This is a genomic window from Ruegeria sp. N8 (genome assembly GCF_056531325.1).
In genome coordinates this window covers 616,204-670,527 of the sequence record NZ_JBQFLQ010000002.1, presented here as the reverse complement: position 1 = coordinate 670,527, position 54,324 = coordinate 616,204, and the positions used below count along the sequence as shown (strand labels likewise).

Below are 54,324 nucleotides of genomic sequence, written 5' to 3'. Positions count from 1 at the left end.
GAGGTTATCAAATATTCGGCTGCCGGGTTCCGGGATTTCACGCGGATCGCGGCCTCGGACCCGACCATGTGGCGCGACGTGTTTCTGACTAACAAGGACGCGACTTTGGAAATTCTTGGCCGGTTCACCGAGGAACTGTTCGCCTTACAGCGGGCCATCCGAACCGGAGATGGTGAACAGCTATTCGACTATTTCACACGCACCCGCGCGATCCGGCGTGGGATCATCGACGCAGGCCAGGATACGGATGCGCCGGATTTCGGCCGGGGGAAATCCTAACCATGAGGGTGATCCGGCGGAGCATTGCTTTTGCGCTTGTTGGGGCCTTGGCTTCAACAGCGCAGGCAGCGCCGGAACAGTCATTGATTCCCGTGGCGCGGCCATCGGTCGAGCAGGTTGTTGGCCCCACAAAGCTTCGCCCCGTGTTGCGTCCTGTTTCAGCACAGGTTCTGGCCGTCGCTGCGCGCCCGACAGCGCTGCCGTTCCTGGGGCCGGACACATCCCTGATGCCTTATCTGCGCCCGAAAGCTCTGGAACAGGAGGCGCTGTTCAAGAAACGCAAGCTGCGCAAGGGTTCGGTCTGCGGGGATATCGACATTCAAGGCAAACCGGTGGGGCAGGTTCCGGGCAAGATCAAGGCCTGCGGGATCCAGGACGCGGTGCAGATTACTTCGGTCGCCGGTGTCAAACTCAGCCGCCCGTCTACGATGGATTGCGGAACTGCCATTGCGCTGAACAAATGGGTCGATAAATCGGTCAAGCCAACCTTCAAACGCCGCGGTCCGGTGGTCGAATTACAAGTCGCCGCCCACTATGCCTGCAGAACACGAAACAATCAGAAAGGCGCGCGGATATCCGAGCATGGCAAGGGGCGCGCAATAGATATCTCGGGTTTTCGAATGGCGGACGGAGAGCTGGTGACGGTTCTAAACGGCTGGCGCAAGAACCCGTCGAAGAAACAACTGACCAAAATCTGGCGCGGCGCGTGCGGGCCGTTTGGTACGGTGTTGGGGCCAAACTCGGACCGCTATCACCGGGATCATTTCCATCTGGATACGGCACGCCACAGACGGGGTCCGTATTGCCGTTAACGTAGAATTAGCCGCGGGGCTGGGCCAAGGGGCAGGGGGCCGACCGCAACGAAGCCGTCTCGGAAATTCAACTGCAAATCCAACGCATTGGGGTTGCCGCCCAGTCCGGCCATGAAGTTCAGCGCGCGCGTCACCGGGTCCACGGCCTGATCAGGCAATGCGCCTGCCGCGTTGGCCATGGCGATCATATCTCGCCAGTTCTCGGCTTTTATGGCGATCTCTCCGGTGGGGATGCCTTGCGCGTCCACGTCCAGCTCTCCGGCAGCAAAAAGACGAAGGGCCCCCCATTTCATCTCGGCCAGCCGCAGATCAATTCTGGTGGGTTGCGGGCGACCCTGTTCCAGCGCGGACCGGTCCCATGGCTTGTCGAACACGGTCGTCATGTCCAGTTCGAGCGTCTCAAAGGATTGCGGCAGAGTGGTGGCCGAGCGCATGAGCTCGCGCAAGTCGTCACCGGGGGTGAAACCGTCAATCCGGGCGCTGATGGCATAGGTCTCAGGGCTTGCTGTCTGCGCCATGATCAGCTGCAGCGTCTCGCCCGCCGCTTGCGCTTCTCCGTCGTCAGCGATTGACCACGACCCGGAAGTCAGCGCCATCTTCTCAAGCACCAGCGCAATACCGGGTTGCAGTTGCAACTCTGCCACCAAATCCGCCGCCGTGATGGTCGAGGTTTGGTCGAAATACGATAACCGCTGCGGCGTGTCGGCAAATCGCAGCATTTGCTGGCCGGGCCAGATGGCGGGGCTTTGGAATTCGATCCAATCCGCGCTCCAGGCGGTGCCGTTGACCGGATCGGCCAGCGCGGGATTGTCCAGACGGGTGACATGGTTGAACGGATACCCTGCGGTGGCGACCTGCGAATACTCAGCCTGCCAACCCCGGTCCTGTTGTCCGTCGAACCACGCAGTGATGGCATTGCGCAAGCCAAAACCGGCGACAAACCAATATGCGCTCCAGATCACAGTTATGACAATGACTAGCCGTATCAGCCCGCGCATGGCAGTTCGCCCTTTTTCCCGCACCTGAATTGATGTTTATAGGCGCAAACGGGCAAGGACCAGAGCTATGACGATGTGGGTATTCGGATATGGATCGCTGTTGTGGAATCCGGGGTTTCCCGTGGCCCGCAGCACGCGTGCAACATTGCACGGTTATGCCCGATCCTTCTGCATGAGCTCGATCCACCATCGCGGGACCGAGGATCATCCCGGCCTTGTGCTGGCTTTGGACGAACAGGACAGCGCCCAATGCAAGGGTCTGGCCCTGTCGGTCGAGCCCGGTCACGAAGACCGCACCCTTCACGAGTTGCGCGAGCGTGAGCTCATTTCGTCAGCCTATGTTGAGAAGATGCTGGACGTGCATCTGGAAAGCGGCGAAACGGTCGAGGCTGTCACCTATGTAATCGAAAAAGACCACGTGCAATATTGCGGTGGAATGCCGCTTGAGGAACAGGCTCAGATCATCGCCCACGCCGTGGGTGGGCGCGGGCCGAACACCGAATACCTCTATAACACCGCCGAACATCTGGCCGAGATTGGCCTGCGCGACCCTGATCTTGAGTGGTTGGCGCAACGGGTGCGTAGCATTACCGCATAAACCCTTGGCGTCACCGGCGGATTTTCGCTAGATTCACTGTCAGAGCAGGTAAGAACCGGGAACCACGCGCATGGCGCAGGCACATCAGGGCGCGAGACCGCATTTCTCGCAACCCATTCGTCAGATCGTAACGATGCTGATCGCTATAGGTCTGGCGGGGGCGGGCGTGTTTATGGCGCTGCCCTATGTCTTGCCGGTCTTCTATGCCAACCCGTATCTCAATGGGTTTATCCTGCTCGTCTTTGCGATCGGTGTTCTGGCCTGTTTTCTTCAGGTGACACAGTTAATCGGCTCGGTCCGCTGGATCGAAGCTTTTGTCGGTGGCGTCGTCCGCGAAGATGCGCGCACCCCGCAATTGCTGGCGCCGCTGGCCTCGTTGCTGCGTGAACGTGGCGCGCGGTCTCAGATCAGTTCCAGTTCAACCAGGTCCATTCTGGACTCGGTGGCCGAGCGGATCGAGGAAGAGCGTGAGATCACGCGATATATCACCAACGTCCTGATTTACTTAGGCCTTCTGGGTACATTCTTCGGCCTCGCCACCACGGTCCCGGCCATTGTCGACACGATCCGCAGCCTCAACCCGCAAGAGGGCGAAGAGGGGCTGGCCGTGTTCAATCGCTTGATGGTTGGGCTTGAGGCGCAGTTGCAGGGCATGGGCGTGGCCTTTGGGTCCTCGTTGCTGGGTCTGGCCGGGTCGTTGATAGTCGGCTTGCTGGAGCTGTTTGCGGGCCATGGTCAGAACCGGTTCTACCGCGAGATGGAGGAATGGCTGTCCTCGATCACACGGGTCGGCTTTGCGCTGGGTGATGAAGGCAGCAGCGCAGAACTGGCCGTACTGTCCCCGGTGTTGGATACGATGTCAGAACAGATGGACGCCTTGCAGGACCTGTTCTCGGCACAGGAGGGGGATCGGGCCGAGCTGTCCGCCAAGCTGGGTCAGTTGGTGGACGTGATCACCGATATGAACCTGCGCCAATCCGACAACGAAGGCGTCACCGCCGCGCTGGAACGCGTGGCGCTGGGACAGGATGCCCTGCTGGATCACATGCGCGAACAGGGCACCGGCGACGGGATCGACGCCGAAAGCCGGATGCGCCTGCGGTCGATGGATGTGCAATTGCTGCGCATCCTCGAAGAAATCTCGGCCGGTCGCCAGGAAAGCATGAGCGAGATGCGCAAGGATATCGAGCTGCTGGTCAAGGCCCTGACATTGCCGCGCGGTGCTGTACGCACGACGCCGGGCGGAGAATAAAAGATGGCCCTGTCCCGTCGCACAGGTCAACGGTTTCAGGGCTCGGTCTGGCCCGGCTTCGTGGATGCGATCACAGGGCTTTTGATGGTATTGACCTTCGTTTTGACGATCTTCATGGTGGTTCAGTTCGTCCTGCGGGAAACGATTTCGGGGCAGGAAGACGAGCTGACAGCGCTGTCTGACGAAGTTGCCGCGTTGGCCGGCGCGCTGGGGTTGGAAGAACGCGAAAACAGCCGACTTGAAGCTCGGCTTGGGGCGCTGAACGCGACATTGTCTGAAACCGAAGATGAGTTGGCTCAGGCCGAAGATAGCCTTTCGGAGGCGCAATCGCGGATCACGGGTTTTGAGGCGCAGGTTGCGGCATTGCTGGCCGATCAGGATCGCGCGCAAGATGTCATAGCCTCGCTTGAAGCGGAACGGCAGGGGTTACAGGACCGACAGGAACAGTTGCTATCGGATCAGGATGCGTTGAATCTTGCGCTGGCCCAAAGTCGCGCCGAGATTGATGCACAGGCCGAGGCCGCCCGGTTGGCTGCGGCCCGCCGCGAAGCTCTGGAGGCTCTGGTTGCCGATCTGGAACAGAGCGAAACTGCCCAGGCGGCGCTGATCACGGAACTTGAAGATCAACTTAGCGCTGAAGAGGCCGCGCGACTGGCTGAGGCGGCGGCGGCTGAAAACCTGCGCGACCGATTGCAGAACGCCGATGCCGAACTGACTGCGATGACACTGGCGTTGGAAGCGCAGCGCAAAGAGGCCGAGGAAACGCTGACCCTTTTGGCTGCCGCCCAAGCCGCTCGTGCCGAGCTTGAGCGTCAATTTGGAGAGCTGAATACCGAAGAGCTTGAGGCGCAGTTGCAGGCTGCCCTTGCCGCACAAACTCAGGCGCAGACGGATGCACAGGAACAACGCACATTGGCCGAGGAGCGCGCTGCCCTGCTGGCCGTGGCCCGCGAAGCGATTTCGACTGAAAAAGAAGTATCTGAGCAGGCGCAGCGTCAAACCGCTTTGTTGAACCAGCAACTCGCTGCGCTGCGTCAACAATTGGGCGGGTTGCAGGCGCTGCTGGACGATTATGAAGAACGCAACGCCGCCGCCGATATCCGCATCCAAACTCTGGGGCAGGATCTTAACGCGGCTTTGGCCCGCGCGGCCTCGGAAGAACGTCGCCGCCGTCTGCTGGAAGAGGCCGAACGCGCCCGTCTGGAAGCTGAAGCCGAAGCTCTGTCAGGCCAGAATGAGGAACTGGCCGCGCAGGCCGAGGATTTGCAGCGCTATCGTTCTGAATTCTTCGGCAGATTGCGCGATGTTCTGGGGGATCAAGACGGGGTGCGGATCGAAGGGGATCGGTTCGTCTTTTCGTCCGAGGTTCTGTTTGACACCGGCTCGGCCGTGCTGTCGCCCGAAGGCCAACTCGAGGTCGCCAAAGTGGCCAACATCCTACGCAGCGTGGCCGCTGAAATCCCCGAAGGGCTGAACTGGGTCATTCGTGTCGACGGCCACACGGACAATGTCCCCCTCGCGGGGTCGGGGCGCTATCGCGACAACTGGGAACTGAGCCAGGGTCGCGCCCTGTCGGTGGTTCTGTATATGGTTGAGGCGCTGGGTATTCCGCCCAGCCGGCTTGCGGCAAACGGCTTTGGAGAGTTCCAGCCCGTCAATCCGGCCGACACACCCGAAGCACGGGCCCAGAACCGGCGCATCGAGCTGAAGCTGACGGAACGATAACTAGCGCTTTGCCTTGTGCTCAGCGACGCCCAAAGCGAAAGCTGTCGTCTGGCGTACCAGTGAAACACCGTGGGATGACCGGGTAGTTTTCAGTTAGGAAATAGGCGTATGTTCCAGACGGATATTCGGGTGAGACCGTGAAGCCTCCGTTGCATTCGTCCAGATTTCCGGTTCCTGCGCGGTAAACATAGTCCTCATTGAAGGTGCCATCAAAGTTTCCGTCTGGTGCGCTGCCTCCGGGTCGATTGCCGTTCTTCAGTTGGTAGGATGAGGACATTTGCGTCACGTTCCCATCCTCAATACCAGTCATCGCATAGATCGGGAAACCATCTGCGGCATATCCGACCAGAGGCGAATGTCGGGTCGGCGTGTATTCCAATAGTTCGATCAAGCCGGTCGGGATACCGTGATAGTGGTACTTTCCTCCGGGGAGAACATGGGCGTGGTTTTCATCAAGACCCAGCGAAATTGCACCGCCAGGTGCGTTGTAAGACCAACCCGATCTTGGATCTCCATTCCAGTATTCTGCCGCCAGCGGATCAAACACCACACCGTCTACCGACACGCCGAAATTCCAACCCAGCTCCAGAGGCTTAGGCATGCGACTTGGTTTTGGGCGCGCGGGTACGCTGAGATTGACTCGTTGCTCGGAAAGGCCGTGCGGGTTGCCTCGGTTTGGAAAGCGACCGACCAGATGGTCCGGTATTCCATTTGCGGAAACGCTTACGCGATTTTTGGCTTCGGTGAATTCAACGTAACTGACCCCCGGATCAATCGTGGCCGGTTGCAGAATTAGTGGCCGCGTAGTCGTTTCATCTTGATAGCGAAACCTGTGTTGTGCGGTCGTTATTGTGGCGATCACAGCAAAGGTTAAGGAAGAGCCCCAAAGGACGGCGGGTTTAAGCATTCGACTCTCCAATTCGCTTCAACGGTGATTGTGAAACGTGCGCGAGAAGTCGTTCCGTCGAAAAACGCGCCAACGGGCGCGCAATCGTCTGGCGTTGATGCAAAATCGCCCGGATGCAGGTGCAACCGGGCGATCAATGTTTCTAAACGCTTGTGCAATCAGTCTGCTGTTAGCAGCGGCGGCTTGTCGCCCGGAATGCGGGGCTGATCGGGGCCCAGAATTTCCAGGTTCAGATCGCCTTTCTTAACCGAAACGCGAACCACACCACCCTTGGCCAACTTACCGAACAATAGCTCTTCAGCCAGAGGCTTCTTGATGTGTTCCTGGATCACCCGGCCCAGAGGGCGTGCGCCCATCTTGTCGTCATACCCTTTGTCCGCCAGCCATTCGGCGGCCTTGGGTGTCAGGTCAAAGGTCACATTGCGGTCCATCAACTGTGCTTCCAGTTGCAGGACGAATTTCTCGACCACTTGCAGGATGACCTCTTTCGGCAGCGGTGCGAAGGAAATCACCGCGTCCAGACGGTTGCGGAATTCCGGCGTAAAGGTCCGCTCAATCGCAGCCGTATCTTCACCTTCGCGGCGATCACGGCCAAAGCCGATCGCGGCCTTGGCCTGTTCCTGTGCACCCGCGTTCGAAGTCATGATCAGCACCACGTTGCGGAAATTCACCGTGCGACCGTTGTGATCGGTCAGCTCACCATGGTCCATCACCTGCAACAGGATGTTAAACACATCCGGGTGCGCCTTCTCGATCTCGTCCAGTAGCAATACGCAATGGGGATGCTGGTCAACGCCGTCGGTCAACAGACCACCCTGATCGAACCCAACATAACCCGGAGGCGCACCGATCAGGCGAGAGACCGCGTGCTTCTCCATGTATTCCGACATGTCAAAGCGCAGCAGTTCAACACCCAGCGTATCGGCCAGCTGTTTCGCCACTTCGGTTTTGCCCACACCGGTCGGACCTGCGAACAGGTAATTGCCGATGGGCTTTTCAGGCTCACGCAGGCCAGCCCGCGCCAGTTTGATCGCGCTGGAAAGCGCGACAATGGCGTCGTCCTGACCGAAAACCACCCGTTTTAGCGAGGTCTCAAGGTCTTTCAGAACCTCGGCATCGTCCTTGGTGACGTTCTTGGGCGGGATGCGGGCGATCTTGGCAACCACGGCCTCGATCTCTTTCACGCCAATGGTTTTTCGGCGCTTGCTTTCCGCGACCAGATGCTGAGCTGCACCGGCTTCGTCAATCACGTCGATGGCCTTGTCAGGCAGCTTGCGGTCATTGATATAGCGTGCCGACAGTTCCACCGCCGTTTTGATCGCGTCCGCAGTATATTTGATCGCGTGATGTTCTTCGAAATAAGGTTTGAGGCCGCGCAGGATTTTCACGCTGTCTTCCACCGAAGGCTCATTCACATCAATTTTCTGGAACCTGCGGCTGAGCGCGCGGTCTTTTTCGAAGTGCTGACGGAACTCCTTGTATGTGGTCGAACCCATGGTGCGCAGCTTGCCACCCTGCAGTGCAGGTTTCAGCAAGTTCGACGCATCCATCGCGCCTCCCGATGTGGCGCCTGCGCCGATGACCGTGTGAATTTCGTCAATGAACAGCACCGCATCGGGATGCTCTTCCAACTCGGTCACAACCGCCTTCAGCCGTTCCTCGAAATCACCGCGATAGCGCGTACCGGCCAGCAGCGCGCCCATATCCAGCGAATAAATCGTTGTCTCGGACAGCACATCGGGGGCTTCGCCCGCGACGATTTTGTGCGCAAGACCTTCGGCAATAGCCGTTTTGCCCACGCCCGGATCGCCAACCAGCAACGGATTGTTTTTGCGGCGGCGGCAGAGCACCTGGATACAGCGTTCAACCTCGTCCGAGCGCCCAATCAGCGGATCAACGTCACCCGCGCGGGATTTGGTGTTCAGATCGACACAGTACTTTCCAAGAGCGCTTTCTTTTTGCTCGCCTTCGCCCGTGCCAGACTGCGGTTCCTCTTCAACCTGATCCGCGCCCGAAACTGAGCGGTTTTCGCCGTAAGCAGGGTCTTTAGCGACGCCGTGAGCGATGAAATTCACCGCGTCATAGCGTGTCATGTCCTGTTCCTGCAGGAAATAGGCTGCGTTGCTTTCACGTTCCGCGAAGATGGCGACCAGAACATTGGCGCCCGTCACCTCAGTCCGGCCAGAGCTTTGCACGTGGATCGCGGCGCGCTGGATCACGCGCTGGAAAGCGGCTGTTGGCACGGCTTCTGACCCGTCAATGTCGGTGACGAGGTTGGATAAATCTTCGTCAATGAATTCGACCAGAGTGCTACGCAAGTCCTCAAGATCAACGCTGCAGGCTTTCATGACGCGGATCGCATCCGGTTCTTCCAGCAGCGCCAAAAGCAGATGCTCCAGCGTGGCGAATTCGTGTCGCCGTTCGTTCGCTGCCGCAAGGGCCGCGTGAATGGCTTGTTCTAAAGTGCTCGAGAATGAAGGCACGCGGGTGCTCCTCTGTCTTGGGTCGGAAGGGGCGCGGGCTTTCGGCCGGATCCCCATCCCAACCATGTCCTCATACTATTAGAGTTTGGTTGATCATGGCCCGGCTTCAAGGGTTTTCTTTCACTTGACAGTCACATTTATTGTGACCGTGGCTGTGAAGTTGGGGAAATAGGCATCAAAAGCGGTCTTTTCTAGCCCGGATTTCCGCAAATACAGCCGCCGGATCCGCGCCCGCCATGCCCAGATGCGCTTGAATCGCCGGATCTGCGGCGCGCAGGAAAGGATTTGTTGCGTTTTCCAATGCCAATGTCGAGGGCACCGTTGGTTCATTCGCTGCCCGCGCGCGGTCGATATCGGCAGCGCGGTCTTGCAGCGCAGCATTGTCCGGATCGACCGTCAGGGCAAACTTGGCGTTCGATTGTGTATATTCGTGACCTGAACACACTATAGTATCGTCGGGCAGGGCGGCCAATTTCGACAGGGAGGCCCACATTTGAGGCGCTGTGCCTTCGAACAGACGCCCGCAGCCGAGGGCCATCAGGCTGTCTGCGGTAAAAACGGCAGCACTTTGGGGCATGTAAAACGCGATATGTCCGACCGTATGGCCTGAGACATCCAACACCTGAACTTGCTCTCCGCCCAGTTCAAACGTATCGCCATCGCTGACTTGTTGATCCAATGGTGGCAAGCGGTGCGCGTCGGCAGCGGCCCCGATCACTTTGGCGGTGTGCTTTTCCAGAATGGCCGGCAAGCCGTCCACATGGTCATAGTGGTGATGAGTCAACAACACGTGGCTGAGCGTCCAGCCGCGCCGGTCCAGCTCGGCCAGAATGGGTCCTGCTTCGGGCGCGTCGATCAAAGCGGTGTTGCCGCTTGCGGCGTCATGCGCCAGAAAAGCGTAGTTATCGCTGAGACATGGAATGGTGACGATTTCAAGAGGCATGGCCTTTTGCCCTTTCGTTGCTAGACTGCGCCGAAGCTAAGCCGATTGACCGGGTGTCCGCAATGCATCTTGATGTGCAGGATCTGAGGAATTTCTACTACCGCAGCACATTGGGGCGTGCGGCGCAGGCGGCGATCCGGGGCCGGTTGATCGAACAATGGCCCGAAGCCAAAGGCCAGACAGTCGCCGGGTTTGGCTTTGCCGTACCCTTGCTGCGCCCTTACCTGGCAGATGCCCGGCGGGTGATTGGGCTGATGCCTGGGCCGCAAGGCGTTATGCCGTGGCCCGCGGGGATGCCCAATGTCTCGGTCCTGACGGAAGAGACGATGTGGCCGATAGAGACCGGGCACGTGGACAAGCTGGTGGTGATGCACGGGCTTGAGACCTCGCAGCGGCCAAGCGAACTGTTAAATGAATGCTGGCGGGTTCTGGGCCCCGGTGGGCGCGCGTTCTTTATTGTGCCCAACCGCGCGGGATTGTGGTCACGGACGGATCGGACGCCGTTTGGCTTTGGACGTCCGTATTCAGCATCGCAGCTAGAAAACCAGCTTCGGGCGCATCATTTTGAACCGGAAAGCCATTGCTCGGCATTGTATTTGCCTCCCTCGTTCCGGCGGTTCTGGCTCAAGTCGGGCAATCTGATCGAAAAGACGGGCCAGCGGATACCCACCGTCATGGCTGGAGGCGTTCTGATGGTCGAAGCAACAAAGCATATTCGACCCCCAAGCGGCAGCGTCACCAAGGATCCTGTCCGTCGTCCGATCAAGGCACTAGACGGTCTGTTGAAGCCCGCCTAACTCTTGCCTGCTTTTTTACGCCACGTCAAAGCGGGAAAACGCGGCAAAAACGCCTCAGGAATCGCAAAAACCTACACTTTCGTAACATTTTTCGCCCCTTGCAGCCGGACAAAAGGGTCGCACCCTGTGTAACTATTTGAAATCAAACACTTTGTGGATAAAGTCACCCCCGTGATAATATGTTGCTAGCTGGGTTCGGCTCTGCTACATCCCCGGTGATTTTGATCCCCGCCCTAAAAGGACGGGGTTTCCTCACGCCCCAAGGTAGCGGCCGCTACCCGAAATCGGGGCCTCAAATATCGGAAGGGTGGACGTGTCCGAACCAGCTTCGATTTCCACAGGCATCGCCGAGCGCTATGCCACCGCGATCTTCGAGATCGCGAAAGAGAATAAAGACCTCGCAGGTCTGGAGACCGGAATTAACGATCTGGCAGCAGCATTGGGCGACAGCGCCGAACTGCGTAACCTGATCGCTTCGCCTCTGGTTTCGCGCGCCGAACAGGAAGGCGCCATTACCGCAATCGCCGACAAAATGGGCCTGAACGCCATCCTGCGCAACACGCTGGGCCTGATGGCACAAAAACGCCGCCTGTTTGTCGTACCGCAGCTGGTGCAGGTTCTGCGCGACATGCTGGCCGAAGAGCGTGGCGAAGTGACTGCCGATGTTGCCTCGGCCAAAGCGCTGACCAAGACACAGATGGAAAAACTGTCCAAGACGCTGTCCGAGCGTGTGGGCAAGACCGTGACAATCAATGCGACCGTGGATGAAAGCCTCATCGGCGGTCTTGTCGTTAAAGTGGGCTCGAAAATGATCGATAGCTCGATCCGTTCGAAGCTGAACTCCCTACAGAATGCAATGAAAGAGGTCGGATAAATGGGAATCCAAGCTGCAGAGATTTCTGCAATCCTGAAGGACCAGATCAAGAATTTTGGTCAGGAAGCCGAAGTGGCCGAGATCGGCCGCGTGCTGAGCGTCGGTGACGGGATTGCCCGTGTATACGGCCTGGACAACGTACAAGCCGGTGAGATGGTCGAATTCCCCGGTGGCATCATGGGCATGGCGCTGAACCTGGAAAGCGACAACGTCGGTGTCGTTATCTTCGGTTCCGACCGTGACATCAAAGAAGGTGACACAGTCAAGCGCACCAACTCGATCGTGGACGTTCCGATCGGTGACGAACTGCTGGGCCGCGTTGTTGACGGTCTGGGCAACCCGCTGGACGGCAAAGGCCCGATCAATGCCTCCAAGCGTGGCGTTGCTGACGTCAAAGCCCCTGGCATCATCCCGCGTAAATCGGTGCACGAGCCGATGGCAACCGGCCTGAAATCGGTTGACGCGATGATCCCGATTGGCCGTGGCCAGCGGGAACTGATCATTGGTGACCGTCAGACGGGTAAAACCGCTGTGGCTCTGGACACCATCCTGAACCAGAAAGTCTATAACGACGCAGCAGGCGACGACGAGTCGAAGAAACTGTACTGCATCTACGTGGCGGTTGGTCAGAAGCGTTCGACCGTTGCGCAGCTGGTGAAGAAGCTGGAAGAATCCGGCGCGATTGAATACTCGATCGTTGTGGCCGCAACCGCGTCCGACCCGGCGCCGATGCAGTTCCTGGCGCCGTACTCGGCGACCGCGATGGCCGAATACTTCCGCGACAACGGCCGCCACGCGCTGATCATCTATGATGACCTGTCGAAGCAGGCTGTGTCCTATCGTCAGATGTCCCTGCTGCTGCGTCGTCCGCCCGGACGTGAAGCCTATCCTGGTGACGTTTTCTACCTCCACTCCCGTCTGCTGGAGCGTTCGGCGAAGCTGAACGAAGATTTCGGTGCAGGCTCGCTGACCGCTCTGCCGGTTATTGAAACCCAAGGTGGTGACGTTTCGGCGTTTATTCCGACCAACGTGATTTCGATCACCGACGGTCAGATCTTCCTGGAAACCGAACTGTTCTATCAGGGCATCCGTCCTGCTGTGAACACCGGTCTGTCGGTTTCGCGCGTGGGCTCCTCGGCTCAGACTGACGCGATGAAATCGGTTGCCGGTCCGGTGAAACTGGAGCTGGCTCAGTACCGCGAAATGGCTGCGTTTGCGCAGTTCGGTTCCGACCTTGATGCCGCAACTCAGCAGCTGCTGAACCGTGGTGCGCGCCTGACCGAGCTGATGAAACAACCGCAGTACTCGCCGCTGACAAACGCGGAAATCGTTTGCGTCATCTTCGCTGGCACCAACGGCTACCTCGACAAGATCGACGTATCTGATGTTGGCCGCTACGAGGCCGGTCTGCTGTCGCACCTGCGCGGCAAGCATGCTGACCTGCTGAAGTGGATCACCGACGAAGATCCGAAGATCAAAGGTGACGCAGCAGACAAGCTCAAGGCAGCGATCGACGAATACGCCGCGACCTTCGCTTGATAGGGGGTTCCGATGCCTAGTCTGAAGGACCTTAAAAACAGGATCGAGTCGGTCAAGTCGACCCGCAAGATCACCAAGGCCATGCAGATGGTCGCGGCCGCAAAACTGCGCCGCGCCCAGGAATCTGCCGAAGCCTCGCGCCCTTATGCCGAGCGGTTCAATGCCGTTATGGCGGGGCTGGCGGCTTCGGTCGGGGGCAGCGACAGCGCCCCCAAGCTGCTCCGTGGTACGGGCAGTGATGATGTGCATCTGCTGGTTGTGATGACAGCTGAACGCGGCCTGTGTGGCGGCTTTAACTCGAACATCGCCAAGCTGGCCCGCCAAAAGGCGGAAGAGCTGCGCGGCAAAGGCAAGACGGTCAAGGTTTTGACCGTCGGCAAAAAAGGCCGCGACGCGCTCAAGCGCGATTTGGGCGATCTGTTCGTTGGACATGTCGACCTGAGCGAGGTCAAGCGCATTGGGTACACCAACGCGCAAGACATCGCCAAGGACGTCCTGTCACGCTTTGATGGGGCTGAGTTCGATGTTGCCACGATCTTCTACTCGAAGTTCGTCAATGTTGTGACCCAGATCCCGACGGCACAGCAAATCATCCCCGCCTCGTTCGAGGACGACGCGGCAGGTGACGACAGCGGTGCCATTTTCGACTATGAGCCCAGTGAAGAGGCCATCTTGGCCGACCTGCTGCCCAAAGGGGTTGCAACCGCGATCTTCTCGGCTCTGCTCGAAAACGGAGCGTCTGAACAGGGTGCACGGATGTCCGCGATGGACAACGCGACACGCAACGCGGGTGAGATGATCGACAAGCTGACGATCCAGTTCAACCGCTCGCGTCAGGCCGTGATCACCAACGAGCTGATTGAAATTATTTCCGGCGCCGAAGCGCTGTAGAGACATACCGGAGACGAAACATGGCGAATGCAAAAGGCAAAGTCACACAGATCATCGGGGCCGTCGTCGACGTGCAGTTCGATGACGCACTGCCTGAAATTCTGAACGCGCTGGAAACCACCAACAACGGCAAACGCCTGGTGTTGGAAGTTGCTCAGCACCTGGGTGAAAACACCGTCCGTACCATCGCGATGGATGCGACCGAAGGTCTGGTCCGTGGCGAAGTTGTGACCGACACCGGCGCACCGATCTCGGTTCCGGTTGGCAACGCCACCCTTGGCCGCATCCTGAACGTGGTCGGCGAGCCGATCGACGAAAAAGGCGACGTTGTTGCGTCGGAAACCCGCGCAATCCACCAGCCCGCACCTGAGTTCGCGGAACAGTCGACCGAGTCGGAAATCCTTGTGACCGGCATCAAGGTTGTTGACCTGCTGGCTCCTTACGCCAAAGGCGGTAAAATTGGCCTCTTCGGTGGCGCGGGCGTTGGTAAAACCGTTCTGATCATGGAACTGATCAACAACATCGCAAAAGTGCACTCGGGCTTCTCGGTATTCGCGGGTGTAGGTGAACGGACCCGTGAAGGGAACGACCTGTACCACGAAATGATCGAATCCAACGTCATCAAGCCCGACAATCTGTCGGAATCGCAGGTGGCCCTGGTCTACGGTCAGATGAACGAACCTCCGGGAGCGCGTGCGCGTGTTGCTTTGACCGGTCTGACCCTGGCCGAGCAGTTCCGCGACCAGTCCGGTACCGACGTTCTGTTCTTCGTCGACAACATCTTCCGCTTCACGCAGGCGGGTTCCGAGGTTTCGGCTCTGTTGGGTCGTATTCCGTCCGCCGTGGGCTACCAGCCGACGCTGGCCACCGACATGGGCGCCCTGCAGGAACGCATCACCTCGACCAAGTCGGGCTCGATCACCTCGGTGCAGGCCATCTACGTTCCCGCGGACGACTTGACCGACCCCGCGCCGGCAACTTCGTTCGCTCACTTGGATGCGACCACCGTTCTTAACCGCGCGATCTCGGAAAAGGGTATCTACCCGGCTGTTGACCCGCTCGACTCGTCCTCGCGTCTTCTGGACCCGGCCATCGTTGGTGAAGAGCACTACGGCGTTGCGACCGACGTTCAGCAGATCCTCCAGCGCTACAAGTCGCTGCAGGACATCATCGCCATCCTCGGCATGGACGAACTGTCGGAAGAAGACAAACTGACCGTTGCCCGTGCCCGTAAGATCGAGCGCTTCCTGTCGCAGCCGTTCGACGTTGCCGAAGTCTTCACCGGTTCGCCGGGCGTTCAGGTTCCTCTGGACGTGACCATCGCATCGTTCAAAGCTGTTGTGGCTGGCGAATATGATCACCTGCCCGAAGCGGCCTTCCTGATGGTTGGCGGCATCGACGAAGTGATCGCCAAAGCGGAGAAGATGGCCGCAGAAGCCGCCTAAGGAGTATCCCTGATGGCAAACACAATGCAATTCGACATCGTCAGCCCAGAGCGGAGCCTTGCTTCGCTTGAGGCCACCGCGGTCCAGCTACCCGGCGCGGACGGGGACATGACGGCAATGCCCGATCATGCCCCCACCATCACCACGCTACGCCCCGGTCTGCTGAAGGTTGAGGCACCTGCCGGAGCCAGCGAATACCTAGTCACTGGCGGGTTTGCCCAGATCAACGGCGACGGCCTGTCGGTTCTGGCTGAAAAAGCCATACCGGTTGCCGAAGTGACCCGGTCGCATCTGGATGACCTGATCGCTGAAGCCCGCGCCTCGCACGAGGCCGCAAAGGCCGGGGACGATCAGTCCATCGTTGACGATGCAGCCAAACTGCTGGCCGACATGGAAGCGCTTGGGACGCATATGAGCCTGTAACGGCTTGTTGCAAATGGATCATTCGAAACGGCCTCGCAATGCGGGGCCGTTTTTTTGTCGTGATTTGCTTGAAGTCTCAGATTAAGTTTTCAGTGTAAATGGTTATAGACGATAAAGATGAAGACATTTCGCACCCACCCGATTGGTATCGACCAAGGCGAGACTGTACTGTTTTCCGAATTTTCCAATGGCGGGGACATGTGGACAGGCAACGGAACCCGAGAACGGCGCGCGGCTGTTACGTTCAGCCAGCCGTTCAGGACCACGCCAGTGGTTCAGGTTGGCATATCCCTATGGGATGTGGACACAACCACCGCCCTGCGCGCCGAGGTCAAGGCCGAGGATATCTCAGCCGAAGGCTTCAGCGCCGTTTTCCGCACTTGGTCAGACACCCGCATCGCGCGGATCAGGATGTCCTGGACAGCGATCGGAGAGGTGGCGCATGAGGATGACTGGGACATCTCCTAGCCATCCGACGTTTCAGGATTCGATCATGTCCACCCGTGTTGCGTGACGGCCGCCTTCGAAATCGGCTCCAAGGAAAGCATCCACGATATCCAGCGCCTGACCTTCACCTACGACGCGTGCACCGATGGACAGCATGTTGGCGTCGTTATGCTGGCGGATCATCCGGGCTGAGAACGCGTCGGAACACACGCCGCAGCGAATGCCGGGGACCTTGTTCGCCGCCATCATGATGCCCTGTCCCGTGCCGCAAAGGATGATACCCAGTGCGCAATCACCCGAGGCAACGGCGTCAGCGGCGGCTTTGCCGTGGATCGGATAATGCGTGCTCTCAGGTGTTTGAGGGCCGATATCCATGACCTCCCATCCTTGGTCCGCGATATGTTTGGCAACCGCTTGGCGCAGCTCGATGGCGGCGTGGTCGCTGGAAAGAACGATGCGTTTGGGGGCTGTCACGGAAAGCTCCTGCCTTAGAGGGGTCACGAAAAAGGGCGGCTGCAAGGCCGCCCGTTCAGATCAGTCCATGTGGTACATGGATTCGTAGATCGGGGTCAGGGTCTTGTCCTCGAACAGCGACGAGACCGAGGTGCCGTTCCAAATGTTCAGGATCGCCTGCGTAAAGATGGGCGCTGTCGGAACAATGCGGATATTTTTGGCTTTGGCGACTTCTTTGGTGGGTTGGATTGTGTCGGTCAGAACCAGTGATTTCATCACCGAGTTTGTCACACGCTCAACTGCCGGGCCGCTCATGACACCGTGGGTGATATAGGAATGCACCTCTTTCGCGCCGTTATCCAGCAGCACTTGCGCGGCCTTGCAGAGAGTACCCGCTGTGTCGCACATGTCGTCCACGATCAGGCAGATCTTGTCTTTGACGTCGCCGATGACAGTCATCTCGGCCACTTCGCCGGCCTTTTCGCGCCGCTTATCCACGATCGACAGCGGCGCTTCGATCCGCTTGGCCAATTCACGCGCGCGGGCCACACCGCCCACATCGGGTGAGACCACCATGATCTCATCCATCTGGTCCTTGAACTGGTTTTTCACATCCAGCGCGAAGATCGGTGAGGCATAAAGGTTGTCCACCGGGATATCAAAGAACCCCTGAATCTGGGCTGCGTGCAGGTCCATCGTCAGAACCCGCTCGATCCCGGCGCCGGTCAGCATGTTGGCAACCAGCTTGGCGGAAATCGGCGTGCGCGCCTTGGTGCGACGGTCCTGACGGGCATAGCCGAAATAAGGGATCACAGCAGTGATCCGCTGCGCGGATGAGCGGCGCAGCGCGTCGGCGATGATCAGCAGTTCCATCAGGTTATCGTTTGCCGGGTTCGAAGTCGGCTGGACGATGAACATATCCTCGCCGCGTACATTCTCGAACACTTCGACGAAAATCTCGCCGTCGTTAAAACGTTCGACCCGTGCGTCAACCAACCCCTGGTCAACGCCGCGATACAGGCTCATGCGGCGTGCAATGGTCTGGGCAAGCGGAAGATTGGCGTTCCCAGCGATCAGCTTGGGTTCGTTGAGTGTCGGCATCGGCTGAGGTCCCCGGGCAGCAAAGGCTAATGTGACAGATTCGTGATGTTGACACCGCTTAGCATGGCCTTACCGTCTCGCAAAGATAACGCAGCGGAGAAAGTGAACATGGCCACCATAGACTACTATTTTGCGACAATTTCGCCCTTCACCTATCTGGCCGGAACCCGGTTGGAAGAGGTGGCCGCGAAACATGGCGCGACAATTAACTACAAACCACTGGATATCATGGCCCTGTTTGGCCGGACCGGAGGCACCCCACCCAAGGACCGGCATATTTCGCGCACCGAATACCGAGCACAGGAATTGCAGCGTCAGGCCAAAAATCTGGGGATGGAATTCAACATTCAACCCGCACATTGGCCGACGAACATGGCGCCATCGTCCTATGCCGTGATCGCGGCGGCCAAGGATGGCTCAGGCGATGTGGGCAAGCTGGTCCATTCCTTCCTGCGCGCCTGCTGGGCCGAGGAAAAGGACATCGCGCAGGATGACGTGATCCGCGATTGCCTGTCGGCAGCCGGGTTCGACCCGAACCTCGCGGATAGCGGGTTGCTGGACGGTGCCGAAACCTATGCCGCCAATCTGGAACAGGCCGTGGACAGCGGTGCCTTTGGCGCGCCCTTCTATGTCACCGAGGACGGACAGCGGTTCTGGGGTCAGGACCGGATCGAGGACCTCGACCGTCACCTTTCCGAGATGAAAGGGTGAAGGACGGGGTGACTCTACCTTCCATATTTGTTCGATCACTGGGGCAGGGCGCGCGACAGGTGCTCGCCCTGCACTGCACGATTGCACACTCGGGGGCTTGGGCCGGTTTGGCGGCCTCTTTGGGCGCGCAGGCCACGCTTGTTGCGCCCGACATGCTATCGCACGGCAAAAGCCCTGATTGGGATGGGCAGAGCGACTTTTATGACCTGACCACCGCTCTGTCTGCGGCACAATTGACCCAGCCGATGGATGTGATCGGGCATTCCTTTGGCGCGATGATTGCCCTGCGCCTCGCGGTTAAACACCCGGAACTGATCCGCAGCGTGGTCCTAATCGAACCCGTATTCTTCGCTGTCGCCAAGTTGGATGCGCCCGATCTTCTGGCACAGCACGATGCGGCGGCACAGCCTTATGTAGAGGCGCTGGAAACAGGGGATATGCCGCTGGCGGCCCGCCTGTTCAACCGGATGTGGAGCACCGAGGAAAGCCCGCGCTGGCCGGATATGCCCGAGAAAACGCGCGCGGCGATGATCCGGGGGATCCGGGTCGTTCCAGATGTGGAACAAGCTCTGTTCCAGGATACAAAAGGGCTTCTGACGCCAGGTGTTCTGAACGAAGTCAAACGACCAACCTTGCTGATGACCGGCGGACACTCTCATCCGGTCATGCCTGCAATTTCACATGGACTGCAAAAACGCCTGCCCAACGCGTCCATCATCACTATCGAAGACGCAGGGCACATGCTGCCAATCTCGCACCCTAAGGAAACCGCCGCCCAGATAACCAATTTCTGGCACAGGCTGCCTCCTTCTTCTGTTTGAAAATACCTCGGGGGTTTGGGGGCAAAGCCCCCAACCAGCTTCAGATCAAACCCAAAAACCGGTCGATCTCTTCGGACGGCAGTGACCAGTCACACACCAGCCGACAGGCCAGCGGCTCTACATCATCCGCACCTTCCAATTCGGCCCCCCACAGATGATAGACCGCTCCGGCCTTGTGCAGCTGTTTGTGCTGGGCGCGCGAGAATTCTGCGAAGATCATGTTCGCCTGCGGTTCATGCAAGAATGAGGCCCCCTTGGCCCGCAGCCCATCCGCCAGACGTGCGCAGTTGTCATTGGCCTGCCGCGCCATCCTCAACCACAGATCATCCTGCAGATACGCGGCCATCTGAGCCGACAAATAACGGTGTTTCGAAAACAGATGCGCGCCGCGCTTGCGGCGCAGCTCGAATTCCCAGGCTTTGGCCTCGTCGAAAAAGACCACCGCCTCGACCCCCATCAGCCCGTTCTTTGTGCCGCCAAAGCTGACCGCATCAACCCCCGACTTCCACGTCATCTCGGCGGGGGAGCAGTTCAGCGCGACCAGCGCATTGGTGAACCGCGCACCGTCCAGATGCACCGGCAGGCCGTATTCCTTGGCAACACCGCACAGCGCTTGCAACTCTTCCAGCGAATAAACCGAACCTCTCTCGGTCACCTGCGTGATCGAGACTGGCCCGCGTTGCGGCCCATGCACACCGCGAGTTTCTTCGGCCAGAATGGTGCTGCGCAATGCGTCTGCCGTCATCTTGTCACCACCGGGCACCAGCGTCAGCTTGGCGCCGCTGTAGAATTCCGGGGCGTTGCACTCGTCCTCATGAATATGCGCAACGGGGGAACAAAACACGGTGTCCCACGGGTTCGCCAGCGTCGACAGAGCCAAAGAATTCGCTGCTGTCCCGGTCGCAACCAGATAGACAGCTGCCCCCGGCGCTTCAAAGATACCACGGATACGGTCGCGCACCTCGTTCATCAGCGTGTCGGCCCCGTAGGCCATCTGATAGCCCTCATTCGCGGCGCTCAACGCGGCCATCACTTGCGGGTGAACCGGCCCGGAATTGTCAGAAGCGAAATACATCAGTTGGGCTCCTCGATGATATAGTCTTCCCACTCTTCCATGGGGGTTTCGAACTCGGACACCGTGCGCCCCTGAACCGAGACCCCGGCGGCGTGTACGCTGTCGGGCGTACCAGATATCAAAGGGTGCCAGTCGTAAAGGGGTTTGCCCTCCCACAGCAGCCGATAGGCGCAGGTCTGGGGCAGCCAATAGGCGTGTTCATCGATATTATCGGGCGTCATCACGATGCATTCCGGCACGAATTGGTGGCGGATGTCGTATTGGGTGCAACGGCAGGTCTCATCGTCAAGCAGCCGGCAGGCGACGCAGGTCAGGGCAACCTCGCCAGTGTCTTCGTCTTCCAGCTTGTTCAGACAGCACTTACCGCAGCCGTCGCACAGCGCCTCCCACTCGCGCTGGTTCATCTTGGTCAACGGTTTGCGTTCCCAGAAGCGGGCGGACAGGCCGTTGCGGTCAATCGGGTCGGTGGTCATAGCGCCGCCAGTAGCGCACGGGCCTTTTCGCAATCGGCATCCATCTGGGTGATCAGCCCGTCCAACCCGTCAAACGTCATCTCGGGGCGCAGGTAATCGACCAGACCAACCGAGAGCGTCGCGCCATAAAGATCACCCGAGAAATCGAACAGGAACGTCTCGATATTGGGGACTTCGCCGTTAAACATGGGGCGCGTGCCCACCGAGGCCGCGCCGTGATAGCTGCCTTGATGCGGGCCATCCAGCACATCAACCAGCACCGCATAGACGCCGAATTTCGGCGGGTGCAGTCCCTCGATCGACATATTCGCGGTGGGATAGCCCAACTCGCGCCCGCGCTGTTCGCCGCCAATCACCTCGCCCTCGATCCGGTGCCAGTGGCCCAGCATCGCGGCGGCATCCCGGGGGCGACCTTCCGACAGCGCAGTACGGATCGCGGTCGAAGACACGACGTTTTCCGACCGCTCCATCAAGGGGGCGATGGTGGCACCGAAACCCATCTGGGCCCCAAACCGCACCAGATCATCGGCGGTGCCGCTGCGGCCTTTGCCAAAACAGAAGTCGGCCCCGACCACCACATGCGACAGCCCCAGCCCGTCACAGATCACATTGCGTGCGAATTCTTCGGGCGTCAGCCCGGCCAGCGCCGCGTTAAAGGGTAATTCATAGAGCTTCTGAACTCCCAGCTTCTGCAAACGGTGCGCACGGGCATTGCCGCGCATCAGGCGAAAAGGGGGGCTGTCGGGTGCAAAATACTCCCGCGGATGTGGCTCGAACGTCATCACACCCAGTGGCGCGTCTGGCGCGGCGTTGCTGGCCAGTTCGATCACAGAGCGGTGGCCGATATGCACGCCGTCAAAATTACCGATGGCGACACTGGCACCACGGTCCTGCGGCTCAACAAACTGGAAATCCCGGATAATGCGCATAGCGCCTGCCTAGCGGGACTGCGAGGCAGGTTCAAGGGTCTGAGACGTCAGTCGAACTTGCGCGATGGCGCCAGCACCATAGCCTCGCCCATCAACACCTTTTTGCCGTCTACCGCACAGTGGCAATCCAGCTTGACCCGGCGCTTGGCAAAGTCGATGTCGATCACCTTTACCTCGGCATAGACCATGTCACCGGGGCGGACCGGGGCCAGGAATTTCAGCGACTGACCCATATAAACTGTGCCGTGGCCCGGCAGTTGTTCCCCTATCACAGCCGAGATCAGCCCCGCCGTCAGCATCCCGTGGGCAATGCGCCCCTCAAAGATCGTGTCGCGGGCATAATCGTCATCAAGATGCACCGGGTTGCGGTCGGTCGAGACCTGCGCGAACATTTCGATATCCTCGTCCGTCACCACTTTGCGCAGGTGGCGGGTCATGCCCATTTCGATGTCTTCAATACAGATCGTGCCGCGCGGAAGATTGTCCAACATGTCACCCTCACTCGATTTCAATGGGCAACAAAAAAACCAAAGTCACCCAAGTTGGGTAACTTTATTACTTCGCAGCTGCAGAAAATCAAGTCTTTTCTGACTAGCGCAAGCGGCCGATTGTATAGGTGGGGTTGATGTTTTCCCTTGCGATATAATCGGTTAGGGATTCCGGGTGCGGATGGTGCGACGTTTTGGTTTCGGCTGCTGCCAGACCGCCCGAGATGAACAGAGAATCAATGCCTTCACCCATGCCGCCCAGAATGTCTGTATGCGGGCCGTCGCCGATCACCAGAATATCGCCGTCAGGGATATCATGACCCAACTCCTGCAGTCGCCGACGTGCCAGATCATAGATCGGCGGATGCGGCTTGCCGAAGTAAAGGCTCTCGCCCCCCATCTCGGTGTAAAGCTTGGCCAGAGCGCCCGCGCACCATTCCCGAACCTCGCCCCGGTCGACCACGATATCTGGATTGGCGCAGAGAAGTTTCATGCCCTTCTGCTTGGCATAAAGGAAATCCGCGCGGTTGACGTCAGGGTCGGCCATCGGATCGAATGGTCCACAGCAGACAATCCCTTCGGCCTGATCCAGTGGCACACGCTCGATCTGAATTGGGTGGTGCAAAATCTTCAGCGGCTCGAAAAAGCCAGCATCGCGCGCCCATTCTCCCATGAAGTAAACTTTTTCGCCCACAGCGCCTCGAAACATAGCTGAGCGCGCCGAGTCTCCGCTTGTGGCGATCGTATCATAGGCGTCGTTGGGAACGTTGAATTGTTCCAGTTGCTCAGCCACCCCTGCACGGGGCTTGGGCGAGTTGGTGACCAGAACAACAATGCCCCCTTTGGCGCGATAACCTTGAAGCGCTGCCACGGCTTCGGGATAGGCGGTTATGCCGTTATGCACACAGCCCCAGAGGTCGACAAACAGCGCTTTGTAGCGGTCGGAGATTTCATCAAGTTTGTGAATAATCTGAGTCATTGAGCTGCCCCCGGGGCTCTGGTGTCGAAGTTGTGCCAGCTATGTCAAAGCTTCGGTCTTTTGACCATCCCAGCTGCAACTTTTCTGAATGAATAGCCGCATACGTTCAGTTGTCTTCACTGATTTCCTCGACGTCCGGTGCCTGTTGAACGTTTTCGGTGCCTAGAATGACCTGGGCGCCGATCCTGTTCTGAAAGCGAACGACAACCAGATAACCCGGCCCCAACTCGTCGCGCAGTACGTCGACCAGGGGTTTCTCGCGCAGGCTTTCCGGCAGGAGGCCTGCAATTGAAGACACCTTGAACGCGGCTTCAATTGGCAGGTCAACGATCAGCCAGATATCGGCTTGCTTGCGTTGAGCGTTTACGTCGACGCGAACAATCTCCACCGAAACTGGGTCAGCCCAATCGCGTATTGTCTGTGCCAATTGCGCTTCGGTCCGGGTTTCCAGATAGCGGTTATATGTCGACTTGCCCAATTGAATGACTACGAAGGTCAAGAACGCCAAGGTCACAACGACGCTGGCAGTAAAGTTCAGCTTGCGACGTCCCTTGCTGAAAACCACCGAACGAGCAGCGTACACGATGTAGACCGCGCAAGCCGATAGGATGATCGCCCCAAGGTTTGTTGCGAACAGCAAGCCGGCCTCATAAGCTTCAGCCGCTTCTTCAAAATACATCAATACCCCTGAGGCGGATAACGGGGGCACCAAAGACACGCCGATCGCAGCACCTGGCAGCAGGCTAACTTCTGATCGATTTATCTGCACATACGCTCCGGCGACGCCAGCCGCCAAGGCAACGATCAGATCTTCAGTCCCGGGATCGGTACGCGCCAGAACCTGATCAGGGATCAGAATTCCGCGGGGAACATCGGCGATATAGACAAGAAACCAGGCCAGAAAGACGCAGATAACGGCCGCCCCGCTTACAATCAGGGCAAGCTTGAACGCACGTCCCAGCCACCCCATGACCATCGAGGCAGCTATGCCCAGTATCGGTGTCATCAACGGTGCGACCAACATGGCGGCAATCACCACTGCGCCTGAATCGCGAAGCATCCCCATGGTCGCGATCACAACCGACAGTGTCAAAAGCATCGCAAATCTGCGCCAATACGCCGCTCGGTCATGCCCTTCGAACCGAAGGATGTCCCTGGTGGTGCTGAATTTTCGTTTACTCATTCCTGCGACCAAGACCCAAGCAAGACTATCCGCACCAGACTATCAACGGATACGCTCTATGCAAAATCTTGTGTCTTAACGAAAAAAGGCGCCCCGATACAGGCGCCTTTTGTTTGTGGTGCTACGAAGATCACACTTTGAGGTTGGGGATGATCTGCTTTTTCCGGCTCATGATTCCGGGCAGAACCACAGCGTCGCCGTTTACTGACGCACCAAAGCTCTTCTCGGCCACGCCTTTCACAAGGTCATTGGGCACAAGCAGGGTGGCTTCTTCGTTGAGGATGTCGACGACAAACAGCAATACCTGATCAACGCCGTCTTCCTTGGCAACATCCACCATCGACGCGGCCAGGCTGTCTTTGCGGTCCAGAACGACGCCCGGAGCGGTGGTTTCCAGAACTGAAACGCGGAACTTGGTGCCGTCGACTTCGTATTCCTTGCTATCCATGCGGATCAGTTCTGCGTCCGAGAACGAGGATACGTCCGACTTCGCGGCAAACATGTCAGCCGCATAGGCCGAAACGTCCAGACCCAGTTCAGCCGCCAGTTTTTCAGCCACTGCGCGGTCATGGGCGGTGGTGGTGGGCGAGCGGAATTCCAGCGTGTCCGACAGGATGCAGGTCAACGCTGCGCCTTTGACGGCGTCAGGCATTTTGGCAGCGTCGTCGCCCATCAGGTCAACCATGATCGTCGCGGTGCAGGCCAGTGGGCGCACGGTGATGTCGATTGGGCCTTTGGTTTCCAGTCCGCCGACCAGCTTGTGGTGGTCGATGATGGCGCGGATGTCTGCGCTGTTGACGTTGGCGGGCAGTTCGGCGGGGTTGTTGGTGTCAACGATTACAACTGGCACGTCCGCGTCCACGTCGGCGATAATACGCGGCTTGGGCAGGTCCCAGCGCTGCAGCATAAAGGCGGCCTCGGTGTTGGGTTCACCCAGCAGTACGGGTTCAGCCTGTTCACCTTTGACTTCGTTCAGATACCACGACCACAGGATCGGGGAGCCGGTGGAATCGGTGTCGGGGGATTTATGTCCAAATACGAGGGTTGTCATGTCAGCGTCCTGAGGATGGTAAATTTGCGCGCCTTATAGGGTGGTCAGACGCGCTTGTCACCCGGTCTCGGTTACACTGCGACGATACTTAAAACCGGCTTAGAACGGCCCGCGCTCCAGAGTGTAGCCAGCCTGTTCCAACAGGTTCAGAAGCCCATGTTCTCCTCCAAGGTGTCCAGCGCCGACCGCGATCACGGCAGTCTGGTCCTGAATGTCCAGAATATGCGCCATCCAGTTATTGTTGCGACCGATCAGAAGCTGTTCTTCGAACCCGTCCCATTCCTCGTCGAAAATCTCTTCCGTCAGGCCCGAGGTCTCAAGACCCTGCAACCGCGCGAATTGTAGGATTTCGCCGTGTTTCTCTTCGAGATAGGCGTTCAGCATCGTGGCCAGCTGGTCTTCGCTGCTTTCGAAGGCGTCGGCCATTCGGACGAGGGATTGCACCTGCTGTTCCATCGGGAATTCGTTGAACATCGCCATCAATTCCGCCGTTGTCTCAAGCGAGAACTGAGGGATGTCGTATTCGGCCGCCAAATCGGTCAGACGGGCATCCATCCCGTAACTGGCGTTCGGTTCGTGCACCATGCAGGGCGGCACGCCCAAAGTCATGCTGAGAAACCAGGGGCGCATTTTGGCCCCCATCCAGCTTGGGATGCCGCGATCGGCTAGACCTTGTGACAGGGTCTCCCACTGCTCGGCGGGGATCATGTCAATCAGCGTCGGACCCGAGGTGATCAGAACCGGGCTCAGATCCTCGGCCAGACCTTGTTGAAAGGCGTCCATCTCGGCCTTGGTGACTTCGAAATAAAACGCATCCGCCTGGCTGAGCGTTGGCTCTAGCCGTTCGACCACCGCGTCCATGCGGGCGTCATTGGTATGAACGGTGCCGATCAGATGCAGGGTTGCACCGTCCTTGGTGGCGATCCAGTGATTGCCTTCGGGGTAGGGGAAATTAACAAGCGCCTGTTGAATCTGATCCTGCATTTCAGCCGATAAATCTGGGCGCAGGTCGCGCCCCTCGCAGGCCGCATAAGCGCTCAGCGGTAGAAATAGACAAATGAAGATGAACAGAAAACGCATTGGAGCTACCCTTTAAACCTCGGACTTTTTTATTTGTGCCGCGACCTTGCATTGCGCAAGGCATGGGATCAAGCGGTGCAAAGCGCCGCCGGTCCGATCTGTGTCTGGCATTCCACAGCAAATCCCCTAGCATGGCCGTATGGAGCGTGAGCAGGATCTTTACCCCCCCATCAAAGGGTTGTTGGAGCGTCAAGGTTACACCGTCAAGGGTGAGGTGGGTGCTGCCGATATAGTCGCCGTGCGCGCTGAGGAAGATCCGGTGATTGTCGAGCTGAAGCTGCGGTTCTCGCTGGCCTTGTTTCATCAGGCGATCACGCGGCTGAAAGTCACGGATCAGGTTTACATCGGGGTGCTCAAACCCAAAGGGCGCACAGCCCGGCGGGCGCTAAAGGATAATCTGGCTTTGTGTCGCCGTTTGGGGCTTGGTCTGATCACCGTGCGTTCGGATGGTGTGGTTGAGGTTCAGTGTGATCCGGGTCCATATGCGCCGCGAAAGGACAAGGCGCGAAAGGCGCGACTGTTGCGCGAGTTTGACCGGTTGGAGGGCGACCCCAATGCGGGCGGGGCCACGCGTCATGGGATTGTCACCGCCTATCGGCAAGATGCGCTGAAATGTGCGGCGCATCTGGCAGAGTGCGGCGCTACCAAAGGGGCCGAGGTTGCAAAGGCAACCGGTGTGGCCGCAGCTACCCGACTTATGCGAGAGAACCACTATGGGTGGTTCGACAAGATTGAAAAGGGCGTTTATGCCCTGACTGATGCAGGGCAAGAGGGCCTGAAACACTGGGCCTATAGCTGGGAACAGCCCGAATAAGGGCAGAGGTCCAAAAAATCCTTCACAGCTTGTTGACACGGGGAATTGCACCCCCTAGCTATGCGTCGTTATCACTCGACAAGCATGAGTGCTAACGCCCCGCCATCCGGCGAGGGGAGGATTAACAACTTTGAGCCCAAGGAGCTGCAAAGATGGCATTGAAACCGCTTCATGACCGCGTGCTGGTTCGCCGTACCGAAAGCGAAGAAAAAACCGCAGGCGGCCTGATCATTCCTGACAGCGCAAAAGAAAAGCCCAGCGAAGGCGAAGTCGTCGCAACCGGCGAAGGCGCACGCAAGGACAGCGGCGAGCTGATCGCAATGGCTGTGAAAGCTGGCGACAAGATCCTGTTCGGCAAATGGTCGGGCACCGAGGTTCAGGTCGACGGCGAAGAGCTGCTGATGATGAAAGAAAGCGACATCATGGGGATCATCGAGTAAGCCGCGCGCTTCACTCTGATCTTCATTTACAACTTATTTCTCAAGGAGAAACGACATGGCTGCAAAGGACGTCAAGTTCGACACCGATGCCCGTAACCGCATGCTGGCAGGCGTTAACATCCTGGCCGATGCTGTTAAAGTGACCCTGGGCCCCAAAGGCCGCAACGTGGTTCTGGACAAATCCTTCGGTGCACCGCGCATCACCAAAGACGGTGTTTCGGTTGCCAAGGAAATCGAACTGGAAGACAAGTTCGAAAATATGGGCGCGCAGATGGTGAAAGAAGTCGCCAGCCGCACCAATGACGAAGCCGGTGACGGCACCACCACTGCAACTGTTCTGGCTCAAGCAATCGTTCGCGAAGGTCTGAAGCAGGTTGCTGCTGGCCTGAACCCGATGGACTTGAAGCGCGGCATCGACCTGGCAACTGCCAAGGTTGTCGAAGGCATCAAGTCGGCCTCGCGTGAAGTCAAAGACTCGGCAGAAGTTGCTCAGGTTGGCACCATCTCGGCCAACGGCGAAGCCGAAATCGGCCAGCAGATCGCAGACGCGATGCAGAAAGTTGGCAACGAAGGCGTTATCACCGTCGAAGAAAACAAAGGTCTGGAAACCGAGACCGATGTTGTCGAAGGTATGCAGTTCGACCGCGGCTACCTGTCGCCTTACTTCGTCACCAACGCAGACAAGATGATCGCAGAGCTCGACGACTGCATGATCCTACTGCACGAAAAGAAACTGTCCTCGCTGCAGCCGATGGTTCCGCTGCTGGAGCAGGTGATCCAATCGCAGAAGCCGCTGCTGATCATTGCCGAAGACGTTGAAGGCGAAGCGCTGGCAACTCTGGTTGTCAACAAACTGCGCGGCGGCCTGAAAATTGCTGCTGTCAAAGCACCGGGTTTCGGCGATCGCCGCAAAGCCATGCTGCAGGACATCGCGATCCTGACCGGCGGTCAGGTCATCAGCGAAGATCTGGGCATGAAGCTCGAGTCCGTCACCATGGACATGCTGGGCACCGCCAAGAAGATCGAAATCACCAAAGACGAAACCACCATCGTCGACGGTGCAGGCGAGAAAGCCGAGATCGAAGCACGTGTTGCTCAGATCCGCACTCAGATCGAAGAAACCTCGTCGGACTACGACCGTGAGAAGCTGCAAGAGCGCGTTGCCAAACTGGCAGGCGGTGTTGCTGTTATCCGCGTCGGCGGCATGACCGAAGTTGAAGTGAAAGAGCGTAAGGACCGTGTGGACGATGCTCTGAACGCGACCCGCGCTGCTGTGCAGGAAGGCGTTGTCGTGGGCGGCGGTGTTGCTCTGGTTCAGGCCGGTAAAGCACTGGAAGCTCTGGAAGGTGCAAACGCTGACCAGAACGCAGGCATCAACATCGTTCGTAAGGCAATCGAAGCGCCGCTGCGCCAGATCGCTGAAAACGCAGGCGTTGACGGTGCAGTTGTTGCTGGCAAAGTCCGCGAAAGCGGCGACGCAGCGTTCGGCTTCAACGCGCAGACCGAAGAATATGGCGACATGTTCTCGTTCGGCGTGATTGACCCGGCCAAAGTTGTCCGTACTGCACTGGAAGATGCAGCATCGGTTGCTGGCCTGCTGGTCACTACCGAAGCAATGGTTGCCGACAAGCCCCAGAAAGACGCACCCGCTGCTGGCGGCATGCCCGACATGGGCGGCATGGGCGGCATGATGTAAGCACATCGAATTCGCTCAGGCGAATTCTGACGATCCCCCCGATAGGTGCTTGGCCTCTATTGACCAAGCTGTCGAAAGGGAAGCCGCAATATCAAGATGGGGTCGCCTTCGGGCGGCCCCGTTTCGTCAGGAATGCCCGCTGCGCGGACATGCCTCCGGCGGAGGTATTTTTGAACAGAAGAAGAGCGGGCACGGTTTGTCGCCGGGAATGTGAGTGTGCAAATGCGTCCGAACACGCTATGCGGTGGGAATGCGACTGTTTTTGCTGACTGCCCTGACTATGTGCGCCTTTGCGGCGAATTCGATCCTCAACCGTTTGGCCATTGATAGCGGCGCGAGCGACCCTGCCGGGTTTGCCATCGTGCGTGTGTTGGCCGGGGCAGTGGTGTTGGCAGCGCTGGTTTCATTCCGAGGGGGGCAGTTGCCTTTGCGGAACAGGCGTCGCATTGCGGGGGCCGGATCCTTATCCCTGTATATGATCGGGTTTTCTATTGCCTATCTGACCTTGGATGCGGGGTTAGGGGCTTTGATTCTGTTCGCAGTGGTTCAGATCACCATGTTTGCCGTGACATCCGTCACGGGGTCGGCGCCTAGCGCACGGCAGATCGCAGGAGCTGGTATCGCTTTGGCTGGTCTGGCATGGGTTCTGTGGCCGAGCGGAGAGTTTCAGGTGAACCCGGTGGGAGCGGCATTGATGATTGCGGCAGGGGTCGGATGGGCAATCTATTCGCTGGTTGGCCGGTCCGAACCAGATGCGCTGGCCGGAACAGCCGCCAATTTCGTCGTTGCTCTGCCTATCACAGGGCTAGCGTTGTTGCTGGTTGGAGGAGAGTGGAACATGACAGCCACCGGGTATGTACTGGCCGCTTTGTCTGGCGGTGTGACATCTGGGATGGGCTATGCCCTGTGGTATAGGGTTCTGCCGCAGCTGGCCCCGACGACCGCCGCCGTTGTGCAGTTGAGCGTGCCGATCATTGCCATCGTGGGGGGCGTTGCCTTGTTGGGTGAAACCGCCAGCCTACGTCTGATCCTTGGTGCCGCGCTGGTTCTGGGTGGCATTGCGTTGGCTGTTCTGCGCCTGTCGCGGCGCTAGGGGTTTCATCGCGCCCGCTTTGCCCTTATCTGGCCGCTATGAGATATGTGTTGGCCATTATTCTGTTTTTGTTGCCCGCCGCGGCCCATGCGAAATGTGTGGTGTTGCTGCACGGGCTTGCCCGGACCGAGGCGTCCTTTACGGTGATGGAGCAACTCTTTCAGGCGCATGGCTACAATGTTGTGCGGCCCGGATATCCCTCGACCGATCTGCCGATTGCCGAATTGGCGGCTCAGACCCTGCCAGATGCCTTTGCGGCTTGTGGTGACGATACCGTCAACGTGGTGGCGCATTCCATGGGGGGTATCCTGTTGCGTTTCTGGTTGCAGGACAACATGCCCGAAAACCTGGGCCGCGTGGTCATGCTTGGCCCGCCCAATCAGGGTAGCCAACTGGTGGATGAGTTAAGCGCCTACGAGGTCTTTGGTATCCTGAACGGCCCTGCCGGGCTGGCGTTGGGCACAGGTCCCGAAGGTATCCCGCGCAAGTTGCCGCCGGTGGACTTCGAACTTGGGGTGATCGCCGGTGAAAATTCGCTGAACCCGCTTTTTTCATCGCTGATCGAGGGCAAAGATGACGGTAAGGTCTCGGTCGAGACGACCAAGGTCGTGGGCATGAAGGACCATATCGTTCTGCCCGTGACCCATACTTTTATGATGAACAATCCTCGCGTGATGGCGCAAGCACTGCATTTCATCGAATTCGGCCAGTTTGACCCTCAGATTACATGGCTGGATGGCGTGCAAGCCATCATAGATGAGATCTGCCTCGGTTGGGATTGCTCAGAACCAGAATCGGAACCCTCGGAATGAGCGATCTGGCCCTGACGTTCACCGGCGCCGAGGTTCTGTTGCCAGGGGACGGTCTGGCCTTAGCTAATTTGTCGCTTGCAAAAGGAGTCATTCAACCCAATCGCGCTGGCCGCGCCGTTGACCTAAACGGATTTCTCGTTTTACCCGGCATTATCGACCTGCACGGGGATGGGTTCGAACGTCACATCGCGCCGCGCCGTGGGGCGATGAAACAGATGGATGAGGGTATTCTGGCGGTCGAGGCCGAACTGGCGGCCAATGGCATTACCACCGCCGTGCTGGCGCAGTTTTACAGTTGGGAGGGCGGCGTGCGCGGTCCTGAATTTGCAGGGCAGGTCTTTGATGCAATTGCGTCCGTCAGAGACAGCGTTGTGACCGATCTGTTGCCCCAGCTACGGTTCGAGACGTTTATGCTGGACGACTATGTTGATTTGCCGGAGCGAATTGCGGCGTGGCAGGTGCCCTATGTCGTGTTCAACGACCATCTGCCGCATGATCGTCTTGCCGAAGGGCGCAAACCACCGCGTCTGACCGGGCAGGCGTTGAAGGCTGGGCGTAACCCTGAAATGCATTTCGAAATGCTGCTGTCCATGCACGCGCGGGGATCAGAGGTTCCAATGGCATTGGATAGCTTGTGCACGGTGTTGGAAAAGCAAAACGTGCGCATGGGCAGCCATGACGATGCCACTGCCCAAACCCGCGCAGATTGGCGCGCGCGTGGGGCGAAGATATCGGAATTCCCCGAAACGCTCGAAGCTGCCGAAACCGCTCGCGCCGCAGGGGACCATATCATTCTCGGCTCGCCCAATGTGGTGCGCGGGGGCTCGCATAAAGGCAATGTCAGCGCGTTGGACCTGATCACGATGGGGCTCTGTGATGCGTTGGCCTCGGACTATCATTACCCAAGCCCCCGCCGCGCCGCACTGATGCTGGCTAAGTCAGGTTTGTTGGATTTTGCCGAGGCTTGGGCGCTTGTGTCCTCGGGCCCTGCGCGCGTTCTGGGTCTGAATGACCGGGGTACGCTGGCCCCCGGAAAACGCGCGGATCTGACCATTTTGGACAAACAAACCCACCGCGTTGCCGCGACCATGGCAGAGGGGCGCTTCAGCTATATGGCCGGGGATATCGCGGCCCGGTTCCTTGTCTGATCCGCAAACTTCATCTGGCTAAAAATATCCCCGCCGGAGGCATCGCGCACCAGCGCGATTTCCTAGCGCGAAATGCGGTTGAAATGCCCCATCTTGCGGCCTGCCTTGACCTCGGCCTTACCGTAAAGATGCAAGGCTACATCGCGCTCTCTCGCCAAATCAGGCACCCGATCCATGTCATCGCCGATCAGGTTCTCCATCACCACATCACTATGGCGCTGACCGTCGCCCAAGGGCCACCCGGCGACCGCGCGGATATGCTGTTCGAACTGATCCACAGCACAACCGTTCTGCGTCCAGTGGCCCGAGTTATGCACCCGCGGCGCAATCTCATTCACGATCAATCCGCGCGCGGTCACGAACAGCTCGACCCCCATGACGCCCACATAGTCCAGCGCGTTCAGGATATTGGCTGCCAACAGCACCGCATCGGTGCGCTGCGCCGGAGGCAGTCGGGCGGGGACAGTCGTAGTATGCAAGATACCATCGCGGTGGACATTCTCGCCGGGATCGAAACAGGCGACCTGACCATCCAGCCCGCGTGCGGCGATGATCGAGACTTCGTGGCTAAACTCTACAAACCCTTCAAGGATCGCTGGTGCACCCGCCATATCGGCCAGAGCAGCCTCGGCATCTTCGGGCGCGCGCAACCGGGCTTGCCCCTTGCCATCATAACCAAAGCGGCGGGTTTTCAGGATCGCGGGCGTGCCGATTTCCTCAATCGCGGATTTCAGGCTGCCCAGATCGGTGATATCGGCAAAAGGCGCGGTTTGTAGCCCCAGACCTTGCAGAAAGTTCTTCTCGGTCAGCCGATCCTGACTGACTCGCAACGCCTCGCGGCCCGGGCGAATGGGGCGGTGTGCCTCCAGCAGGTCCAGAGCCTCGGTCGGGATGTTCTCGAACTCATAGGTGATAACATCGACCGACTCGGCAAAGGCGCGCAGGGCGTCGGCATCGTCATAGGCGGCTGTGGTCACGCGGTCTGCGACCTGACCGGCGGGCGGGTTCGCGCCAGGCTCGAATATATGCGTCACAAAGCCCAGTCGCGCTGCGGCAACGGACAGCATCCGGCCCAGTTGTCCACCGCCAAGGATGCCAATCGTGGCTCCGGGTGCAAGCATGTCCGTCATTCTTCAGGTCTCCAGCCGTTTGCCGATTGCAGTCAGGGCGTCGCGCAGGGCCGCATGGGCCTTGCCCGCTTGCAGGGTTCGCGTCATTTGCAAGCTCAGTGTTCCGTCGGTTGCCAGCGCATCGCGTTCGGCGGCAAGCCGACCAGCCTGACCCTTTTCCATGCTGGCCAGGAAACCAGCCATCAATTGGGTCGTGTAGAATTCCGCACCATCCGCATCGCCGGTCTGTTCGGTTAGCCAATCCACGCCGGTGGTCAGCAGATCCAGAACACCCGGAACCATCGCGCAGATAGCAAAATGAGCATTAAGCGAGGCCTCATTGGCTACTTTCACAACCGGGTTTTCGGGGCCCATCAGACCCGCCAACAGATCATCGTTCCCGTAAGCCGCCAAGGGGCAACCGCCCTGTTCCAAAAAGCCCAGAGGGATCGTCTGCACGAAATCCCCCGCAGGGGCGCAGAGCGACCTGAGATCTGCCTCGGACACTGCCGCCATCACCGAAACGATCCGATGGTCGGCCCGAAAGGACAGGGGGGCCAGCACATCCGTTGCAACATGCGGACGCAGACACAGGAACACGATCTCGGACTGGTCGATCACCGATTGCGGATCGCCGACCGTTGCGTTGATGTCGACCTTCAGTGCTGCCGACACGGTGGCGTTACGCTCGGTCACATAAATCTCATGCCCTTTACGGGCCAGCAGCCGGGCAATTGGCGCTGCGATGTGGCCGGTGCCGATGAACCCGACACGGCTCATCCTTGTGGCTCTTCCGGGATCGAGGCCGACAGCGCTGCGCGCCACGCATCCAGCCGCTGCGCCAGAGCGTCATCCTGCAAAGCCAGAATACCAGCTGCCATCAGGCCTGCATTGGCCCCACCGGCGGCGCCAATCGCCATGGTCGCCACAGGAAACCCCTTGGGCATCTGAACGATGGAATAGAGGGAATCGACACCCGACAAGGCGCGCGTCTGTACCGGCACGCCAATCACTGGCACGCGGGTTTTTGAGGCCATCATACCCGGTAGGTGCGCCGCCCCTCCGGCTCCTGCGATGATCACATGCAGGCCACGCGACACTGCGGTCTTGCCATAGTCCCAAAGACGGTCAGGGGTACGGTGGGCGGACACGATACGCTTTTCATAGGCAATGCCCAACTCGTCCAGAATATCGGCGGCCTCTTTCATCGTGGGCCAGTCCGATTGGCTGCCCATGATGATCCCCACTTTCACATCGCTCATCCGCTTTACGCCCCTGCCTGATGAAAGAGCGCGCACTATAGCCAAATCCGCATTCGTGGCAATGCGTCAGGCGATGATGTCAGGGGTCAGACGGTCTTCGATCAGACGAATAATGTCCTTGAGCCGCAGTTTCTGCTTTTTCAAGCGCTTGACGGTCAGTTGATCGGCCGTTCCGGTGGATTGCAGCGCCTCGATCGCTTCGTCCAGATCGCGGTGCTGGCGGCGAAAAACCTCCAGCTCGACCCGCAAAACGTCATCGGTTTTCATCGAAAGATCGGTGGGCGCGTTCATGAGCGACTCAGTGACTATTGTGGTGCTTGTCACACAAGATAGTGTGTCAGGGTTTATCCTGCCAGACCTTGTGGACATCCAGGTACATTCCCATATTCTATTGTACGCGGTTGCCGGAACGGGGCCGCACAACACGTCGCTTTGGCAATAAAGGACGAAATACGTGTCTAAACTTACCTTGGGCTCATACCCGCATCTTTTGGGGTTCGAGCAACTGGAACGCCTTCTGGAACGGTCTGCAAAGGCCGGAAATGAGGGGTATCCGCCCTACAATATCGAACAAACCTCGGATTATTCCTACCGCATCACGCTGGCCGTAGCCGGATTTGCCGAGCAAGATCTGTCGATCACCATCGAGGATCGCCAACTGGTGATCCGGGGCCGTCAACGCGACGACAGCGAGGGGCGCATCTTCCTGCATCGCGGCATCGCGGCACGTCAGTTCCAGCGAATGTTCGTGCTGGCCGACGGAGTCGAGGTGGGCGAGGCGATCATGGAAAACGGTCTGCTGCATGTGGATCTGACCCGCGCCGTGCCGGAAACCGTGGTGCAAACGATCAACATAAGAAAGGGGTAAGAGCAATGAATACACCGGTACAAATAGACGCTAATGGCGACCGTATCGTCTATGTGAAGAAGGTCGAGATTACCGACCTGCCGCGCGAGGTGCGTGAACAGGCGGGTGATCTGGATACGCTCTATGCGGTACATGATTCCGATGGCCAACGCCTGGCTCTGGTCGCCGACCGCAAGCTGGCGTTCAACCTCGCGCGCGAGCATGACTTTTCGCCGGTGGCCGTGCACTGACACGGCCCCTGAGGCGTTTTCCCCGTGACATCCGCCGCTCGCCGGGCCAGATATGCCGTGCAATGGCATGGGATGCGCGGGAATGAGCTGGTTCGATTTTGACTGGGTGGATGCTTTTACCGACCGGGCGTTTGGCGGCAATGGATGTGCTGTGGTGCATAACGCAGCCCATCTGTCGGACACAACCTGCATGGCCTATGTGCAAGAGACGTCTTTGGTCGAATGCACCTTTACCGGCCCCTCTGACGTGGCCGACATCCGGGTTCGGTATTTCCTGGCCAGCCGTGAAATTCCCTTTGCCGGACATCCCACCATTGCCACCGTCGCGGCCATGCGGTCGCGTGGTCTGTTTCAGGGCGATGCCCTGACGCTTGAGACCGGTGCCGGGATCGTCGATATCCGCCTGAATGGTGATGAGATCGAGATGACGCAGATCGCGCCCCAATTCGGCGCGCAGGTCCCAGTTGAACTGGTGGCCGAAACGATCGGCCTGCCGACCGATGCCATCATTTCCCCGCCGCAATTCGTGTCTACCGGTCTGCCGTTCTGCATCACGGTTCTGCGCGATCACGCGGCGTTGCGCGCCGCAAAACTGGTGGAAGGTCCATTGCGAGAGGTTGCGGCCAAAGCAGGATTTTCCGGATCGGACATGGCCGAGCCATTTCTTGTGACGCTGCAAGGCGCGACCGGGGCGGGTGACACGTTCTCGCGCCTGCTGCTGGCCCCACCCAGCCCACCCGAGGATCCGTTCACAGGTTCTGCCACCGGTGCGATGGCGGCTTATCTGTGGAAATACCGGCTGATGGGCAAGGACAGCTTCATCGCCGAACAGGGCCATGACATGGGCCGTCCGGGTCAGGCCACCGTCACGCGCGTTGGCCCACCAGAGGCAATGACCGGTATCAAGGTCGCCGGACGCGGCCATGTGCTGATGCGTGGGCAGGTCGACCTGCCCGAGGGGGCCTGATGTCCGAGCCCGCGATTGCCATTCTGCCCTATGGGCACCGGTTGGGGCCGAAACTGGCCGCGGTTCCCCTCAGCGATCTGATCTGGCCCGAGGGTTGCCCGGATCGCCTGATCGGTAAAACCGTCGGAGATCTTGAATCTACCGATCACCTGATCATGTATCCCAATTCTACCGTGCATCTGCGGTTGCGCCGGGGTACCCGCGCGCAGATTTCGCTGATGATGGGGGAACCCTCGGCCATCCACGCAAAACACGACCGGATGCTGCGCTGGACATGGCGGCGGTTCTTTCGCGTGCTGACCTTCCATGACGTCCTGCTGCAAGGCATCCCGAACGCGGTTTTTCTGCCCTATGGCGTCACCATGGTGCCGGAGTGGCAGGCGTTGTCCGTCGAAAAGACCAAATCCTGTTCGCTGATCGCCTCGGCCAAGCGCGATCTGGAAGGTCACCAGCTGCGCCATTCGGTGATCGACTGGGTGCGCGAAACGGGCGCGGATGTCGATATCATGGGCCGTGGTTATATGCCGTTTGAGCAGAAATCCGACGGGTTGGCACCTTATCGCTATTCCGTGGTGATCGAGAATGTGCGGGAGCGGAATTATTTCTCGGAAAAACTGACCGATGCAATCCTCTGCGCCACCGTTCCGATCTATTGGGGCTGCCCGAATATCGAGGATTTCTTCGACACATCGGGCATGATCCTGTGCGAATCCGAGGCCGATATTCACCGTGCCATTCAAGTCGCCTCGCCCGAGGACTACGCTGCGCGCCTGCCACATCTTCAGGCGATCCAGCCCAAAGCGGCCGAGGTCGGAGACTTCGAATCCCGCGCCGTTGCGGCCATCCGTGCCGCGCTTCGAACATGAAAAAAGGCCCCCGCGGTGCGAGGGCCTGTGACTGTTTGGATGCAGCTTAGGACGCGGCGATCAGGCCCATGCTCTCCAGTTTTAGCAGCACCTGATGGGCGCAGTTGTCGACATCGACATTCTCGGTCTCGACGCTCAGTTCAGGGTTCTGCGGCACATCATAAGGGTCCGAGATACCGGTGAATTCCTTGATCTTGCCTTCGCGCGCGAGCTTATACAGGCCCTTGCGGTCGCGGCGCTCGCATTCCTCGATACTGGTGGCGACGTGGACCTCGCAGAAGGCACCGAATTGCTCGACCTCTTCGCGCACGGCGCGGCGGGTGGTGGCATAGGGCGCAATGGGCGCACAGATGGCGATGCCACCGTTCTTGGTGATCTCGGAAGCAACGTACCCGATACGACGGATGTTCAGGTCGCGGTGTTCCTTCGAGAATCCCAGCTCTGACGACAGGTTCTTACGCACGATGTCACCGTCCAGCAGGGTTACAGGGCGGCCGCCCATCTCCATCAGCTTGACCATAAGCGCGTTGGCGATGGTGGATTTGCCCGAGCCCGAGAAGCCGGTGAAAAACACGGTAAAGCCCTGCTGGCTGCGTGGTGGTTTGGTCTTGCGCAGCTCGGCCACAACCTCGGGGAAGCTGAACCATTCGGGGATTTCCAAACCTTCCGCCAGACGGCGGCGCAGCTCGGTACCCGAGATGTTCAGGATGGTGACGTCATCCTTGTCCAGAATCTCGTCATTCGGTTCGTATTGGGCGCGTTCCTGCACATAGACCATGTGTTTGAAATCAACCATCTCAACACCGATTTCATCCTGATGCTGGCGGAACAGGTCTTGCGCGTCATAGGGGCCATAGAAATCTTCTCCGGCCGAGTTCTTGCCGGGGCCCGCATGGTCGCGACCCACGATGAAGTGGGTACAGCCGTGGTTGGCACGGATCAGGCCATGCCAGACCGCTTCGCGCGGGCCAGCCATACGCATCGCCAGGTTCAGCAGGCTCATTGAGGTGGTCGAGGCTGGATACTTGTCCAGAACCGCCTCATAGCAGCGCACGCGGGTAAAGTGGTCGACGTCGCCGGGCTTGGTCATGCCGACAACCGGGTGGATCAGCAGGTTGGCCTGCGCCTCTTTGGCGGCGCGGAAGGTCAGTTCCTGGTGGGCGCGGTGCAGCGGGTTGCGGGTTTGGAATGCAACGATGCGACGCCAGCCCAGCTTGCGGAAGAACGCGCGCAACTCGTTCGGAGTGTCACGCCGGGCGCGGAAATCATAGTGGACAGGCTGCTGGATGCCGGTGACAGGGCCGCCCAGATAGACCTTGCCCGCCACATTGTGCAGATAGTTCACCGCAGGGTGCGCATCGTCATCCGCGCCGAACACCTTTCCGGCCTCGCGCGCTTTGTCCGGGGTCCAGCGGTCGGTCACAGTCATGGTGCCCAGAATGACACCTTCCTGGTCGCGCAGGGCGATGTCCTGACCCAGTTCGATGCTTTCGGCAAAGTCTTCGCTGACATCCAGAGTGATCGGCATCGGCCACAGCGTGCCATCAGCCAGACGCATATTCTCGACCACATTGTCGTAATCGGCCTCGGACAGGAAACCTTTGAGCGGGTTGAATCCGCCGTTCATCAGCAGTTCCAGGTCGCAGATCTGGCGCGGGCTCAGGTCCCAGCTGGTCAGGTCGGCAGCTTCTACTTTCAGTTTCTGCGCCGACTCGTAGGAAACATACAGTTCAGGGATCGGAGCCAGATTGCTCAACATCGTCATGGGAATACTCTTGTCGAAGTTCGGTTTTTACCGGTGGTTCAGTGTCTTTGCGGGGCGTTTGCCCCGACTGTGGGGCGAAGTCCATATACATTCAGGTAATTAAGGACGATATGCGCAGTTTTTACTGCGTTTGGAAGGATTTTTTGACCGGTAGAAGTTTTGAGGACGAAATTCCCGACGATTTACGGTTCGCAGGTGAATTTAGTACGTATGTTCTATTCTGCGGCGGTGGCTGTAAGATCGGTAGCGCTGGTCACAGGCAAGGCGGGAATCGGTCGCGTGACCCCGCGCAAATCAAACGACTTCAAGCCGCTTTGATCTCCGCCGAATCCGGCGGCCTGAAGCAATTCGGACGACACCAGCAGCTCGACCCCAAGGTCCTTGGTTTGCCCTTCTAGCCTGCTGGCAACGTTAACAGCATCGCCGATGATCGTGCGCGTTGCGGTGCCTGCTGCGCCAATTTCACCCAAAACCAGATCTCCCAGATGCAGACCCATTCCGATGCGGATACGTGGGCTGCCTTCCGCTTCTAGCCGCTGATTGAATTGAACGAGGGCGCGACTGACATTTATGGCTGCCTGCAACCCTGCGCGGGCCGAACTTTCTGTATCGGGTGTTTCAAACACCGCCAGCAGACCATCCCCCATGTATTTATCGACCACCCCGCGCTCGGCGGTGATGGCGGGCACGATGGCGTCAAAGAACCGGTTCAGCAGGAATACGATGTCATAGGGCAACTGACCCGTCGTCCGAGAGGTAAAACCACGCATGTCCAGAAAAAGAACGGCCAGTTTGCGCTCTTGTCCCTGGCTGGAATGTGCGCGTTGCCGACCGCCGTCGGGGCGGAACATGCGAAACGCGGTCAACGGTTCTGTTGGTCGAATCTGACAGGCCAGGCGCGCTTTTCTTGGAGCACCCACGGCTGCAAGGCTGCGCGCCTCGACCTCGCTAGGCGAGGGGAGGGCGTCTGCCCCATCCTCGACAATCACCCGACAGGTTGTGCAGCGTCCTTTACCCCCGCACAATGCAGTGTGCGGGATGCCATTGGCTTGCGAAATCTCCAGCAATGTCATGCCTTTTTCGGCGACGACTTCGGGGCCTTCCACGTATTTCACCCGGACCGAGTGCCTGCGCCGCAGCAATTTGCGCACTGCGAAAACAGTTAATGAGGCCCCCAGCGCGATCCAGAAAGCCGTGACAGCATTGCTCTTGATGCTGAACAGTGCCTGAAAGTCCTGTTGAGACGGCCAGTTATAGTGGTCGATATACTGGTCACGCAGAAACGGATCGGCGAAATCCAACCAGAGGCGCCGTCCCTCGGTCAGCAATCCGGCCAGCGCGAACGACGGGACAAACACCGCCAACCCGATCAGGTAGGGCGCAGTTTTTGACCACCAATCGGTCAGGCGCAGCCACATGTGAAGGCCAATGCAGCTGTGAATCCAGACAATCAGCAGCAATGCGCTTTGCAGCCAGATCGCGCTGCTATTCCACATCAGGATGATGATATAGCCCATCTCGTCATTGACGTCATAGACCTCGTGCGCGTAGCGCGTATAGACGATATGAGTGATCAGCTGCAGCGGGATCAGCAGGCCCAGCACCACCTGCAGCGCCGTGCTGACCGGCATTCTGAGCGTCCTGCGCTGGCTGATCGAATACAGCGCCAAGCCTGTGTGCACAAACAACGCCAAATACAGAAACGCACTGCCGATGTCATGGCGCGTCACTGCGTGGCGGCCATCCTGCATCCCGTGCAGGTAATCGGTATGAAACAACCCCAACCCGATGTTGATGAAGTGAAAAAAGGCGAAGGCAAACAGGACCAGGCCGCTGCCGATCCTCAGCCGGGTTGCCCACCCGCCTTGCCATAGAACGCTACTCAATCAAATCACCTGCACGCGCTTTGTCTGAAGCCGAGTCTGGTACGGGGGAGGCGACGGGTCAAGAATAAGGCGGAACCCAAGCGGTCGCAGGCGCATCGACATGGATCACGTCAGCCGAAATTTTGAACAGCACGAGATGGCTGAGGTCTGGCCGGGACCGAGAGCTGTAGATCAGCCCGTCCGCCTCTTGCGCGCGGGCCGCTTCCGAGAACTGCCAGGTGGGCGAGGGACGGTCCATCTCCTGCCACACGACCGAGGCTGTGCGTTGTCCGCGCAGGTCGACAAGGCGTGCTTTGGTGATCCGGGCCTGTTGCAAAACGCGCGGGGGATCATCCTTGCCGACATAGCGCCGGATCGCGACCGCAGCCCCATCGGCGCTGAGTGACGCATAAAGCGCTGCCTGCCCTGCAAAATGAAAACGCCCCTCGGGCGCCTTTGCAGGGGCCAGAGGGGCGTCGCATTGGGACAAAAACAGAATTCTCCAGACCGGGCCGGAGAATTCCAACACCGTGTTATTCCTGCTCTGCAAGGAAGCGTTCGGCGTCCAGCGCGGCCATACAGCCCATACCGGCGCTGGTGACAGCCTGACGATAGATGTGGTCGGTCAGGTCCCCGGCGGCGAAAACACCGGGGATCGAGGTTTCGGTCGAGCCCGGCTTGGTTACGACATAGCCGCCCATATGGGTTTCCAGCGTGTCCTTGACCAGCTCATTGGCTGGGGCATGACCGATGGCGACAAAGACACCCTTACACGGGATCTCGGTGATCTCGCCGGTTTTGACGTTCTTGACACGTACACCTTCGACGCCCAGCGGGGCATCAGTGCCGACGACCTCGTCCAGTTCATGAAACCAAAGCGGTTCGATCTTTTCGTTTTTGAACAGACGGTCCTGCAGGATTTTCTCGGCTCGCAACTCGTCGCGGCGGTGGATCAGAGTGACCTTGCTGGCGAAGTTGGTCAGAAACAGCGCCTCTTCCACGGCGGTGTTGCCGCCGCCGATGACCACGATCTCTTGCCCGCGATAGAAGAACCCGTCGCAGGTGGCGCAGGCCGAGACGCCAAAGCCCTTGAACTTGTCCTCGGACGGCAGGCCCAGCCATTTGGCGCGGGCGCCTGTCGCCAGAATGACGGCGTCGGCCGTATAGGTCGTGCCGCTGTCGCCCGTGGCGGTGAAGGGGCGTTTGCGGACATCCAGATCGCTGATGATGTCGCCGATGATCTCACACCCCATAGCTGCGGCATGTTCCTGCATCTTGATCATCAGATCGGGGCCCTGCACCTCGGTAAAGCCGGGGTAGTTTTCGACTTCGGTCGTGGTGGTCAGCTGACCGCCGGGCTCGATGCCCTGAACCAGAATCGGGTTCAGCATCGCGCGGCTGGCATAGACGCCCGCCGTGTATCCGGCAGGTCCCGACCCGATGATCAGAACCTTGGTGTGTTTCGTTTCGGCCATGGTACCCCCAACTCGATATGCCTGACTTGGGCGCTTGGCCCCTTGGCGATTGGATATAGCGACCCAGTGGCGACGCTTAAAGCCCCTTCCTGATGGGTATCGGCCTTGCGGCTATGGAATGGCAATGAAACAAAGAATGTTGCGCAGAGGCGAAATATTATTGCGCATCAAGTGGGTGCTGATATAACAACTGAAAAAAATTCAGGAGCATTTTATGGTCACGACCCGGCTGGATGAGATTGACCGCAAGATTTTGGCGGAATTGCAGGCAGACGGTCGCATGACCAATGTCGAATTGGCGAAACGTGTCGGGATTTCAGCCCCTCCTTGCCTGCGTCGGGTTCGCACGCTTGAGGAATCGGGTTTTATTCGCGGGTACCATGCCGAGGTAAACGCGCGCGAATTGGGGTTCGAGGTTCAGGTCTTTGCCAGCGTCGGTCTGGAAAGTCAGGCCGAAACGGAACTGACCGCCTTTGAGGAACGCTGTCGCGAATGGCCCTTGGTCCGGGAGTGTCACATGCTGAACGGTGAGGTGGATTTCATCCTGAAATGCGTCGCCCCCGACCTCAGCAGTTTTCAACAGTTCCTGACCGGAGAGCTGCTGACGACGCCGAACGTGGCCAGTGTTAAAACATCACTGGTCATTCGTGGCGCTAAGGACGAGCCCGGCGTGCCTTTTGACGTGCTGGAAGAACGAATGAACCGGACGGCGTAAAGCGCGTCCGTTTATGTGCGGCACAACACCTTGGTAAGATGGCCGTCACGTACAAAAACAATACCCAACCCAATAAAATCTGCATAAAGCCCCCACTCTGCAGTATCTGGTAATTTTCAAGCTGTGATCGCGTCGACCTCACCATCTCCGGCGCGCGGCATCAGCAGCGGTCCGAAATCGTTCAGCGAATCGGCATGCGCGAACAGGTTCAGAAAGATCGACCGCAAGGAGTGGCTGATCATGCGCACCGCGTTCACGCCGGGATGATAGGTTTCAAACTGCAACCCATCGACTTTGATAACCGCGTGACGTTTCAGGCAGATGTGAAACAGTTCAACTGGCGTCGGCGGCAATGTCTCGATCACGTTCATTCCGTCCTGGAATTCGTGAACCGGGGTCAGGATCGTCTCATTCCCGTGTAGATGCCGAAGATGCGCCGGAGTGCCCACGATCCGGGCTGATGGCCCCGCGATCACGCCTGAAAGAGGTTTTTGCATGCCGAATGTGTCGGCCATGATGCGGGTCAGCGGACGGGTGCGGCCACGCGAATCTTCGCGCCCCGGTACCAGCGTGACCGAGCCTTTCCACAACACGATTTGTGAGGTGCCATCCTGTGTCAAAACAGTGTCTCCGGGCAGTAGGTCTTCGATTGCGACCGGCCCGGTTTCAGTGTCGACCAGCGATCCGCGGGTAAAGGCGCAAAAGGCATCCTCGAACATCGGCAGGGCTGGCGCGATATGGCGGGTTTGCGCAATGTCACCATTGGGCAGAAGTGCACTGACCTCATAGCGCCGCAGCTGCGCCTTGGGTTTGTTCGGTGCACGTGACGCGTCGCGCAGCATCGCTGACGTATCAACCGCATTTCTGGCCGCCCGCGAGAGCGAATGTGGAATAGGCATTGTTATTCCGTCCCTTCTAAAGTCCGCTCAGACAGGTTGACCCCTCCGTCCAGGCCCGTCTGACCAGTTTTCTTCTTTGTATTGAATGAAAGGGCGACCTTGGGGCGATCGTCGCACTGACGTCGCATCGCAGCAGTATCGCGCATCCCTTTGGTCAACATCTTGACCCCCCAGACAAACTCACAACAACGCGGGCGGAAATTGCCTGCGCACACATGCCCCTAACCCGCGCCGCGCAAAATACCTGCGGCAGGGTACGCGTCAGGCCGGAGCACCCCTCTGACGCGGGTCTTGGCCCAGGGAACCGGCAGCTTGGTACCCTGAACATCGCGATCAACGTCGTGCCGCCAAGCGGCGGGCAACCCTGATCGAGTGGCTGGAAACGCCCTTCCACGGCATGTCCAGACCTTTCTCTCTGCTCGCCGCGATGACGGCGCTTAGAAAGCGAGATTTTCCCTTCATTCCTGTAGTCCTGCTCTTGTCGAGGTCGTGGCCTCAATTCCCTTTGGACCTAATCTGACGCCATATTGCGGCAGCGATAAGGCTGATCCGGGATCAATTCAGGACAAAATGAAGGATGGCAGCTCCTCTTTCTTTATACTGTCCTGCACTGCTGGAGCATCGGCAGATAAGCACCTGAGACCGGACAATAAAACTTGGTTTCTTCCGACTCAGGTAGACACAAAGAATGTGGCGAAAAGGTGGCGATATCGCCACAATTCGGTCTAGGTTAATAATTTGATTGCAGAAATCAGGCGGCCATAATCTGCTTCTTTGGCGTGGGTGGCCCGGCGGTAGGAATAAAACCGGTCCGGGTCCGAATAGGTGCAATGGCGCGTCCATTCCGCTTGGCCGATTCCCGCCTGTCGCAGACGATGCAGGCCAAAAGCGGGCAGGTCGAATTGCAGTCGGTCGCCTTCTCCATTGGCAAAGAAACGCAGGTTATCGGGTGATTCGGCGACAAAACTGTCCAGAAAATCCGGACCGACCTCATAGGCCCGCTGCGAGATCGTCGGCCCGATGACAGCGACTGTATTCGCGCGGTCCGCGCCAAGCGCCTCCATCGCGTCCAGTGTTGCCTCAAGCACACCGTCCAAGGCCCCGCGCCACCCGGCATGGGCGGCACCGATCACATTGGCTTGAGCATCCGCAAACAGAACCGGCTGACAGTCTGCGGTCAGAATCGAAAGCGCCAGACCCGGTGTCGCCGTCACAATCGCATCCGCTTTTGGCCGGTCGCCGGTTTGCGGGCCATCAACGGTCACCACGGTCGGCGAATGCACCTGATGCACGCCGACCAGCGCGTCGGGGTCGACCTCCATCGCGTCGGCCACGCGGCCCCGGTTGATCGACACGACCTCGGTTTGATCCGAGGACCCGTAGCCGCAATTAAGTCCGGTAAAAATCCCCGAGGAGGCACCACCCCGGCGGCTGAAGAAACCGTGGCGCACGCCTGACAACATGTCCGAGGTCAGTATTTCCAGTGTCATGGTTCCAATCCCGGTGGAGGTGCCGCGTAGGAGGGGTAGAGACCCAGTAATTTGAACAGGTTTCCCATTTCATCGGGATGCGTCAACCTGCGATGTGCAGCCACCAGCATTTCAAGCTTCGCCCCGCCGAGCGGTTTGGCCAAAGCTTGCGCACGGGCGGTAATGCCCAGCCGTTCCAGAAACACGCCCTGAGGGGTCAGACGGGAATGGGCGCAACCCGCGGCACGCGCTGCCAATGCGAGTGGTTCGAAATCTACATGGGCGGTCAGATCGGCCTGACCGGGTGTATCTAGCGGATCCACACGCTCATGCCCGCGCAGGGCCTGAAACGTGTCGCCCAGTGAATGCCAGTCGCCATAATCCACGATCAGACCGGCACCGCCGTGGCTTGCGATTCGACCCGCGATGACGGTCAGGATGGGGATTGCCGCCGCGCAAAGCTCAACCAGATCGCCATCTTTCGTGTCTTGCAATCGGTCCGTCAGCGCAACCTGATCCGCCTGGGTCCCCAACCCGAAGGTCAGCGATTCGCCCTCGGCCCCGATCAGGCGCTCGCGCCACGCAGGGCCATCGCGCAGGAACTGGCGGATGGGCAGGGCGTCAAAGAACTCGTTGGCGACCAGAAACAAGGGCGCGTCGGGCAGGTCGGCAACCGTTGTGACCCAGCGCGGTGCAAATTCGTTTAACGTTTCTGCCTGAATGTCGCGCAGGGTCGGTGAGGCTTCGAACAGCACGATCTCAGCCGCGTCATGGAAGCCACGGACCCCGCGTGTGGCCCGGAGGATGTCCACCATCAGTGTTCCGCGCCCCGGCCCAAGCTCGACCAGAACGAAGTGATCGGGGTGGCCCTGATCCATCCAGCTTTGCGCCAGACTTAGGCCGATTAACTCACCGAACATCTGACTGATCTCGGGCGCGGTCACGAAATCGCCCTGCGCGCCGAAAGGATCGCGGGTGGTATAATAGCCATAGGTCGGGTGCAGCAGGCATTCGGTCATGTAGTCGGCCACGGTCATCGGACCGTCCTGCGCGATGCGCTCCAGCAGATGGTCGGTTAGGCTCATCGCGCGTGTCGCGCCCGCAGGGCGAACCACAGGCCAAGCGCAATCATGGGCAGCGACAAGAGCTGCCCCATGGTCAGGCCATACCCGCCAATATGCCACGCAAGACCCAGAGGGTTCCCGACCGAGATAAACTGTGCGTCCGGCTGCCGAAAGAACTCAACGATAAAGCGAGACGCGCCATACCCGGCCAGAAACACGCCCATAACCAGTCCGGGTTTGCGCAGCGCGCCCTTGCGGTAGACCAGCCACAGCAGCATGGCCCCCAGCAGCAACCCCTCCAGCGCGGCCTCGTAAAGCTGCGAGGGGTGGCGTGCGCACATTCCCACCAGCACGCCAGGGCAGTCTTGCGCGGCAGGGCCGGGGAAGATTATCGCCCATGGCACCTCGCTGGGGCGGCCCCAAAGCTCGGCGTTGATGAAGTTGGCCAATCGTCCCAGCAGCAGCCCGGGCGGAACAGTGTGGGCAATGAGATCAGCCAGCGGCAGAACCGTTATCTGGTGACGGCGGGCATAGATGTAAGAGGCGACAATCACGCCCAGCAGACCGCCGTGAAAGGCCATGCCGCCTTGCCAGACTTTCAAAATGTCCTCCGGGTTCGCAAGGTAATAGGCGGGCTGGTAAAATAGCACGAACCCAAGTCGACCACCCAGAATCACCCCAAGGATGATCCAGGTGATCAGATCCTCAAGCTGCTGGGGTTTCATTGGCGGCGTGTTATCTGCCCAAAGTGCGGGGCGTTTCAGCGCCGCTGCCCCCAGCCTCCACGCGATCAGGATGCCCGCGATATAGGCCAGCGCGTACCAACGCAGCGCGAACTCCATCCCGAAGAGTGAGATCGAGAACAGTTCGGGCGACAGATCGGGGAAATTCAGAACAGCCTGCATGTGCGTCTCATTGCCCGTGCTTTGCAGGGCAAGTCAACCTTGAGCCTGACGCAAAGTTTACCCATATAGAGAACAACCGCGATTTCGGAGAAAAACTATGCAGACCCGCAACAAGATCCTCGACGATGTATCCCAACTGATGACCAACGCCATGGGCGTGGCGCAAGGTGCACGGGAAGAGGCCGAGAACGCGATGAAGTCGATGATCGATCGCTGGCTGGCCGACCGCGATTTTGTCACCCGCGAAGAATTCGATGCCGTCCGCGCCATGGCGCAAAAGGCGCGCGAGGAAAACGCAGCCTTGGAACAGCGTATCGCCGCGCTTGAGGCCAAGCTGGACAAGTAACGTCCGCTGCAATTCATCGAAAACAGGAAAAGCACCGCGCAATCCTTAGCCGGGTTGTGCGGTGTTGTGCATCTTGCCGCCTTGCGGAATTTAATCAAGACAAAGCTGCACCCGGCGCCAATATTTTGATCGCCGTGGCCATTCGTCCACAACTTATTGCTGTTATCCCCAAGAAATAGGGTTGCCAGACGGGTGCGCGCGGCGCACCATATTTAGTACAGGCACATGGGGGAAGCCCGGCTTGTAGAGCAGGCAACTAGCGCTGGGGCGCTGCCAGCCCCAAATTGCTAGAGATAAGTGAGGTGGCATTATGGCCCTATCCGAGCAGTTTCTCGAAGAAGACCTTCATCCGATTGATATTGTTGAACACCTGGCCGAACATCACGACTGGGATTTTGATCGTATCGGCGACGATCAGATCGCCATGGCTGTCGAAGGACAGTGGCGCACCTATTCCATCACTCTGGCCTGGTCGAACTATGACGAAACCCTGCGCATGGTGTGCTCGTTCGAAATGGACCCGCCATCCGAGCGGGAAAGCGAGCTGTATGAGCTTCTGAACAAGATGAATGATCAGTGCTGGGCCGGGGCGTTTACCTATTGGGCCAACCAGAAGCTGATGGTTTATCGCTATGGTCTGGTTCTGGCGGGTGGTCAGACGGCCAGCCCGGAACAGATCGACACGATGATCACTGCTGCGGTTCTGAGTGCTGAACGCTATTACCCGGCGATCCAACTGGTCACATGGGGCAATCGTGATCCCGAAGATGCGATGCAAGTCGCCATTGCAGAGGCTTACGGCCGCGCGTAAAGCTTTGCCCCAAGCCAGATAATGGGGAGGGGCAATCATGGATATGTCGCGTGTCGCGGATCAGGGGCTGGTGCTTCTGGGATGCGGTAAGATGGGATCGGCCATGCTGGCGGGCTGGCTGGAACACGGCCTTCCTGCCTCTTCGGTCTGGGTCGTTGATCCGTACCCCTCGGACTGGCTGAAAGCACAAGGCGTCAATATAAACACAGCAATGCCCGAAGCGCCCGCCGTGGTGCTTGTGGCCGTCAAACCGCAGATGATGGGCGAAGCATTGCCCGCGATCAAAACGCTGGGCGGGGGCGGCAGTCTGTTCGTCTCGGTCGCGGCGGGGACGTCGATTTCCACATTTGAGTCCGTGTTGGGCGCGGGCACGCCGATCGTGCGTGCGATGCCGAATACGCCTGCAGCAATCCGGCAGGGAATCACGGCGCTGATCGGTAACGTACAGGCCTCCGAGGCCGATGTGACCATGGCCGAAAACCTGTTGTCCGCGATTGGTGAGACTGTCCGGCTGACGGATGAAGCGCAGATGGACGCAGTGACTGGCCTCAGCGGGTCGGGCCCGGCCTATGTGTTCCACCTGATCGAAACGCTGGCTGCTGCGGGTCAGGCGCAAGGCTTGCCGCATGAACTGGCGATGAAACTGGCGAAGTCCACCGTGGCTGGGGCAGGCGCACTGGCCATGGCCGCCGACGAAGACCCCGCGCAGCTGCGGATCAACGTGACCTCGCCCAATGGCACCACGCAGGCCGCGCTTGAGGTGCTTATGCACGAAGAACAGGGTTTCCCCGATCTGCTGCACCGCGCCGTCAAAGCCGCCACCGACCGATCCAAGGAGCTGTCCCGTGAGTGAGATTACCTTCGACGATTTTCTCAAGGTCGATATCCGCGTAGGTGAAGTGATCCGCGCCGAGCCGTATCCCGAGGCCCGCAAGCCTGCGATCAAGATGTGGATCGACTTCGGCGATGAGATCGGCGAGCGCAAGACCTCGGCCCAGATCACCGCGCATTACGACCCGGCCACTCTGGTCGGCAAGCAGGTGATGGCTGTGGTGAATTTCCCGCCGCGCCAGATCGGCAAGTTCATGTCTGAAGTCCTGGTGCTGGGCCTGCCCGACGAAAACGGTGAGATCGTTCTGATCGGACCGGATGGCAACGTTCCCATCGGCGGAAGGATGCACTGATGAAGGTATTTATTGCCCGGCCGATGACGCCAGCGGTCGAAGCGCGCGCAAGGGCTGAATTCGACGTTGAATTCCGGCCCGAGACTGCGCCGATGTCTGAGGAAGAAATGATCAACGCGCTGAACACGTTCGACATTGTCGTTCCGACGCTGGGCGATCAGTTCTCGGCGGATATCTTTGCGCAGGTGCCTGACCCGCGTTGCAAGCTGCTGGCCAATTTCGGCGTTGGGTATAACCATATCGACGTAAGCGCCGCGCAAGCTGCCGAAATCGCCGTCACCAACACCCCCGGCGCAGTCACGGACGCGACCGCCGATATCGCCATGGCGCTGCTGTTATCCACGGCCCGTCGCGCGGGGGAGGGTGAGCGCCTTGTTCGCGCCGGTGATTGGGAAGGCTGGCATCCGACCCAGATGCTGGGCCACCACGTCACCGGCAAACGGGTTGGTATCGTGGGCATGGGTCGCATCGGTCAGGCCATCGCGCGGCGTTGCCACTATGGGTTCTCGATGCAGGTGGCCTATCAATCGCGAAGCGCGAAGGATCTGGATTTTGCGGCAGAGTTCATTCCCGATCTGTCTGCTTTGGCGGCTTCGGTCGATTTCCTTGTGCTGGCGGTTCCCGGTGGCGCCGCAACCCGGCATCTGATCAATGCGCAGGTGCTAGAGGCGATGAACCCCAACGCCCTGCTGGTCAACATCGCGCGCGGAGAGGTCGTGGATGAAGCTGCCCTGATCGCAGCCCTTCAGGCGGGGCAGATCGCCGGGGCTGGGCTGGATGTCTATGAATTCGAGCCCAAGGTCCCACAAGCTCTGATCGACATGGACAACGTGACCCTGTTCCCGCATCTGGGTACCGCGACGGAGGAAGTGCGCACGGATATGGGCAACATGGCGCTGGATAATGTCGCCGCCTTTGTCACGGGGCGCGCGCTGCCGAACCCGGTTTAGTCGCCCATCGCCTCGCGCCAATGCTTGCGGCAAAGCGAGACATAGGTCTCGTTCCCGCCAATCTGAACCTGTGCGCCTTCGGTGATGGTGTTGCCGTTCTCGTCCTGCCGAATGACCATCGTAGCCTTGCGACCGCATTCGCAGATCGTGCGCACCTCGCGCATTTCATCGGCCAGCGCCAGCAGCGCGGCAGAGCCCGGAAACAGACGCCCCTGAAAGTCCACGCGCAACCCGTAGGCCAGAACCGGTATTTTCAGATCATCCACGGCACGCGCCAGTTGCCAGACCTGATCCTCGGTCAGAAACTGCGCCTCATCAATGAACACGCAGGCCACCTTGCCCTGTTTCAGGCGCGCGTCGATCATGGCAAAAACATCGTCCTGCGCCCCGAATGTGTCGGCATCCGCCGCAATCCCGATGCGCGAGGCGATCTTGCCCACACCCGCACGTCCATCCAGCCGGGCCGTCATCAGATAGGTATCCATGCCGCGCTCACGGTAGTTGTGCGAGGCTTGCAGTAACACGGTCGATTTGCCCGCGTTCATGGTCGAATAATTGAAGTAGAGTTTTGCCATACGCCCGGGTCTAAAACGCCAGACCGGCGCGGGCAAGGGACCAATATCAGCCAAGAAAGCGTCGTCGCCGTTGTCGTTGCAAGGGTCGAGCGCAAGCTCATTGGGGATGGATACCCCCGCTTCAACAACAGCGACGCCGTCGGCCGTCATACGGCCTAACCATTGCAGGACCAGAAAAACGCCCCACGGATACTCATAACCGGCTGGAAACGCCGCCACTCACTCACAAAATCCCTTCAATTCTGAGGGATAGTCAATTTATGCCATTTCAATTATGACTCGAGTATGGGAAATTTCCGCACCGTTTCCCCCACACTGGCAGATGTGGTGGTGAAGCCAGGCAGCAAAGGTTGAAACATGGCAGATATCGGGGCCTACCTGAAAAAGCATACCGAGGCATTGGTCAAAGACGTGGGCATCGAATCCGCCTGCGAGATTACCGGGAAATCCAAGGCGACCCTGGGCCGGTATTATTCCGACAATGCCGAGCACGCCGACCGGTTCATGCCGGTGGACGCGGTTGCCCGGCTTGAGGCCGTGTCCAACTTTCCGCATGTGACCTCGGCTTTGGCGGACCTAAAGAACATCACGCTGTCCTATGATGGTCGCAACTCGGACGCGCCCCGAACCGGAGGGGTGAATGCAGACGTTATCGCGCTAAGCCAGCGCTTTGCCATGCTGATGACCGAATACCAGGCCGCCATCGAAGACGGCATCATCACAGTGAACGAAGCCAAGCGTTTGTTGAAAGAGACCAGCCAGTTGCAGCAGGTTTTGATCGAGATGAAGCTGCATCTGGAAGAGGAAAGCGTGAGCTGAGCGCTTCTCATATCTTCGAGCAAAAAAAACTTGAGCGGCGCGTTCTACGAACGGCTATGCCTGCACTTGAGCTATTCCTCTTCCTGACAGCGTTCGTAGCTATCGCCCTGCGTTCTCAAAAAACGGCTTCCAACGGGTTCTGACAGGAGATGAACAAAACTGTCATCACGGTTTAACACCGCACCAATAGCGACATAGCTGCATGGCGTGTCATCGTATTCTTCTTGCGACAGTTGTTCTACATCCGCGCGGATGCGCCAGCCGGTATCGGGATACTTGTCTTCTTCGTCATGTTCGGAATCTTCACGATAAACATATCCCACGCGGGCGCGCCGTTCCAAAACTGCATCATCAACAAAACAGCGGCCAAACCACTTGTTGAAGTCGTTTGAAAAACGCATTTGCAATTCCGGGTCATCCCAATCTATTCCAACTATGTGGTGGATTTTGAACTCGACCGGATCGCCGAGTGTCAATGCAGGTATGTCTTCTGGGGTGTTGTCGAGCCTACCTAGCAAATTTGAGCCGTCGCGGCGTTCTACGATAACCCACATTCTCTCCGCATCGTATTGTTCGGATTCAGGAACAGCGCTGAAAATCAGCTTTACGATTGTTCCAATACCGACTTCAGCAAGCTCTTCTTCGCTTGGTAAATGGAACGTGTATGGGTTTTCTTTTTGCGTTGGGCGCGGGTCGTGAAGGCGAAAACTAGGGCTTGTCACAAATGCAACCTTGATCTGCTTTACAGTTCATCTTCTTGTTTGTTTTCAACGCTAAAGTGGTCAAGCTGCGGGTTGGAGGCAAGAATACCCTGCTGTGAAAGTCGCCTGTTACAAATGATGTTTAACCGCACCGCTTCACGATCACCGAACCCACGGAATACCCCGCCCCGAAGGAGCAGATCAGACCGATTTCTCCATCTGCGAAATCGTCCGAGTATTTGGAGAACGCGATGATCGATCCGGCTGAAGACGTGTTGGCATAGTCTTGCAGGATGTTGGGTTGTTCGCCCGGTTCTGGCTCGCGGCCCAAAACCTTTTTGCCGATGAAATCGTTCATCGTCTTGTTGGCCTGGTGCAACCACAGGCGTTTCAGGTCCGAACTGCTCAGCCCTTCGGAGTCCATATGGTCGGCGATGTGCTTGCTGACCATCGGTAGCACTTCCTTGAAGACTTTTCGGCCGTTCTGCATGAACTGCATGTCACGCCGATCGACCACGCCATCAGGGCGCGAGCGGCGCAAGTAACCATTATTGTTGCGGATATTGTTGGAAAATTCGGTGGCGCAGCGGGTGGAGAGGATTTCGAAATAGGGGCCGGTTGCGTCCTCGACGCGTTCGATCAGGGTGGCGGTGGCGACGTCTCCGAAAATGAAATGGCAATCGCGGTCGCGCCACTCCAGATGGCCAGAGCAGATCTCG

61 protein-coding genes (2 of these 61 cut by a window edge) are annotated in these 54,324 nt (G+C 58.8%); 31 read left to right on the top strand and 30 right to left on the bottom strand.

Annotated features, from left to right (window positions below; all coding sequences use genetic code 11):
• Together ACR0C5_RS07450 and ACR0C5_RS07445 are read left to right on the top strand one after the other, a co-directional pair.
• On the top strand, positions 1-279 hold the end of the coding sequence (locus ACR0C5_RS07450; RefSeq protein ID WP_170768986.1) for a prephenate/arogenate dehydrogenase family protein. The gene continues 636 nt to the left of window position 1, outside the view; 279 of the gene's 915 nt are visible here — the last part of the coding sequence; its start codon lies beyond the left edge, outside the window; its stop codon occupies positions 277-279.
• A 2-nt stretch (positions 280-281) separates the two neighbouring features.
• Positions 282-1,091, top strand: coding sequence for an extensin-like domain-containing protein (locus ACR0C5_RS07445; protein ID WP_480875652.1), 810 nt, complete (start codon positions 282-284; stop codon positions 1,089-1,091).
• Here the strand turns inward: ACR0C5_RS07445 and ACR0C5_RS07440 are convergent.
• Complete coding sequence (locus tag ACR0C5_RS07440) at positions 1,088-2,089, bottom strand: DUF2125 domain-containing protein (protein ID WP_480875649.1); 1,002 nt, start codon at positions 2,087-2,089, stop codon at positions 1,088-1,090. The two genes, ACR0C5_RS07445 and ACR0C5_RS07440, sit on opposite strands and share 4 nt — an antisense overlap.
• Positions 2,090-2,156: 67 nt before the next feature.
• Between ACR0C5_RS07440 and ACR0C5_RS07435 the strand changes: the two genes are divergently transcribed.
• From ACR0C5_RS07435 to ACR0C5_RS07425, 3 genes are all read left to right on the top strand, one after another.
• The gene (locus ACR0C5_RS07435) at positions 2,157-2,687 is read left to right on the top strand and encodes a gamma-glutamylcyclotransferase (RefSeq protein WP_480875646.1); all 531 of its coding nucleotides are present in this window, start codon (positions 2,157-2,159) and stop codon (positions 2,685-2,687) included.
• A 70-nt stretch (positions 2,688-2,757) separates the two neighbouring features.
• Complete coding sequence (locus tag ACR0C5_RS07430; RefSeq protein ID WP_170768990.1) at positions 2,758-3,939, top strand: biopolymer transporter ExbB; 1,182 nt, start codon at positions 2,758-2,760, stop codon at positions 3,937-3,939.
• 3 nt (positions 3,940-3,942) lie between these two features.
• Positions 3,943-5,664, top strand: coding sequence for a peptidoglycan -binding protein (locus tag ACR0C5_RS07425; protein WP_480875642.1), 1,722 nt, complete (start codon positions 3,943-3,945; stop codon positions 5,662-5,664).
• 19 nt (positions 5,665-5,683) lie between these two features.
• Here ACR0C5_RS07425 and ACR0C5_RS07420 read toward each other — a convergent pair whose 3' ends face one another.
• The 3 genes from ACR0C5_RS07420 to gloB all read right to left on the bottom strand — a co-directional run bounded on the left by ACR0C5_RS07420 (position 5,684) and on the right by gloB (position 9,997).
• Positions 5,684-6,571, bottom strand: a complete 888-nt coding sequence (locus ACR0C5_RS07420) for a YHYH protein (RefSeq protein ID WP_480875640.1) — start codon at positions 6,569-6,571, stop codon at positions 5,684-5,686.
• Between the two features lie 158 nt (positions 6,572-6,729).
• Positions 6,730-9,054, bottom strand: coding sequence for an ATP-dependent Clp protease ATP-binding subunit ClpA (gene clpA / locus ACR0C5_RS07415; RefSeq protein WP_170783775.1), 2,325 nt, complete (start codon positions 9,052-9,054; stop codon positions 6,730-6,732).
• A gap of 175 nt (positions 9,055-9,229) precedes the next feature.
• Positions 9,230-9,997: a hydroxyacylglutathione hydrolase gene (gloB, locus tag ACR0C5_RS07410; RefSeq protein ID WP_170768994.1), complete on the bottom strand. Its 768-nt coding sequence runs from the start codon at positions 9,995-9,997 to the stop codon at positions 9,230-9,232.
• 62 nt (positions 9,998-10,059) lie between these two features.
• Between gloB and ACR0C5_RS07405 the strand changes: the two genes are divergently transcribed.
• From ACR0C5_RS07405 to ACR0C5_RS07375, 7 genes are all read left to right on the top strand, one after another.
• Complete coding sequence (locus ACR0C5_RS07405) at positions 10,060-10,794, top strand: class I SAM-dependent methyltransferase (RefSeq protein ID WP_170768995.1); 735 nt, start codon at positions 10,060-10,062, stop codon at positions 10,792-10,794.
• Positions 10,795-11,107: 313 nt separating this feature from the next.
• A complete protein-coding gene (locus ACR0C5_RS07400; protein WP_170352320.1) occupies positions 11,108-11,668 on the top strand; it encodes a F0F1 ATP synthase subunit delta in 561 nt (186 codons plus the stop codon).
• Positions 11,669-13,207: a F0F1 ATP synthase subunit alpha gene (atpA, locus tag ACR0C5_RS07395; RefSeq protein ID WP_170788158.1), complete on the top strand. Its 1,539-nt coding sequence runs from the start codon at positions 11,669-11,671 to the stop codon at positions 13,205-13,207.
• Between the two features lie 12 nt (positions 13,208-13,219).
• Positions 13,220-14,098: a F0F1 ATP synthase subunit gamma gene (locus ACR0C5_RS07390; RefSeq protein WP_170788159.1), complete on the top strand. Its 879-nt coding sequence runs from the start codon at positions 13,220-13,222 to the stop codon at positions 14,096-14,098.
• 20 nt (positions 14,099-14,118) lie between these two features.
• Positions 14,119-15,543, top strand: coding sequence for a F0F1 ATP synthase subunit beta (gene atpD / locus ACR0C5_RS07385; protein WP_480875636.1), 1,425 nt, complete (start codon positions 14,119-14,121; stop codon positions 15,541-15,543).
• A 12-nt stretch (positions 15,544-15,555) separates the two neighbouring features.
• On the top strand, positions 15,556-15,966 hold the full coding sequence (locus ACR0C5_RS07380; protein ID WP_480875634.1) for a F0F1 ATP synthase subunit epsilon: 411 nt from the start codon (positions 15,556-15,558) through the stop codon (positions 15,964-15,966).
• A 117-nt stretch (positions 15,967-16,083) separates the two neighbouring features.
• Positions 16,084-16,434 carry an H-type lectin domain-containing protein gene (locus ACR0C5_RS07375; RefSeq protein WP_170768999.1) on the top strand — a complete coding sequence of 117 codons (351 nt, stop codon included), beginning with the start codon at positions 16,084-16,086 and terminating at the stop codon, positions 16,432-16,434.
• A gap of 12 nt (positions 16,435-16,446) precedes the next feature.
• On the opposite strand, the gene rpiB is transcribed toward ACR0C5_RS07375, so the two are convergent.
• Together rpiB and ACR0C5_RS07365 are read right to left on the bottom strand one after the other, a co-directional pair.
• The gene (gene rpiB / locus ACR0C5_RS07370; protein ID WP_170769000.1) at positions 16,447-16,887 is read right to left on the bottom strand and encodes a ribose 5-phosphate isomerase B; all 441 of its coding nucleotides are present in this window, start codon (positions 16,885-16,887) and stop codon (positions 16,447-16,449) included.
• A 60-nt stretch (positions 16,888-16,947) separates the two neighbouring features.
• On the bottom strand, positions 16,948-17,967 hold the full coding sequence (locus tag ACR0C5_RS07365; RefSeq protein WP_170753405.1) for a ribose-phosphate pyrophosphokinase: 1,020 nt from the start codon (positions 17,965-17,967) through the stop codon (positions 16,948-16,950).
• Positions 17,968-18,075: 108 nt separating this feature from the next.
• Between ACR0C5_RS07365 and ACR0C5_RS07360 the strand changes: the two genes are divergently transcribed.
• Together ACR0C5_RS07360 and ACR0C5_RS07355 are read left to right on the top strand one after the other, a co-directional pair.
• Positions 18,076-18,678 carry a 2-hydroxychromene-2-carboxylate isomerase gene (locus tag ACR0C5_RS07360; RefSeq protein WP_170769001.1) on the top strand — a complete coding sequence of 201 codons (603 nt, stop codon included), beginning with the start codon at positions 18,076-18,078 and terminating at the stop codon, positions 18,676-18,678.
• A gap of 8 nt (positions 18,679-18,686) precedes the next feature.
• A complete protein-coding gene (locus tag ACR0C5_RS07355) occupies positions 18,687-19,499 on the top strand; it encodes an alpha/beta fold hydrolase (RefSeq protein ID WP_331252062.1) in 813 nt (270 codons plus the stop codon).
• A gap of 40 nt (positions 19,500-19,539) precedes the next feature.
• On the opposite strand, the gene ACR0C5_RS07350 is transcribed toward ACR0C5_RS07355, so the two are convergent.
• The 8 genes from ACR0C5_RS07350 to ACR0C5_RS07315 form a co-directional block, all read right to left on the bottom strand.
• Positions 19,540-20,574 carry a threonine aldolase family protein gene (locus ACR0C5_RS07350; RefSeq protein WP_480875629.1) on the bottom strand — a complete coding sequence of 345 codons (1,035 nt, stop codon included), beginning with the start codon at positions 20,572-20,574 and terminating at the stop codon, positions 19,540-19,542.
• Complete coding sequence (locus ACR0C5_RS07345; protein ID WP_170783791.1) at positions 20,574-21,047, bottom strand: YcgN family cysteine cluster protein; 474 nt, start codon at positions 21,045-21,047, stop codon at positions 20,574-20,576. Before ACR0C5_RS07345 ends, ACR0C5_RS07350 begins: the two co-directional genes overlap by 1 nt.
• Positions 21,044-21,976 (bottom strand): bifunctional riboflavin kinase/FAD synthetase, encoded by a 933-nt coding sequence (locus ACR0C5_RS07340; protein WP_480875625.1) that lies wholly within the window; start codon positions 21,974-21,976, stop codon positions 21,044-21,046. The genes ACR0C5_RS07345 and ACR0C5_RS07340 overlap by 4 nt, the downstream gene beginning before the upstream one ends.
• Before the next feature lie 47 nt (positions 21,977-22,023).
• Positions 22,024-22,467 (bottom strand): MaoC family dehydratase, encoded by a 444-nt coding sequence (locus ACR0C5_RS07335; RefSeq protein WP_170352332.1) that lies wholly within the window; start codon positions 22,465-22,467, stop codon positions 22,024-22,026.
• A gap of 100 nt (positions 22,468-22,567) precedes the next feature.
• The gene (locus tag ACR0C5_RS07330) at positions 22,568-23,443 is read right to left on the bottom strand and encodes a TIGR01459 family HAD-type hydrolase (protein WP_170783796.1); all 876 of its coding nucleotides are present in this window, start codon (positions 23,441-23,443) and stop codon (positions 22,568-22,570) included.
• A 106-nt stretch (positions 23,444-23,549) separates the two neighbouring features.
• Positions 23,550-24,626: a DUF389 domain-containing protein gene (locus ACR0C5_RS07325; RefSeq protein WP_170783798.1), complete on the bottom strand. Its 1,077-nt coding sequence runs from the start codon at positions 24,624-24,626 to the stop codon at positions 23,550-23,552.
• A 130-nt stretch (positions 24,627-24,756) separates the two neighbouring features.
• Positions 24,757-25,677 (bottom strand): manganese-dependent inorganic pyrophosphatase, encoded by a 921-nt coding sequence (locus tag ACR0C5_RS07320; protein WP_170769022.1) that lies wholly within the window; start codon positions 25,675-25,677, stop codon positions 24,757-24,759.
• Between the two features lie 99 nt (positions 25,678-25,776).
• Positions 25,777-26,757: a TraB/GumN family protein gene (locus tag ACR0C5_RS07315; protein ID WP_170769023.1), complete on the bottom strand. Its 981-nt coding sequence runs from the start codon at positions 26,755-26,757 to the stop codon at positions 25,777-25,779.
• 139 nt (positions 26,758-26,896) lie between these two features.
• Between ACR0C5_RS07315 and ACR0C5_RS07310 the strand changes: the two genes are divergently transcribed.
• The 6 genes from ACR0C5_RS07310 to ACR0C5_RS07285 all read left to right on the top strand — a co-directional run bounded on the left by ACR0C5_RS07310 (position 26,897) and on the right by ACR0C5_RS07285 (position 32,760).
• Positions 26,897-27,571, top strand: coding sequence for a DUF2161 domain-containing phosphodiesterase (locus tag ACR0C5_RS07310; RefSeq protein ID WP_170769024.1), 675 nt, complete (start codon positions 26,897-26,899; stop codon positions 27,569-27,571).
• A gap of 152 nt (positions 27,572-27,723) precedes the next feature.
• Positions 27,724-28,011 carry a co-chaperone GroES gene (gene groES / locus ACR0C5_RS07305; protein WP_170352338.1) on the top strand — a complete coding sequence of 96 codons (288 nt, stop codon included), beginning with the start codon at positions 27,724-27,726 and terminating at the stop codon, positions 28,009-28,011.
• A gap of 55 nt (positions 28,012-28,066) precedes the next feature.
• Positions 28,067-29,707, top strand: a complete 1,641-nt coding sequence (groL, locus tag ACR0C5_RS07300; protein WP_170440794.1) for a chaperonin GroEL — start codon at positions 28,067-28,069, stop codon at positions 29,705-29,707.
• A gap of 250 nt (positions 29,708-29,957) precedes the next feature.
• The gene (locus ACR0C5_RS07295; protein WP_480875620.1) at positions 29,958-30,800 is read left to right on the top strand and encodes a DMT family transporter; all 843 of its coding nucleotides are present in this window, start codon (positions 29,958-29,960) and stop codon (positions 30,798-30,800) included.
• 38 nt (positions 30,801-30,838) lie between these two features.
• On the top strand, positions 30,839-31,612 hold the full coding sequence (locus ACR0C5_RS07290) for an alpha/beta fold hydrolase (RefSeq protein ID WP_480875617.1): 774 nt from the start codon (positions 30,839-30,841) through the stop codon (positions 31,610-31,612).
• Positions 31,609-32,760: an alpha-D-ribose 1-methylphosphonate 5-triphosphate diphosphatase gene (locus ACR0C5_RS07285; RefSeq protein WP_480875614.1), complete on the top strand. Its 1,152-nt coding sequence runs from the start codon at positions 31,609-31,611 to the stop codon at positions 32,758-32,760. Before ACR0C5_RS07290 ends, ACR0C5_RS07285 begins: the two co-directional genes overlap by 4 nt.
• A gap of 62 nt (positions 32,761-32,822) precedes the next feature.
• Here the strand turns inward: ACR0C5_RS07285 and ACR0C5_RS07280 are convergent, their stop codons facing one another.
• From ACR0C5_RS07280 to ACR0C5_RS07265, 4 genes are all read right to left on the bottom strand, one after another.
• On the bottom strand, positions 32,823-33,890 hold the full coding sequence (locus ACR0C5_RS07280) for a 5-(carboxyamino)imidazole ribonucleotide synthase (RefSeq protein WP_480875613.1): 1,068 nt from the start codon (positions 33,888-33,890) through the stop codon (positions 32,823-32,825).
• Between the two features lie 3 nt (positions 33,891-33,893).
• Positions 33,894-34,649, bottom strand: coding sequence for an NAD(P)-binding domain-containing protein (locus tag ACR0C5_RS07275; RefSeq protein ID WP_170788173.1), 756 nt, complete (start codon positions 34,647-34,649; stop codon positions 33,894-33,896).
• Positions 34,646-35,131, bottom strand: coding sequence for a 5-(carboxyamino)imidazole ribonucleotide mutase (gene purE / locus ACR0C5_RS07270; RefSeq protein ID WP_480503294.1), 486 nt, complete (start codon positions 35,129-35,131; stop codon positions 34,646-34,648). The genes ACR0C5_RS07275 and purE overlap by 4 nt, the downstream gene beginning before the upstream one ends.
• A 66-nt stretch (positions 35,132-35,197) precedes the next feature.
• Entirely contained in the window at positions 35,198-35,422 is a 225-nt protein-coding gene (locus tag ACR0C5_RS07265; RefSeq protein ID WP_170736696.1) for a YdcH family protein, read from the bottom strand.
• Positions 35,423-35,585: 163 nt separating this feature from the next.
• Here ACR0C5_RS07265 and ACR0C5_RS07260 point away from each other — a divergent pair, with 163 nt between their 5' ends.
• The 4 genes from ACR0C5_RS07260 to ACR0C5_RS07245 all read left to right on the top strand — a co-directional run bounded on the left by ACR0C5_RS07260 (position 35,586) and on the right by ACR0C5_RS07245 (position 38,062).
• Entirely contained in the window at positions 35,586-35,999 is a 414-nt protein-coding gene (locus ACR0C5_RS07260) for an Hsp20 family protein (RefSeq protein WP_170769031.1), read from the top strand.
• A 5-nt stretch (positions 36,000-36,004) separates the two neighbouring features.
• The gene (locus ACR0C5_RS07255; protein WP_170769032.1) at positions 36,005-36,229 is read left to right on the top strand and encodes a DUF1150 family protein; all 225 of its coding nucleotides are present in this window, start codon (positions 36,005-36,007) and stop codon (positions 36,227-36,229) included.
• An 82-nt stretch (positions 36,230-36,311) separates the two neighbouring features.
• Complete coding sequence (locus ACR0C5_RS07250) at positions 36,312-37,196, top strand: PhzF family phenazine biosynthesis protein (protein ID WP_480875608.1); 885 nt, start codon at positions 36,312-36,314, stop codon at positions 37,194-37,196.
• Positions 37,196-38,062, top strand: coding sequence for a glycosyltransferase family 10 domain-containing protein (locus ACR0C5_RS07245; protein ID WP_480875605.1), 867 nt, complete (start codon positions 37,196-37,198; stop codon positions 38,060-38,062). The genes ACR0C5_RS07250 and ACR0C5_RS07245 overlap by 1 nt, the downstream gene beginning before the upstream one ends.
• A 46-nt stretch (positions 38,063-38,108) precedes the next feature.
• On the opposite strand, the gene ACR0C5_RS07240 is transcribed toward ACR0C5_RS07245, so the two are convergent.
• The 4 genes from ACR0C5_RS07240 to trxB all read right to left on the bottom strand — a co-directional run bounded on the left by ACR0C5_RS07240 (position 38,109) and on the right by trxB (position 43,167).
• Positions 38,109-39,827 carry a bifunctional sulfate adenylyltransferase/adenylylsulfate kinase gene (locus tag ACR0C5_RS07240; protein WP_170788177.1) on the bottom strand — a complete coding sequence of 573 codons (1,719 nt, stop codon included), beginning with the start codon at positions 39,825-39,827 and terminating at the stop codon, positions 38,109-38,111.
• A gap of 215 nt (positions 39,828-40,042) precedes the next feature.
• Complete coding sequence (locus ACR0C5_RS07235; RefSeq protein ID WP_480875602.1) at positions 40,043-41,713, bottom strand: adenylate/guanylate cyclase domain-containing protein; 1,671 nt, start codon at positions 41,711-41,713, stop codon at positions 40,043-40,045.
• Positions 41,714-41,771: 58 nt separating this feature from the next.
• Positions 41,772-42,221, bottom strand: coding sequence for an RES family NAD+ phosphorylase (locus ACR0C5_RS07230; RefSeq protein ID WP_170788179.1), 450 nt, complete (start codon positions 42,219-42,221; stop codon positions 41,772-41,774).
• Between the two features lie 4 nt (positions 42,222-42,225).
• Positions 42,226-43,167, bottom strand: coding sequence for a thioredoxin-disulfide reductase (gene trxB, locus ACR0C5_RS07225; RefSeq protein WP_480875599.1), 942 nt, complete (start codon positions 43,165-43,167; stop codon positions 42,226-42,228).
• Positions 43,168-43,381: 214 nt separating this feature from the next.
• Here trxB and ACR0C5_RS07220 point away from each other — a divergent pair, with 214 nt between their 5' ends.
• A complete protein-coding gene (locus ACR0C5_RS07220; protein ID WP_170783827.1) occupies positions 43,382-43,882 on the top strand; it encodes an Lrp/AsnC family transcriptional regulator in 501 nt (166 codons plus the stop codon).
• A gap of 116 nt (positions 43,883-43,998) precedes the next feature.
• On the opposite strand, the gene ACR0C5_RS07215 is transcribed toward ACR0C5_RS07220, so the two are convergent.
• The 5 genes from ACR0C5_RS07215 to lgt all read right to left on the bottom strand — a co-directional run bounded on the left by ACR0C5_RS07215 (position 43,999) and on the right by lgt (position 48,219).
• On the bottom strand, positions 43,999-44,781 hold the full coding sequence (locus ACR0C5_RS07215; RefSeq protein WP_170783829.1) for a Hint domain-containing protein: 783 nt from the start codon (positions 44,779-44,781) through the stop codon (positions 43,999-44,001).
• 333 nt (positions 44,782-45,114) lie between these two features.
• A complete protein-coding gene (locus ACR0C5_RS07210; protein WP_269149749.1) occupies positions 45,115-45,243 on the bottom strand; it encodes a hypothetical protein in 129 nt (42 codons plus the stop codon).
• A gap of 263 nt (positions 45,244-45,506) precedes the next feature.
• Positions 45,507-46,271 carry a peptidoglycan editing factor PgeF gene (pgeF, locus tag ACR0C5_RS07205; RefSeq protein WP_480503289.1) on the bottom strand — a complete coding sequence of 255 codons (765 nt, stop codon included), beginning with the start codon at positions 46,269-46,271 and terminating at the stop codon, positions 45,507-45,509.
• On the bottom strand, positions 46,268-47,335 hold the full coding sequence (locus tag ACR0C5_RS07200; RefSeq protein ID WP_480875595.1) for a class I SAM-dependent methyltransferase: 1,068 nt from the start codon (positions 47,333-47,335) through the stop codon (positions 46,268-46,270). Before ACR0C5_RS07200 ends, pgeF begins: the two co-directional genes overlap by 4 nt.
• Positions 47,332-48,219: a prolipoprotein diacylglyceryl transferase gene (gene lgt / locus ACR0C5_RS07195; RefSeq protein ID WP_480857074.1), complete on the bottom strand. Its 888-nt coding sequence runs from the start codon at positions 48,217-48,219 to the stop codon at positions 47,332-47,334. Before lgt ends, ACR0C5_RS07200 begins: the two co-directional genes overlap by 4 nt.
• A 97-nt stretch (positions 48,220-48,316) precedes the next feature.
• On the opposite strand from lgt, the gene ACR0C5_RS07190 reads away from it, so the two are divergent.
• From ACR0C5_RS07190 to ACR0C5_RS07170, 5 genes are all read left to right on the top strand, one after another.
• Complete coding sequence (locus ACR0C5_RS07190; RefSeq protein ID WP_170352360.1) at positions 48,317-48,565, top strand: accessory factor UbiK family protein; 249 nt, start codon at positions 48,317-48,319, stop codon at positions 48,563-48,565.
• Positions 48,566-48,875: 310 nt separating this feature from the next.
• Entirely contained in the window at positions 48,876-49,376 is a 501-nt protein-coding gene (locus ACR0C5_RS07185) for a type III secretion system chaperone family protein (RefSeq protein WP_170352361.1), read from the top strand.
• A gap of 37 nt (positions 49,377-49,413) precedes the next feature.
• Positions 49,414-50,229: a pyrroline-5-carboxylate reductase gene (proC, locus tag ACR0C5_RS07180; protein WP_170769044.1), complete on the top strand. Its 816-nt coding sequence runs from the start codon at positions 49,414-49,416 to the stop codon at positions 50,227-50,229.
• Entirely contained in the window at positions 50,222-50,560 is a 339-nt protein-coding gene (locus ACR0C5_RS07175; protein ID WP_170769045.1) for a tRNA-binding protein, read from the top strand. Before proC ends, ACR0C5_RS07175 begins: the two co-directional genes overlap by 8 nt.
• Positions 50,560-51,510 carry a 2-hydroxyacid dehydrogenase gene (locus tag ACR0C5_RS07170; protein ID WP_170769046.1) on the top strand — a complete coding sequence of 317 codons (951 nt, stop codon included), beginning with the start codon at positions 50,560-50,562 and terminating at the stop codon, positions 51,508-51,510. Before ACR0C5_RS07175 ends, ACR0C5_RS07170 begins: the two co-directional genes overlap by 1 nt.
• Here ACR0C5_RS07170 and ACR0C5_RS07165 read toward each other — a convergent pair.
• Positions 51,507-52,085, bottom strand: coding sequence for a thymidine kinase (locus ACR0C5_RS07165; RefSeq protein ID WP_170769818.1), 579 nt, complete (start codon positions 52,083-52,085; stop codon positions 51,507-51,509). The genes ACR0C5_RS07170 and ACR0C5_RS07165 overlap by 4 nt on opposite strands.
• Positions 52,086-52,442: 357 nt before the next feature.
• Between ACR0C5_RS07165 and ACR0C5_RS07160 the strand changes: the two genes are divergently transcribed.
• Complete coding sequence (locus ACR0C5_RS07160) at positions 52,443-52,904, top strand: hypothetical protein (RefSeq protein WP_170769047.1); 462 nt, start codon at positions 52,443-52,445, stop codon at positions 52,902-52,904.
• A gap of 71 nt (positions 52,905-52,975) precedes the next feature.
• Here the strand turns inward: ACR0C5_RS07160 and ACR0C5_RS07155 are convergent, their stop codons facing one another.
• Complete coding sequence (locus ACR0C5_RS07155; protein ID WP_480875590.1) at positions 52,976-53,626, bottom strand: immunity protein Imm33 domain-containing protein; 651 nt, start codon at positions 53,624-53,626, stop codon at positions 52,976-52,978.
• A 121-nt stretch (positions 53,627-53,747) separates the two neighbouring features.
• Positions 53,748-54,324: the 3' portion of a beta-ketoacyl-ACP synthase III gene (locus tag ACR0C5_RS07150; protein WP_480875588.1), read on the bottom strand. The gene runs 548 nt beyond the window's last position; only the last 577 of its 1,125 coding nucleotides appear in the window; its start codon lies beyond the right edge, outside the window; its stop codon occupies positions 53,748-53,750.

What these genes read in the sequence shown, in the direction of transcription:
- ACR0C5_RS07445 (WP_480875652.1), top strand. Translation starts at nt 282, where the DNA reads ATGAGGGTGATCCGGCGGAGCATTGCTTTTGCGCTTGTTGGGGCCTTG.
- ACR0C5_RS07440 (WP_480875649.1), bottom strand. Translation starts at nt 2,089, where the DNA reads ATGCGCGGGCTGATACGGCTAGTCATTGTCATAACTGTGATCTGGAGC.
- ACR0C5_RS07435 (WP_480875646.1), top strand. Translation starts at nt 2,157, where the DNA reads ATGACGATGTGGGTATTCGGATATGGATCGCTGTTGTGGAATCCGGGG.
- ACR0C5_RS07430 (WP_170768990.1), top strand. Translation starts at nt 2,758, where the DNA reads ATGGCGCAGGCACATCAGGGCGCGAGACCGCATTTCTCGCAACCCATT.
- ACR0C5_RS07425 (WP_480875642.1), top strand. Translation starts at nt 3,943, where the DNA reads ATGGCCCTGTCCCGTCGCACAGGTCAACGGTTTCAGGGCTCGGTCTGG.
- ACR0C5_RS07420 (WP_480875640.1), bottom strand. Translation starts at nt 6,571, where the DNA reads ATGCTTAAACCCGCCGTCCTTTGGGGCTCTTCCTTAACCTTTGCTGTG.
- gloB (WP_170768994.1), bottom strand. Translation starts at nt 9,997, where the DNA reads ATGCCTCTTGAAATCGTCACCATTCCATGTCTCAGCGATAACTACGCT.
- ACR0C5_RS07405 (WP_170768995.1), top strand. Translation starts at nt 10,060, where the DNA reads ATGCATCTTGATGTGCAGGATCTGAGGAATTTCTACTACCGCAGCACA.
- atpA (WP_170788158.1), top strand. Translation starts at nt 11,669, where the DNA reads ATGGGAATCCAAGCTGCAGAGATTTCTGCAATCCTGAAGGACCAGATC.
- ACR0C5_RS07390 (WP_170788159.1), top strand. Translation starts at nt 13,220, where the DNA reads ATGCCTAGTCTGAAGGACCTTAAAAACAGGATCGAGTCGGTCAAGTCG.
- atpD (WP_480875636.1), top strand. Translation starts at nt 14,119, where the DNA reads ATGGCGAATGCAAAAGGCAAAGTCACACAGATCATCGGGGCCGTCGTC.
- ACR0C5_RS07380 (WP_480875634.1), top strand. Translation starts at nt 15,556, where the DNA reads ATGGCAAACACAATGCAATTCGACATCGTCAGCCCAGAGCGGAGCCTT.
- ACR0C5_RS07375 (WP_170768999.1), top strand. Translation starts at nt 16,084, where the DNA reads ATGAAGACATTTCGCACCCACCCGATTGGTATCGACCAAGGCGAGACT.
- ACR0C5_RS07365 (WP_170753405.1), bottom strand. Translation starts at nt 17,967, where the DNA reads ATGCCGACACTCAACGAACCCAAGCTGATCGCTGGGAACGCCAATCTT.
- ACR0C5_RS07360 (WP_170769001.1), top strand. Translation starts at nt 18,076, where the DNA reads ATGGCCACCATAGACTACTATTTTGCGACAATTTCGCCCTTCACCTAT.
- ACR0C5_RS07350 (WP_480875629.1), bottom strand. Translation starts at nt 20,574, where the DNA reads ATGTATTTCGCTTCTGACAATTCCGGGCCGGTTCACCCGCAAGTGATG.
- ACR0C5_RS07345 (WP_170783791.1), bottom strand. Translation starts at nt 21,047, where the DNA reads ATGACCACCGACCCGATTGACCGCAACGGCCTGTCCGCCCGCTTCTGG.
- ACR0C5_RS07340 (WP_480875625.1), bottom strand. Translation starts at nt 21,976, where the DNA reads ATGCGCATTATCCGGGATTTCCAGTTTGTTGAGCCGCAGGACCGTGGT.
- ACR0C5_RS07335 (WP_170352332.1), bottom strand. Translation starts at nt 22,467, where the DNA reads ATGTTGGACAATCTTCCGCGCGGCACGATCTGTATTGAAGACATCGAA.
- ACR0C5_RS07330 (WP_170783796.1), bottom strand. Translation starts at nt 23,443, where the DNA reads ATGACTCAGATTATTCACAAACTTGATGAAATCTCCGACCGCTACAAA.
- ACR0C5_RS07325 (WP_170783798.1), bottom strand. Translation starts at nt 24,626, where the DNA reads ATGAGTAAACGAAAATTCAGCACCACCAGGGACATCCTTCGGTTCGAA.
- ACR0C5_RS07320 (WP_170769022.1), bottom strand. Translation starts at nt 25,677, where the DNA reads ATGACAACCCTCGTATTTGGACATAAATCCCCCGACACCGATTCCACC.
- ACR0C5_RS07315 (WP_170769023.1), bottom strand. Translation starts at nt 26,757, where the DNA reads ATGCGTTTTCTGTTCATCTTCATTTGTCTATTTCTACCGCTGAGCGCT.
- ACR0C5_RS07310 (WP_170769024.1), top strand. Translation starts at nt 26,897, where the DNA reads ATGGAGCGTGAGCAGGATCTTTACCCCCCCATCAAAGGGTTGTTGGAG.
- groES (WP_170352338.1), top strand. Translation starts at nt 27,724, where the DNA reads ATGGCATTGAAACCGCTTCATGACCGCGTGCTGGTTCGCCGTACCGAA.
- groL (WP_170440794.1), top strand. Translation starts at nt 28,067, where the DNA reads ATGGCTGCAAAGGACGTCAAGTTCGACACCGATGCCCGTAACCGCATG.
- ACR0C5_RS07295 (WP_480875620.1), top strand. Translation starts at nt 29,958, where the DNA reads ATGCGACTGTTTTTGCTGACTGCCCTGACTATGTGCGCCTTTGCGGCG.
- ACR0C5_RS07290 (WP_480875617.1), top strand. Translation starts at nt 30,839, where the DNA reads ATGAGATATGTGTTGGCCATTATTCTGTTTTTGTTGCCCGCCGCGGCC.
- ACR0C5_RS07285 (WP_480875614.1), top strand. Translation starts at nt 31,609, where the DNA reads ATGAGCGATCTGGCCCTGACGTTCACCGGCGCCGAGGTTCTGTTGCCA.
- ACR0C5_RS07280 (WP_480875613.1), bottom strand. Translation starts at nt 33,890, where the DNA reads ATGACGGACATGCTTGCACCCGGAGCCACGATTGGCATCCTTGGCGGT.
- ACR0C5_RS07275 (WP_170788173.1), bottom strand. Translation starts at nt 34,649, where the DNA reads ATGAGCCGTGTCGGGTTCATCGGCACCGGCCACATCGCAGCGCCAATT.
- purE (WP_480503294.1), bottom strand. Translation starts at nt 35,131, where the DNA reads ATGAGCGATGTGAAAGTGGGGATCATCATGGGCAGCCAATCGGACTGG.
- ACR0C5_RS07265 (WP_170736696.1), bottom strand. Translation starts at nt 35,422, where the DNA reads ATGAACGCGCCCACCGATCTTTCGATGAAAACCGATGACGTTTTGCGG.
- ACR0C5_RS07255 (WP_170769032.1), top strand. Translation starts at nt 36,005, where the DNA reads ATGAATACACCGGTACAAATAGACGCTAATGGCGACCGTATCGTCTAT.
- ACR0C5_RS07250 (WP_480875608.1), top strand. Translation starts at nt 36,312, where the DNA reads ATGAGCTGGTTCGATTTTGACTGGGTGGATGCTTTTACCGACCGGGCG.
- ACR0C5_RS07245 (WP_480875605.1), top strand. Translation starts at nt 37,196, where the DNA reads ATGTCCGAGCCCGCGATTGCCATTCTGCCCTATGGGCACCGGTTGGGG.
- ACR0C5_RS07240 (WP_170788177.1), bottom strand. Translation starts at nt 39,827, where the DNA reads ATGACGATGTTGAGCAATCTGGCTCCGATCCCTGAACTGTATGTTTCC.
- trxB (WP_480875599.1), bottom strand. Translation starts at nt 43,167, where the DNA reads ATGGCCGAAACGAAACACACCAAGGTTCTGATCATCGGGTCGGGACCT.
- ACR0C5_RS07220 (WP_170783827.1), top strand. Translation starts at nt 43,382, where the DNA reads ATGGTCACGACCCGGCTGGATGAGATTGACCGCAAGATTTTGGCGGAA.
- ACR0C5_RS07215 (WP_170783829.1), bottom strand. Translation starts at nt 44,781, where the DNA reads ATGCCTATTCCACATTCGCTCTCGCGGGCGGCCAGAAATGCGGTTGAT.
- ACR0C5_RS07210 (WP_269149749.1), bottom strand. Translation starts at nt 45,243, where the DNA reads ATGAAGGGAAAATCTCGCTTTCTAAGCGCCGTCATCGCGGCGAGCAGA.
- pgeF (WP_480503289.1), bottom strand. Translation starts at nt 46,271, where the DNA reads ATGACACTGGAAATACTGACCTCGGACATGTTGTCAGGCGTGCGCCAC.
- ACR0C5_RS07200 (WP_480875595.1), bottom strand. Translation starts at nt 47,335, where the DNA reads ATGAGCCTAACCGACCATCTGCTGGAGCGCATCGCGCAGGACGGTCCG.
- lgt (WP_480857074.1), bottom strand. Translation starts at nt 48,219, where the DNA reads ATGCAGGCTGTTCTGAATTTCCCCGATCTGTCGCCCGAACTGTTCTCG.
- ACR0C5_RS07190 (WP_170352360.1), top strand. Translation starts at nt 48,317, where the DNA reads ATGCAGACCCGCAACAAGATCCTCGACGATGTATCCCAACTGATGACC.
- ACR0C5_RS07185 (WP_170352361.1), top strand. Translation starts at nt 48,876, where the DNA reads ATGGCCCTATCCGAGCAGTTTCTCGAAGAAGACCTTCATCCGATTGAT.
- proC (WP_170769044.1), top strand. Translation starts at nt 49,414, where the DNA reads ATGGATATGTCGCGTGTCGCGGATCAGGGGCTGGTGCTTCTGGGATGC.
- ACR0C5_RS07170 (WP_170769046.1), top strand. Translation starts at nt 50,560, where the DNA reads ATGAAGGTATTTATTGCCCGGCCGATGACGCCAGCGGTCGAAGCGCGC.
- ACR0C5_RS07165 (WP_170769818.1), bottom strand. Translation starts at nt 52,085, where the DNA reads ATGGCAAAACTCTACTTCAATTATTCGACCATGAACGCGGGCAAATCG.
- ACR0C5_RS07160 (WP_170769047.1), top strand. Translation starts at nt 52,443, where the DNA reads ATGGCAGATATCGGGGCCTACCTGAAAAAGCATACCGAGGCATTGGTC.